Source organism: Streptomyces sp. NPDC001933, from assembly GCF_042890955.1.
In the GTDB taxonomy this organism is placed as follows: Bacteria; Actinomycetota; Actinomycetes; order Streptomycetales; family Streptomycetaceae; genus Streptomyces.
On sequence record NZ_JBIASS010000005.1, the window covers coordinates 382,658 to 436,514 of the forward strand.

The window sequence follows — 53,857 nt, forward strand, 5'->3', positions numbered from 1 at the left end:
CGCGAGAACCAAGTGCTCGTAGTGGAAGACCTGGCCATCATGAATCTGCTGCGTCCGGCAGTCGGGAAGGGACGTCGGCGCAAGGCCCGACTGAGCCGGTCGATCATCGATGCGGCCTGGGGCGCACTGATCCGTCAGCTGCGCTACAAGTGCGCCTGGTACGGGCGGACGCTGGTGATCGTGGACCGCTTCTTCCCATCGACACGTCGGTGTTCCGACTGCCACGCCAAGGGGCCGTCGCTCGACGTGTCCGTACGGGAGTGGACGTGCGCGGAGTGTGGTGCGGTGCACGACCGGGATGTGAACGCGGCGCGGAACCTCCGGGAGGAAGGCATGCGGCTGTACTGGCTGGTGGCCTCCGCGCTCCCGCCTCGGCGGACACCGCCGTCAGTGATCAAGGCATCGGAGCTGGCGGACGTACTGCTGGCTGCGTGAAGAAGTTGAAGGGACTGCAGTACGGACCGACGGGCCGTCGGCCGTAAGGCCTTTGGAGCCCATGTAAGACCGGTCGGGGGTGCCCCCAGGGGCGTGTCCGGGCGGCGAGGGTGACGAAGCAGGAAGTGCCGCGTATGCGGCGAGGGCCAAAAGTGCGGTGCTCTGCCTGAGTAGGGCGCGAGGTCAAAAGCATGCCGCTCTCCCCTGGCATGCGGTCGGCAGTCGATTGGCCCCCGCCCAGCCAGGAGACATTCCTCCCCAGAGAACTACTGACAGATTCCAAATGGCCAGGTAGCGTCGCTGAAGGTTCACCCAAGTGGACCAGACCACTCCCGCACTCGGATCGTCCGGCACGTTCCTGCCGGTGGAGGAGAAGATTCAGCATGGCCAGTGTCACGTTCGACAAGGCGTCCCGCGTCTACCCCGGCTCCACGAAGCCGGCCGTGGACCAGCTCGAGATCGACATCGCGGACGGTGAGTTCCTCGTCCTCGTCGGTCCTTCCGGTTGCGGCAAGTCGACCTCCCTGCGCATGCTCGCGGGTCTTGAGGACGTCAACGGCGGCGCGATCCGCATCGGTGACCGCGACGTCACGCACCTGCCCCCGAAGGACCGGGACATCGCCATGGTGTTCCAGAACTACGCGCTGTACCCGCACATGACCGTCGCGGACAACATGGGCTTCGCGCTCAAGATCGCCGGGGTCAACAAGACCGAGATCCGGGCGAAGGTCGAAGAGGCCGCCAAGATGCTCGACCTCACCGAGTACCTGGACCGCAAGCCGAAGGCGCTCTCCGGTGGTCAGCGGCAGCGTGTCGCGATGGGCCGGGCCATCGTGCGTGAGCCGCAGGTCTTCCTCATGGACGAGCCGCTGTCGAACCTCGACGCCAAGCTCCGCGTCTCCACCCGTACGCAGATCGCCTCGCTCCAGCGCCGCCTGGGCATCACGACCGTGTACGTCACCCACGACCAGGTCGAGGCCCTGACCATGGGTGACCGGGTCGCGGTCCTCAAGGACGGGCTGCTCCAGCAGGTCGACTCGCCGCGCAACATGTACGACAAGCCGGCGAACCTCTTCGTGGCCGGCTTCATCGGCTCCCCGGCCATGAACCTGGTCGAGGTCCCGATCACCGACGGCGGTGTGAAGTTCGGCAACAGCGTCGTCCCGGTCTCCCGCGAGGCGCTCTCCGCCGCCGCGGACAAGGGCGACACGACCGTCACGGTCGGCATCCGCCCGGAGCACTTCGACATCGTCGAGCACGGTGGCGCCGCCGCGAAGTCCCTCTCGAAGGACAGCGCCGACGCCCCGGCCGGCCTGGCCGTCTCGGTCAACGTCGTCGAGGAGCTCGGCGCCGACGGCTTCGTCTACGGCTCCGCGCGGGTCGGCGGCCACGACAAGGACCTGGTCGTCCGCGTCGGCGGCCGCGCCGTTCCGGAGAAGGGCACCAAGCTGCACGTCGTGCCGCGCCCGGACGAGCTGCACGTCTTCTCGACCTCGACGGGTGCCCGTCTCACCGACTGACGCGCCCCGCACACCCGCATCACGGCGGCCCCGCACCTATCGCGTGCGGGGCCGTTCGCGCGCCACGGGGCGCCGGAGGGGGTGGACGGGGTTTGGGTCCGTACGGTGCCGGATTGCCCGGCACACCGGTCATTTCGGCTCCGTTCGTCAACACCGGATTCGAAAAGCACCCTCGAACCATCCCCCTCAAGGGTGACGAATTGTCGCCATATCATCACTGCCCGCTACGCTCGCTGCGTGACCCACACTGCGCGCCGCATCGGCCGATCCCTCGCCTTCGTACTGCCCGTCGTGATGGTCCTCTCCGGGACCCTCGCCGTCACCAGCGTGCCGTGGGCAGCGCACGGCTCCGAGCCGCAGGTCCTGACCGCGTCGGCCCACGACATCTCCAAGCGCGCCAAGGCGCGCACTCCGCAGGACGCCCTCCGCGACCGGCTGCTCGTGGAGCTCCGGGAGAAGGACCCGGCGGTCGCGCTCACCGACCTCCAGCGCTCCGTCGAGGGCCGTCCCTCGCTCGCCCGGCACTGCATGTCGATCGCCAAGGCTCTGGGCCGCGCCGCCGTCGAGAAGTACGGCCCCACCCACGCCCACCGGTTCTCGCGCCCCGTCTGCGACACGTCCTTCGCCTCGGGCGTCGCCCGGTTCAGCTGACCGGCCGCTCCGGGCACCGCATATCGTGCCTGGCATGCATACGTATCCGACGCAGGCCGTTGTCCTGGCAGGTGGCCAGGGGTCGCGGCTGCGCCCGTACACCGACGACCGCCCCAAGCCGATGGTCGAGATCCCGGGCACCGGGACTCCGATCATCGGCCATCAGCTTTCCTGGCTGGCCGCCGAAGGCGTGACCGACGCCGTGGTGTCGTGCGGTCATCTGGCCGAGGTGCTGCAGGAGTGGCTGGACTCGGCGGTGCTGCCGCTGCGCGTGACGACCGTCGTGGAGTCCGAGCCGCTGGGCCGCGGCGGCGGGCTGAAGTACGCCGCCACCCGGCTGCCCGACCCCGAGCAGCCCTGGTACGCCACCAACGGCGACATCTGGACGCGCTTCTCCCTGCGCGAGATGGCCGCGTTCCACGCCGAGCGCGATGCGACCGCCACGCTGGCCCTGGCCCGTCCCCGCATCCCGTGGGGTGCCGTGGAGACGGACGCGTTCGGGCACATCACCGACTTCATCGAGTCGCCGCCCTCGCCGTATCTGATCAACGCCGGGGTGTACGTCTTCTCCCCGGAGTTCACGACGCTGCTGCCGGACCGGGGCGACCACGAGCGGACGACGTTCCCCCGGCTGGCCCGCGAGCGCAGGCTCGCCGGGTACCCGCTGCCGCACGGGGCGTACTGGCGGGCCATCGACACGGCGAAGGACCTCACCGAGGCCGCCAAGGAGCTCGACGGAAGCTGACCGCCGGCGCATGGCGAAGGGGCGGTCACCGGTGCGAAGCCGGTGACCGCCCCTTTCGCCGTGTGCCGGGGCCGTGGCTCAGCCGAGCAGGCCGCCGATGGGGTTCTTCCCGCCGCCGGACGCGCCGCCGGTGGAGCCGCCGCTGTCCGAGCCGCCGGTCGAGCCGCCGCCCGTACCGGTGGAGCCGGAGGACGACGGGCCGGAGCTGCTGGACGGCGGCGGCTGCGGGGCCGTCTGCTGCGGGGCCTGCTGCCCGGTGCCCTGCGTCTGGCTGGGCTGGCCGGCACCGGCCGCCTGCCCGGACTCGCGGACGGTGCCCGCGGCGGGCGTGGACGGCGCGGTGGAGGGCGTCGTGGCGGCGCTGCTCCGGGAGGGGACGGGGCGCCGGCCGTCCGGGGTGTGCGAGGCCCGGCCGCCGCGGGACTCGTCCGGGAGCGGGGAGCCGGGGAGCTGGTTGGTCGGGTCGGTGTTCGGGCCGGGCACGGTGACGACCTCGGAGGAGCGGACCGCGCCGCCGAGCACGGAGCCCACCAGCAGGGTGAGACCGACGACCACGGAGGCGACGACGGCGCCCCGGCGCAGCACCCGGCGGCGCAGGTCCCAGATCTCCGAGCGCGGGCCGAGCCTGCGCCAGGCCTCCCCGGCGAGCCGTGCGTCGACGGAGTAGACGGGCGCGCCCGCGATGATCAGCGGGCTCCAGGCAGCGAGGTAGATGATGTCGGGCGCGTCATAGGCGGCGACGGTGCGCCAGCTCACCGTGACCAGCAGGGCGGCGGACAGCAGCGCGCCGAACGAGGCGGCGACGCGCTGCCAGAGGCCGAGGACGGTGAGGACGCCGACGACGACCTGGAGGAAGGCGACGGTGAGTCCGGCGCCGACGGGGTGGGAGAGCGCGAAGTCGCGCAGCGGCCCGGCCAGCTCCCAGGGGTGCAGCGAGGTCAGCCACTTGACCATGGAGCCGCGGTCGCCGCCGTCGAAGTAGACGGGGTCGCAGAGCTTGCCCATGCCGGCGTAGATGGAGATGAAGCCGAGGAAGACCCGGAGCGGGAGGAGGACGACGCCCAGGTTCATCCGGCGGTCGGGGTAGTAGGCGTGCCGGACCGGGTCGCTGCTCCGGCGCCCGCTCCGGGTGTCGGACTCCTCGTCGAACCCGCCCTCGTCGTCGTACGCGTCCTGTGCGTACGGCGCGGCGTACGGCGCGCCGTCGTCGGTGTCGTAGGCGCCGACCGCCCTGCGCATGGGCGGCAGCAGCGGCCCGTTGCCGTAGCCGCCCGGCTGGTGGGGGGCGGTGATGACGGGGTTGGGCTGGGTCTCTTCGAGGAGGTCGATGACCTGGGTGCCGGCCGTGCCGGGTCCGCCGTCGCGCTCCGGGGCCGCGTAGGGGGCGTAGGCGTCGTACCCGGCCGGGGCCGGGCGGCCCGCGGTGGAGTTCCGTACGGCCTGGAGGAGCCCGGTGGCGCCGGGGTCGCCGGGGGCGGACCTGCCGCTCCACACGACGGGCGAGCGCCTGCCGCGGGCCGCTCCTGCGCCGCTCATGGCGGGGATCCTGGGCGCGCCGGCGGGGGCCGGACCGCGCAGCCGCGGGCGCTGGCCGGGGGCGAGCTGCACCCGGAAGCTGGCGTGGTTGACGATGACCTGCGCAGGGTCGCAGTCCACCTTGGTCATGCTCAGGGCGGGTTGTTCGTCGAACCGAGGCGTTCTGGTGTCCACACTCATCTAACCGAGTGATCTGTGTTTAGGACACTGCCTTGACGGGCCCGATGTGTCCGAGGCCCGTCAATGGGCTCCGGCCGGGGGAGGCTCCGCCTGGCCGCCCCCCGGCCGGGTGGACTTCTCAGGCCCGGCGCCGCGCGACCTCGTACAGCACGATCCCGGCCGCGACGCCCGCGTTCAGCGACTCCGCGCCGCCCGGCATCGAGATGCGGACCCGGTAGTCGCAGGTCTCGCCGACGAGGCGGCCGAGGCCCTTGCCCTCGCTGCCGATGACGATGACGACGGGCCCGGCGAGCTCCTCCAGGTCCTCGACGGTGTGCTCGCCGTCGGCGGCCAGGCCCACGACCGTGAGGCCGGCCTTCTGGTAGCCCTCAAGGGCGCGGGTCAGGTTGGTCACCCGGGAGACCGGCGTACGGGCCGCCGTGCCCGCCGAGGACTTCCAGGCGCCCGCCGTCATCCCGGCCGCGCGCCGCTCGGGCACGACCACGCCGTGGCCGCCGAAGGCGGAGACGGAGCGGACGATGGCGCCCAGGTTGCGCGGGTCGGTGACGCCGTCGAGGGCGACGATCAGCGGGTCCTCGCCGTTGTCGTACGCGGCGGCGGTGAGGTCCTCCGGGTGCGCGTACTCGTACGGCGGGACCTGGAGGACGAGGCCCTGGTGGTTCAGACCGTTCGTCATCCGGTCCAGCTCGGGGCGCGGGGCCTCCATCAGGTTGATGTTGCCGCGCGCGCCGGCGAGCTGGAGCGCCTCGCGGACCCGCTCGTCGTTGTCGATGTACTGCTGGACGTACAGGGTCGTCGCCGGGACGCCGTCGCGCAGGGCCTCGTAGACGGGGTTGCGGCCGACGACCATCTCGGACGTGCCCTTGACGCCGCCGCGCCGGGGCGCGGGGCGGCGGGCCGCGGCCTGCTTGGCCTGGGCGTTGGCGACCCGGTTCTTCTTGTGTCCCTTGCGGGCGGAGGCGGGCGGCGTCGGGCCCTTGCCCTCCAGGCCACGGCGTCGCTGCCCGCCGCTGCCGACCTGCATGCCCTTCTTGTTGGACGTGCGGCGGTTCCTGCGCTGGCTGTTCCCGGCCATGACCTACCTGTTTCGTTGCTTCTCAGACATGCGTACGTATAAGTGAAGTGTGCCGCCCGGAACGCCGGGCGGCACACGGTGGGGACTACTGGCGCGGGCCGAGTGTCCACCGCGGTCCGGTGGGACTGTCCTCGATGACGAGTCCGGACTGGTTGAGCTGGTCGCGGATGGCGTCGGCGGCGGGCCAGTCCTTGCGCTCGCGGGCCGACTGGCGCTGGTCCAGGACGAGCCGTACGAGCGTGTCGACGACCCCGTGCAGATCGTCGCCGCGGTCGCTCTCGCCCGCCCAGTGCTCGTCGAGCGGGTCGAGGCCGAGGACGCCGAGCATCGCACGGACCTCCGCGAGCCGGGCGACGGCGGCTTCCTTGTCGTCGGCGGCCAGCGCGGAGTTGCCCTGGCGGACCGTGGTGTGGACGATCGCGAGCGCCTGCGGGACGCCCAGGTCGTCGTCCATCGCCTCGGCGAAGGCCGGCGGCACCTCGGCGGCGGGCTCGACCGTCTCGCCCGCCTTCTCGGTGACGCGCTGGACGAAGCCCTCGATCCGCGCGAACGCGGACTCGGCCTCGCGCAGGGCCTCCTCGCTGTACTCGATCATCGACCGGTAGTGCGGGGTGCCGAGGTAGTAGCGCAGCACGATCGGGCGCCACGCCTTGACCATCTCGCTGACCAGCACGGAGTTGCCCAGCGACTTCGACATCTTCTCGCCGGACATGGTGACCCAGCCGTTGTGCACCCAGTACTTCGCGAACTCGTCGCCGTACGCCTTGGCCTGGGCGATCTCGTTCTCGTGGTGCGGGAAGATCAGGTCGATGCCGCCGCCGTGGATGTCGAAGGCGGTGCCGAGGTACTTGTGCGCCATGGCGGAGCACTCCAGGTGCCAGCCGGGGCGGCCGCGGCCCCACGGGGTCTCCCAGCTGGGCTCGCCCGGCTTGGTCGCCTTCCACATGGCGAAGTCGCGCTGGTCGCGCTTGCCCGTCTCGCCGTCGCCGGACGGCTGGCGCAGATCGTCCAGGTCCTGGTTGGAGAGCTCCAGGTAGCCGGGGAACGAGCGCACGTCGAAGTAGACGTTGCCGTCGGCCGCGTAGGCGTGACCGCGTTCGATCAGGCCCCGCATCATCTCGATCATCTCGGGGACGTGGCCGGTGGCGCGGGGCTCGTAGGTGACCGGGAGGCAGCCGAGCGCGTCGTAACCGGCGTTGAACGCCCGCTCGTTCTCGTAGCCGATGGCCCACCACGGCCGGCCCTGCTCCGCCGACTTCGCGATGATCTTGTCGTCGATGTCGGTGACGTTCCGGATGAACGTGACGTCGTAGCCGCGGTACTGGAACCAGCGGCGCATGATGTCGAAGTTCAGCCCGGACCGGATGTGCCCGATGTGCGGGGCGGCCTGGACGGTCGCGCCACAGAGGTAGATCGAGACACAGCCCGCTGTGAGCGGTACGAAGTCACGGATCTGCCGGGCGCTGGTGTCGTACAGGCGAATAGTCACGCCTCAAGGGTAGTGGGCGCGCACCAGTGCCCCGCGACCCCTTGGGGATCGCGGGGGAACGAGTTTGTCGCGGCGGGGGTCCGTCAGATGCTTCCGACGACCTTGCGCGGGGTGATCCGGACGACCACGCGCTCGGCGTCGTCGACGGAGGCGGGGTTGAAGTCCGCGTACTCCTTGCCGGTGTACTTCCGGGACAGCTCGTCGATGAGTTCCCGGCCGCCCTCGGTGGTCAGAGCGGCGGTGCCGCGGATCTCGGCGTACGTGTACGGGGAGGCGAAGGGCTGCACGACGACGGTGACCCGCGGGTCGCGGCGCAGGTTCTTCTCCTTGCGGCGGCCGACCGTCGTCGAGATGAGCACGTCGTCGCCGTCGCGCCTGACCCAGACCGGGGAGACCTGGGGGCTGCCGTCGGGCTGGATGGTGGCGACGGTGACGAAGACGGGGGTGTCGAGAAGCGCCTTGAGTTCTTCGGAGAGTGCGGCGGTCATGGCGTACGTCCTCCAGTGGGATCGGTGGGTGCCTCTACCCGTACCCCAACCGCGTCCCGGCGCTCCCGCTTCCCGCTCCTGCCCACCGGAAGGGTCAGGGCCAGTGCTCCGCCCGCCAGCGGCACGGCGGCGAGCGCCGCCCAGCGGACCGGGCCCGGCGCCTGGAGCAGCGCCCCGGTGGCGGCGCTGCCGCCGAGCACGGCGAGCCCGGAGACGGAGGAGAGCGCCCCGGTGGCGAGCCCGAGCCGCCGGTCGTCGACGAGGTCCGGGACGAGGCCGCGCGCGGCCGGGACCAGCAGCATCTGCCCGAGGGTCAGAGTGACGACGAGGGTGGCGGCGGGCAGCAGTCCGGCGGGGCCGCCGGGGGTGAGCGGTACGGCGGCGAACCCGGCGGCGACGGTCACCAGGCCGGTGACGAGCGCGGTGCGCGGGGCGACGCGGCGGGCGGACCAGCGGGTCAGGGGCAGCTGGGCGCAGACGACCAGGAGCGAGGAGAGCGCGAACAGCCAGCCGAGCGCGGTCTGCCCGCCGGTGGCCTCCTCCACCTCGGCCGGCAGCGAGAGGTAGAGCTGGTTGTACGCGATCAGGTAGCTGCTGTACGCGAGGCAGAGCAGGAGGAAGGGACGGTTGCCGAACACCTCGCGAAGGGAGTGCCGGGACTCGGCCGTCCGGGTGACGGGAGCCCGGCGCGGCATCAGCCGGGCGTGTCCGGCGAGGACGCCGACGAAGACCAGCGCACCGGCGAGGCAGGCCGCCCGGAATCCGGCGCCGAGCATCAGGAGCAGCGAGCCGAGCAGCGGCCCGATGAACGCACCGGCCTGTCCGGCGGCGGAGAACACGGCGAGCACCTGGGCGCGCGGGGTTCCGGTGTCCTGCTCGTACCGGACGGACTCGCGGGCGGTCTCGGACTCCACGGCGGGCGAGAACAGCGCGGCGGCGAATCCGATCAGGACCACCGCGGCGATGACGCTCGCGGTGGACCCGGCGAAGGCGAGCCAGCCGAAACCGGCGATCCGCAGGACGCAGCCGGTGAGGACGACGGGGCGGGGCCCGTACCGGTCGGTGAGGGCGCCGCCGACGACGAAGAGGCCCTGCTGGCTGAAGGTGCGCAGGCCGAGGACGAGCCCGACGAGCCAGCCGGCCATGCCCAGGCCGGTGCCGAGGTGGGTGGCGAGGTAGGGCAGTACGGCGTAGAAGCCGATGTTGAAGGCGAACTGGGTGGCGGTGAGGAGGCGGAGGTAGGGGGTGCCTCTCGTGGTGGGCCGGATGGTGGGTCCGGTGGTCACGGGGTCACTCCGCCGGTCTTCCCGCGTGGCCCCGGACCGCCGCCGCCGTGAGGACGGCCAGCGCGCCCAGGGCGGCGAGCGCGGCGGCGGGGGCCAGTACGGACCAGGGGGCCCGTTCCGCGTACGGCAGGTTCTCCGACAGCATCCGGCCCCACTCCGGCGCCGGTGCCTGGGCACCCAGGCCGAGGAAGCCGAGCGAGGCGAGGGCCAGCGCGACGGCCGGGATCCGCAGGACCGCGTGGCGCAGGACCGGGGGCACGACGGCGGGCAGCAGGTGGCGCCGGGCCACGTGCCACCGCCCGGCGCCCATCGAGCGGGCCGCCGCGATGTGCGGTGCGGCGCGCTCCTGGGCGTACAGGGCCGAGGTGTGGGCGGCGAGCGGCGCCCAGGCGACGGCCGCCACGGCGACGGCGGCGCCCAGGGGGCCGGGGCCCGCGATGCCCGCGACGACCAGGCCGCTCAGGATCGCCGGGAGCGCGTTGGCGGTCTCGGTGAGCGCCCCGGCCCGTACCGCTCCGAGGGCCAGGCCGAGCAGCAGCGTCACGGCGGAGACGGCGGTCGCGGTCAGCACCGTGCGGGCCGCTCCGTGGCCGAGGCGGGCCAGCACGTCGCGGCCCAGGGAGTCCGTGCCGAAGGGGTGCGCGGCGGACGGACCGGCGAGGCGGGCCGCGGCGTCGACGTGCAGCGGGTCGCGCAGCAGCCCGGCGACGGTCACGGCCGCGAAGAGCAGGGCGAGCGCCACCGCACCGGCGGTGAGCAGCCGGCGGGCGGGCAGGGCCGGGGGCACCAGCGCCGGGAGGGCCCCGTCGGACAGAGCGGGCCCCAGCAGGGCGCGGGCGGCGAGGCGGGCCGCGACGCCCGCGACGACGCCGAGGAGCAGCAGGAGCAGTACGCAGGCCTGGAGGACCGGGAGGTCCTGCGCGAGGGCCGCGGCCAGCGCCGTGCCGCCGAGCCCCGGCACGGCGTACAGCGTCTCGACGGCGACGGCGCCGCCGGTGAGGCCGACGACGACCAGACCGAGCTGCGGCAGCAGTCCGGGCAGGGTGCGGCGCAGGGCGTGCCCCGCGATGCGCCGTCCGGGCAGTCCGCCCGACGCGGCGGCCCGCGCCCACGGTTCGGCGAACGCGGCGGGCAGCGCGTCGTCCAGCAGCCGGCCGAGCAGGGCGCCCGCCGGGACGCCCATGGCGAGCGCGGGCAGCACCGTCTGCTCGGGCGCGCCCCAGCCGAGCGCCGGGAGCCAGCCCAGCTGTACGGCGACGACGGCGGCCAGGACGGCGGCGAGCAGGAACTCCGGCAGCGCGGCGAGGACGGCGGCGCTCACCCCGGCCCGCGCGGTGACGATCCGGCGCCGCGCCCCGCGCCGCAGCGTGCCCGCGCAGAGCGCGGCGGCCAGCAGCAGGGCGACGGCGAGCGAGAGGCCCATCAGGGTCAGGGAGACGCCGAGCGCGGCCGTCACGTCGGGCGCGACGGGCTGTCCGGAGACCCAGGAGGTGCCGAGGTCGCCGTGGAGCAGCCCGCCCAGCCAGCTGCCCAGGACGTGCCCGGCGCCGCCGTCGAGCCCGGTCTCGGCGCGGATCGCGTCGAGGGTCTCGGGGGTGGGCGGCCGGTCGGCGTACCGGGCGTGCAGGATCGTGAGCGCCGGGTCGGTCCGGGTCAGCCGGGGCAGCAGCCCGATGACGGCGAGGACCGCGAGGAGCGTGCCGAGCCGCCCCGCCAGGTGCTTCACCAGGTCACCCGACGCGGGTGTCGGCGGTGATCAGGGTGCGTTCCATCGGGTCGAGCGAGACGCCGTGGACGCGGCTGTCGTCGTAGCCCTGGACGAAGCGTTCGTGGAGCAGCGGTACGAGGGCGTCGGTGCCGAGGATGCCGGCCTCGGCGTTCATCTCGGCGCGGTGGCGGGCTTCGGTGCCGGCGAGTCCGGCGGCCTTGTCCACGGCGGCGTCGACGCGCTCGTCGCAGAGCTGGGAGATGTTGAAGCTGCCGTCGCAGGTGAAGTCGGACGCGAGGTAGGAGACCGGGTCCGCGGTGTCCAGGAGGGTGTTGCGGGCCTGGATGAACGCGTCGTACTTGCCCGCCAGGGCGTCGGCCTCCAGCTGGGCGTAGTCGCGTACGACCTGCTTGACGGTGAAGCCGCGCGCGGTGAGCTGCTGCTGGACGACTGTGGCGACCTCGGGCAGCTCGGGCCGGTTGGTGTACGTGGCGAGGACGATCTGCTTCGTCTTCGCCACCTCGGCCTTGCCTGCGGCCTTCGCCCGGTTCGTGGGGGCGGTTCGGTCGGCGGCGGCCCAGGGCACGCCGGGACCGAGGAGGCCCTTCGCGGTGTCGGCGCGGCCTTCGTAGACGGCCTCGACCAGGGCCTTGGAGTCGATGGCCTCGCGGGCGGCGGCGCGCATCGCCGGGTCGGCGAAGACCCCGTGGCGGGTGTTGAGGGAGAGGCCGTTGGTGCGGGCGGAGGGGAATTCGTGGACGAGCCCGTCGCCGAGGAGGGATGCCTGCGAGATGGGGACGTACTCGGCGACGTCGACGGCCTCGGTGCGCAGGGCGTTGGCGCGTGCGGTGCCGTCGGCGACGAACTTCACGTCGACGCCGGGGGCCTTGGCCCTGGCGCCCCAGTAGCTGTCGTTGCGCTGGAGGGTCGCGCTGACCGCGCCGTTGACCTCGGTCAGGGTGAAGGGGCCGGTGGCGTGCCCGGCGGGGTTCACCTTGCCGTCCTTGTACGCGCCCTCGGACAGGATCGTGAGCGACGGGTTGGCCAGCCGCTGGGGCAGCAGCGGGTCGGGGGTCCGGGTGGATATCCGTACGGTCCTGGCGTCCGGCGTGGTGACGTCGAGGCGGGTGTCGCTGAGGACCCGGGGCCTGGGGGACGCCTCCTCGGCGGCGCGCAGCGAGCGCGCGACGGCGGGCGACTCCAGCTTCCGGCCGTCCTGGAAGACGGCGTCGCGCAGGGTGAAGCTCCACGTGCGGTCGTTGTCGCGCTTCCAGGAGGTGGCGAGCGCGGGCTTGGCGTCGCCGTTCCTGTCGAGCGTGGTGAGGCCCTCGATCACGGAGAGGCGGCTGAGGGTGACGGCGTCGTCGCCGTAGGGGGACATGGCCTGGGCGGGCGGGAAGGCCATGGCGACCCGGAGCCGCTGCCCGTCCGCCGAGGAGCCGGAGCCGTCGGAGCCGCCGGAGGACGAGCAGGCGGTGGCGAGCGGGACGAGGAGGGCGGCCGCGGAGAGCGTCAGCGGCAGCGCGGGGCGACGGCGTCGGGAAGTGGGCATGACAGTGACCTTATATGAAAACGATTGTCATTTACCGGGCAGGGGTGGCGGGCACCGGCATCGGCAGTTCGAAGTGGACGATGCCCTGGCCGCCGCCCGGCAGCGCGCGCTCGTCGCACACCTCGTCCGCCAGCGACCGCCAGAACGGCTCGGCGCCGGGCACGGCCGGGTCGGTGTGCAGGTAGATCGCCTCGTAGCCGCCGGCCGCCGCGACGAAGTCGCACAGCTCGCGCACCAGCCGCCGGGCCAGGCCGTGCCTGCGGTGGCCGGGCGCGACGTAGATCCGGCAGAGCTGGGCGGTGGTGCCGGACGGGAAGCGGTCCGCGACCCACTGCGGATTGGGCGGCGCCTGGGGCCCCCGGTCGCGCACCGCGCCGGTAGCGACGATCTCGCCGTCGCGCTCGACGACCAGCAGGGTGCAGCGGTCCGGGCGCAGGTAGGCGGCCTCGGGGTCGATGATGTCGGCGTGCCAGCGCGGTACGTAACCGGACTTCAGGTCGCGGTAGACGGTGTCGAGCATCACGGCCCGCGCACCGCCGAGATCGGCGGGGGTGGCGGTGCGCAGTACGTACCCGTCGGCTCCGGCCCGTACCGGCGCCACCGTCGTCGTGCTCATCCGCGAGCCCACCGTCCTCGTACGACACATCGCTTGCCGCCCCAGCGTACGTGCAAGCGATGTGCAACAAGGCCGGGGCCCCGGAGGTCCCGGCAGGTCAGGGCCGTACGGGCTCAGCCGGTGCGGTAGACCAGCGCGGTCGCGATCCCGGCGATTCCCTCGCCCCGGCCGGTGAAGCCGAGCCCGTCGGAGGTGGCCGCGGAGAGCGAGACGGGCGCCCCGACGGCGGCCGACAGCACCTTCTGTGCCTCGTCGCGCCGCTTGCCGATCTTCGGCCGTACGCCGACGACCTGGACGGCGACATTGCCGATCTCGAAACCCCCGGCCCGCACGATCCTGGCCGCCTCGGTCAGCAGGGTCACCCCGGCGGCGCCGGACCACTCGGGCCGCCCGGTGCCGAAGTGCTGCCCGAGGTCTCCGAGCCCGGCGGCCGAGAAGAGCGCGTTGCACGCGGCGTGCGCGACGACATCGGCGTCGGAGTGCCCGGCCAGCCCCGGCCCCTCGCCCTCCCAGAGCAGCCCCGCGCACCACAGCTCGCGGCCCTCCTCGAAGGCGTGGATGTCGGTGCCGATCCCGACCTGCGGGATCACGGGCCCGGTCCGTTCCGCGGAGTCCACCGCAGCTCCCTCACGCCTCATCGTTTCCTCAGAAGCCATCGTTCGCCCTCCTGCGTGCGAGTACCGCCTCGGCCAGCACCAGATCCAGCGGCCGGGTCACCTTGAACGCCTCCTCGTGCCCGGGTACGACCACCACGGGCGCCCCGAGCTGCTCCACCATGCCCGCGTCGTCCGTCGCGCCCTCGCCGCTGACGGCGACGGCCCCGTGCGCCCGCACGAGCGTGTCGCGGTCGAAGCCCTGCGGGGTCTGCACGGCACGCAGCCTGGCCCGCACGGGCGTCCCGAGCACCGGCTCCGGCTCCCCCGGCGCCCCGGGCTCGACCTCCTTGACGGTGTCGGCCAGCGGCAGCGCGGGGACGACGGCGGGCGCCCCGTCCCGTACCGCCTCGATCACCGCGTCCACCGTGTCGACGGGCACCAGCGGGCGCGCCGCGTCGTGGACGAGGACGACAGAGATGTCCTCGGGCAGCGCGTCGACGCCGAGCCGCACCGAATCCTGGCGGGTGTCGCCGCCGGGCACCACGAGGTAGTCGGTGCGCTCGGGCAGGGCGTGCTCGTCGAGCAGGTTCTTGACCTCGTGGGCGCCGTCCGGCGGCGCGACGACCACGACCAGGGAGACGGCACGGGACGCCGCCATGGCCCGTACCGCGTGGATGAGCATGGGTGTACCGCCCAGCGCGCGGAGCGCCTTGGGGGCGCCCGGACCGAGCCGTACGCCGCGGCCGGCTGCGGGAATCACGGCGGCCGTGCGGTACGGACGCGATTGATCAGACATCGATTGCACTCCGGAGCTTCGGCATGTTTGTTTCCACAGCCGACGTGGGTATGGCCACAAGCGAGCCGGGCGCCGTGCCCTGACTCGACGGGGCCCTTTCCGTGACACCCGGTCGAAGTCGGACAAGCCGCACCGGCGCTCGGGATCGGCTGCGCAAGATCGCGAGCAACGTATCGGGGGTATCACCGATGAAGCCAACGCATCGGTGCGTCGGGACGTAATCCGGACAGGCTGCGCCAGAAATTCGGCCACACCGCGGCCGTATCCAGCCATGCCATGGCTGAAACCGGACATGCCGCGGCGCCCGACGACATACCGTGAATACGGTTGTCAGCGGGCACCGCGGCACATTGATTACGACCGGCGCGAGCCGGTTCAGGACGCGAGAACCTCGTCGAGCAGAGCCTCGGCCTTGTCTTCGTTCGTGTTCTCCGCGAGAGCGAGCTCGCTCACCAGAATCTGGCGAGCCTTGGCGAGCATGCGCTTCTCACCTGCGGAGAGTCCACGCTCGCGCTCACGACGCCACAGGTCGCGAACCACTTCGGCGACCTTGATGACATCGCCGGAGGCGAGCTTCTCGAGATTTGCCTTGTAGCGCCGGGACCAGTTCGTCGGCTCTTCTGCGTACGGCGCGCGAAGCACCTCGAAGACCCGGTCCAGCCCCTCCTGCCCGACTACGTCGCGCACACCCACGAACTCCGCATTGTCCGCCGGCACACGAACCGTCAAGTCGCCCTGGGCGACCTTGAGCACCAAGTAGGTCTTGTCCACGCCTTTGATCTGGCGAGTTTCGATAGCCTCGATCAGCGCGGCCCCGTGATGGGGATAGACCACGGTGTCGCCAACCTTGAACGTCATGTGACAGGTACCCCTTCCGTGGCTATCAAGAGTAACACGAGAACTGCTTCTCCTGAATGGCGTTTTCGCAGGTCAGGGCATATCTCGGGGCTTGACAACAGCGACACGCACGTGCTGCGGAAGGCTCACCGGGGGTGGAATTCGCAGGTCGGAGCCGTTGTGCGGGCGGGACGAAACGCACACGTCGCACGCATCCGAACCACCCTCCGAAGGTGATGAACGTCCCGTTTTGCCGGGTTCCGGATGGTGAACTTTCCGTACTCCGTTCGGGGATCGATCACCCGTACGGATGTAAGTGGCGTTGATCAATGGAATTGATCAACGGTGCGGCGTGATCGGTTATGCGCACGGAATGCGCCACACTCCATGAATTGATCACCGGCGATATGTGAACGGCATGTGGCGGGCCGTTTCGGCGGCTGCCGGGCCCGCAAACCTTTGCCGGAAGCGGGCCGCCGAACGGTATGACCGCGGGAAGTGCCCGCGAGCGCCGGGGCGACCGAGATCGTCCTCAGGGGCGGGTCGGGTGCGGGGCCGGGCGGGCGGCTCGGTAGCCTAAGGCCGCTGACACACCCTTAGGGCGGCTTTACGTCGCTCCCCACCCGTCCGCAGTCCGAACGTTCAAGGAGTTGCCGCCGCCGTGAGCCGCAGCCTTCGACACGGCGCTCTCGCCGCCACAGCCATCGTGTTCTCGATCGCCTCGCTCGCCGCGTGCGGCGCGGGCAATGACGCCGCGACGCTCAAGGTCAGGCCGGACACTGCTGCCACCACCATCGGTGACATCAGCATCCAGAACGCGAACGTCGTCACCCAGCCCGAGCTCACTGCCCAGGGCCCGGCCGTCGTCGCCGCGACGCTGTTCAACAACGGCACGAAGCCGCAGACCCTGGAAGCCATCACGCTGCCGGGTTCGAGCACCTCGGTCCAGCTGCACGCCGCCAAGGGCGCCGGCCCGGTCGTCGTCCCGGCCGGCGGCTCGGTGCTCCTGGGCGGCGAGGGCAACGCCTCCGCCGTCATCGAGGACGGCAGCGAGGCCGCCCAGGCGGGCAACGTGCAGCAGGTCGTCTTCAAGTTCAGCTCGGCGGGCGAGGTCCCGCTCGGCGCGTTCGTCGTGCCGGCGAAGAGCTACTTCACGGGCTACGGACCGAGCACGCTGCCCGAGACCCCGGAGAAGTCGGCGGAGGCCACGCCGACCGGTTCCGCCACGGCCCCCGCCGCCGGGTCGGAGGGCGACAGCGCCTCGGAGCCGGAGAACGGCGCGGACACGCAGACCGACTGACCTGCGACCGCCGGCCGACCGGCCCGCCGGCCCGCCGGCCACGTAACGACAGCGCCGCGCGGACACCCGCGAACGGAACGGCGGAGGGCGCCTCCCATCCGGGGGGCGCCCTCCGCCGTCGGCACATCAGGCGGTCTACGGCTCGAACTTGTACCCCAGGCCGCGCACCGTCACCAGGAAGCGCGGTGCGCCCGGGTCGGGCTCGATCTTGGCGCGCAGGCGCTTGACATGGACGTCGAGGGTCTTGGTGTCACCCACGTAGTCCGCGCCCCACACCCGGTCGATCAGCTGCATGCGGGTCAGCACCCGGCCCGCGTTGCGCAGCAGCATCTCCAGCAGGTCGAACTCCTTGAGCGGGAGGTCGACCTTGCCGCCGGCGACGGTGACGACGTGACGGTCCACGTCCATCCGCACCGGGCCCGCCTCCAGGGCGGCCGGGGTGACCTCCTCCGGCTCGCCGCGGCGGCGCAGCACCGCGCGGATGCGGGCGACCAGCTCCCGCGAGGAGAACGGCTTGGTCACGTAGTCGTCGGCTCCTATTTCCAGGCCGACCACCTTGTCGATCTCGCTGTCTTTCGCCGTGACCATGATCACGGGGACATTGGACCTGCTGCGCAGCTGACGGCAGACCTCCGTGCCGGGCAGGCCCGGCAGCATCAGGTCGAGCAGGACGAGGTCGGCGCCGTTGCGCTCGAACTCGTCAAGCCCGTCCGGGCCCGTGGCCGCGATGGCGACCTCGAAGCCTTCCTTGCGGAGCATGTAGGACAGGGCGTCGCTGAAGGATTCCTCATCCTCGACGACGAGCACTCGGGTCACGGAAGGACCTCCGGGGCAGGGAATGGTTCAAGGGTGTCGGGGTGGGCGGGTCCATGGGGGCCGCCCTCGTCGCCGTTGACGACGGGCGTTCCGCCCGAGCTGCGGTCCCGTTCCCGTACGGAGCCCGCTTCGGGCAGCCGCAGGGTGAAGGTGGAGCCCTGGCCCTCCGAGCTCCAGACCGTGACCTCCCCGCCGTGCGAGGCGGCCACGTGCTTGACGATGGCGAGGCCGAGGCCGGTGCCACCGGTGGCCCGTGAGCGGGCCGGGTCGACGCGGTAGAAGCGCTCGAAGACCCGCTCGCGGTCCTTCTCCGAGATGCCGATGCCCTGATCGGTCACGGCTATCTCGATCTGGTCCCCGCCGGGCACGGACAGTCGCCTGGCGGCGATGCCCACTCGGGTGCGGGCGGGACTGTAGTTGACGGCGTTCTCGACGAGATTGCCGAGCGCCGCGGCGAGCTGGCCGCGGTTGCCCCAGATACGGAGCTCCGCGGTACCGCCCGCCGCCATGGTGATCTGCTTGGAGCCGGCCTGCTGGCGGCAGCGGTCGATGGCCTCGGCCACCAGCTCGTCCACCCGGACCGGTTCGGCGTCCTCCAGCGGGTCGTCGTTCTGCACCCGCGAGAGGTCGATGATCTCCTGGACGAGGTTGGTCAGCCGGGTCGCCTCGATCTGCATCCGGCCCGCGAAGCGTTCCACCGCCTCCGGGTCGTCGGAGGCGTCCATCACGGCCTCGGAGAGCAGCGAGAGCGCGCCGACCGGGGTCTTGAGTTCATGGCTGACGTTGGCGACGAAGTCGCGCCGTACCGCCTCTATCCGGCGGGCCTCGGTGAGGTCCTCGACCAGCAGGAGCACCAGCCGGGAACCGAGCGGCGCGACGCGGGCGGAGACCGCGAGGGCCTCGCCGCGGCCCGTACCGCGCCGCGGAAGGTCCAGTTCCACCTGCCGTATCTCGCCGTCGCGGCGGGTGTCCCTGGCCATGTTCAGCATCGCGTCGACGGCGAGCCGCCCGCCCCTGACCAGTCCCAGCGCATAGGCGGCGGAGCTGGCCTTGACCACGCTGTCGCTCTCGTCGAGCACGACCGCCGAGGAGCTGAGCACGGACAGGACAGTGTCCACCCCGGGCGGCAGAGGTGCGTTGCTGTCGGGCCGCATGGAGGTCCGCGTCGGCTTCTTCTGGTCGCGCTCGCTCCAGCGGAACGCAAGCATGGCGATCACGCCGGTACACGCACCGCCGATCGCCGCAGCTGCGGCGACTGCCGCGTTCACGTCCATACGTCAAGGTTATGCGGGTGTCGGAGCACTCTCCCAGCCATCCGAGTGCCTGTCCGAACACTCGTCGCCCAGAGTTCACCGAGGGGCAAGGGTTGGTTCACTTGGGCGGCCGGAAGCCGACGCGTACGCCACTCAGGGTGGCAGCGTGGGGTTCGAACCGTGCCCCGGCCTTACACAGAGGACTGGAGAGGGACTTCCATGCGTGACGCGTACCACGAGGAACTCGACTCGATCGGAGAAGGGCTGGTCGAGATGGCCCGCCTCGTCGGGTCGGCGATCGGCCGGGCGACGACGTCCATGCTCGATGCCGATCTCAAGCTCGCGGAGAGCGTGATCGCCGCGGACCAGAAGGTCGACGACCTTCAGCACGACCTGGAGGCGCGGGCCATCGCCCTGCTCGCGCGGCAGCAGCCCGTGGCGACGGACCTGCGCATCGTGGTCACCTCTCTGCGGATGAGCGCCGACCTGGAGCGCTCCGGCGACCTCGCCCAGCACGTCGCCAAGCTGGCCCGGCTGCGGTTCCCGCACTCGGCGGTCCCGAACGACCTGCACGCCACCATCCTGGAGATGGGGCAGCTGGCGCAGCGCCTGATGGCCAAGGCCGCCGAGGTGATCATCACCAAGGACGTCGACCTCGCGCTCCAGCTGGAGCAGGACGACGACGAGATGGACCTGCTGCACCGCACGCTGTTCCAGCACCTGATGGACGACCGCTGGAAGCACGGCATCGAGACGGCCGTGGACGTGACGTTGCTCGGCCGCTACTACGAGCGCTTCGCGGACCACGCGGTGTCGGTCGCCAAGCGGGTCGTGTACCTGGTGACGGGCGAGCACGCCGACGAGATCCAGCAGCAGACGCCGGTGGAGGGCGCGTGACCGAGGTGGCCGACCGGAGCGCGTGACCGGGACGCCCGACCGGAGCGCGCAGCCTGGGCGCGTACGGGCGTGCGCGGGCGCATCGGGTCGCACAAATGTTTCTGCGTGTGTGCGCCGTTGATGCGCCCGCCGGGTTGGGCATGCAATGGGGTGGGGCGGCACGCCTTGTCCGTACGCCCCGGTCGTACGCGCTTCTTCGCGCCGTACGGCCCTGTCGTACGCATTGAGGAGGAACCATGGCCGATTCCCCCACGACCGACCCTCGGCAGGAGGCACCCGCCGAAGTGGTGCACCTGACCCTGCTCGGCGCCTGCGGCTGCGGCTCGGGCTGCGGCTGCGGCTGCCAGTCCGGAGCCCCGTGCCAGTGCGGTGGCTGCAGCGGCTGACCTGCTGCCACGCGATGCCGAGTACGCCCCGCGCGGAGACGGAACGCTCCGCGCGGGGCGCCGCGGTGCACGGACACGGCGACGGGGGGTGGCTCAGGTCGGGCCGGGTTCCGCGCGGCGTGAAACCGCCTCAGCCCGTCCGCTCCACGGCGGGCTCGGCCTTCGTACCCGCCGAGGAGCCCCCGCCGCTCCCCGCCACCCGCCTGCCGCCCTCGGGCGCCGGGGCCGCCCCTTCCGCCCCCGGCAGGTTCCGCATCAGCAGCCAGTAGCCCAGCGCGGCCCCGGTCCCCAGGACCGCGCACGCGCCCCACAGCCACTGCGCCCCGAAGCGGTCGATCACCAGGCCCGACATCAGCGGCGCGATCAGCGCGGCCGCGGACCACGACATCGTGTACATGCCCTGGTAGCGGCCCCGGCCCCGGGCCGGCGACAGCCGGACGACCAGGCTGCTCTGGATCGGCGAGTTGACGATCTCGGCGACCGTCCAGACGCAGATGGTCAGCGCGTAGACGGCGACCGACCCGGCGAACGCGGTCAGCCCGAATCCGTACCCCGCCAGCAGCGACGACACGACGAGCAGCCGGCGCGGGTCGCGGTGCTGGATGAAGCGGGTGACGGGGATCTGGAGCACCACGATCAGCACCCCGTTGACGGCGACCGCGGTACCGAAGTCGGAGCTGGAGAACCCGTCCGTCCCCATGGCCACCGGCAGCCCCACGTACCCCTGCTGGAAGATCAGCGCGATGACGAAGGACAGCCCGACGACGCTCATGAACCGGCCGTCGCGCAGCACGGTGGAGAGCCGGACCTCGTCCGCACCGTCGTCGACCGGGAGCCCGGCCACCACCGGCTTGTCCGGCCGCGACTCCGGCACCTTCAGGAAGACGACGACGGCGCAGAACAACGTCATCGCGGCCTCGCCGAGGAACCCCGCGAGATAGCTGTACTCGGCGACGAACCCGGCCCCGGCCGACGAGACGGCGAAGCCCAGGTTGATGGCCCAGTAATTGAGCGAGAAGGCCCGCACCCGGTCCTCGGGCCGGACGATGTCGGCCATCATCGCCTGCACTGCGGGCCGCGACGCGTTGCTGGCCATGCCGACGAAGAAGGCGACCGCCGCGATCGCCACCGGGTGGACCATGAACCCGAGCACGGCCACGGACACGGCCGTCGAGGTCTGCGCGATGAGCATCGTGGGCCGGCGGCCGAGCCGGTCGGTCATCACCCCCGCCCCGAGCGAGGAGACCACCCCGCCGAGCCCGTGCAGCGCGGCGACCAGCCCGGCGTACGACGCCGAGTAGCCCCGGTCCAGGGTCAGGTACAGCGCCATGAACGTGGCGACGAACGCTCCGAGCCGGTTGACCAGCGTGCTCGTCCACAGCCACCAGAACTGCCTGGGGAGGCCGGACACGGATTCGTGTGCGGCCCGTCTGAGACCGGCGACAGACATGCGGCATCCCCCCAGGGACGTACGGAACGGACACCGCCGGTAAGAGTCCCGACGACTGTCCGAACATTACGAATCCCGGATTCCGGTACGCCAGTCAATTGACGCCGACCGTCAATCGTCCCGCCCCGCCTACCATCCGCTCCCCCTGTCCGCCCTGTGACCGGCCGCGCGGGGCTCGTACGGGTTCGATTACGCTCGGGCCCATGGCCGACGCACCGTACAAGCTGATCCTCCTCCGCCACGGCGAGAGCGAATGGAACGCGAAGAACCTGTTCACCGGCTGGGTGGACGTCAATCTCACGGAGAAGGGCGAGAAGGAGGCAGTCCGCGGCGGTGAGCTGCTCAAGGACGCCGGTCTGCTCCCCGATGTCCTGCACACCTCCCTCCAGAAGCGCGCCATCCGCACCGCGCAGCTCGCGCTGGAGTCCGCGGACCGCCACTGGATCCCGGTCCACCGCTCCTGGCGGCTGAACGAGCGCCACTACGGCGCCCTGCAGGGCAAGGACAAGGCCCAGACGCTCGCCGAGTTCGGCGAGGAGCAGTTCATGCTCTGGCGCCGCTCCTACGACACCCCGCCGCCCGCCCTCGAGGACGGCACCGAGTTCTCGCAGAGCGACGACCCGCGCTACGCGACGATCCCGCCGGAGCTGCGCCCGCGCACCGAGTGCCTCAAGGACGTCGTCACCCGCATGCTGCCGTACTGGTACGACGACATCGTGCCGGACCTGCTCGACGGCCGGACCGTCCTGGTCGCCGCCCACGGCAACAGCCTCCGGGCCCTGGTCAAGCACCTCGACGGCATCTCCGACGCCGACATCGCGGGCCTGAACATCCCGACCGGCATCCCGCTCGTCTACGAGCTGGACGCCGACTTCCGCCCCCTGAAGCCGGGCGGCACGTACCTCGACCCGGACGCGGCGAAGGCCGCCATCGAGGCCGTGAAGAACCAGGGCAAGAAGAAGTAAGCAGAGCTGAAGTAGCCCCCCACCTGCGGGTTTTCCGCGCGGTGGGGGGCTTTTGGGTGCGCTGGGCCGTCTGTGGGCCGTGGGAGGGAAGGACGAGCCCCGTGGGTGGACCAGTGCCGAGAGGTGGCAGGTCTGGCTTGCGGGAGGGGGCCTACTGGTAGCCATCGCTACCGGCGTGATGCAGTTCGCCCGATGAGCGAGTCACGCGCGAGAACGGTCGGGATCGGGTGCTGCACATGCAGCGAGCGCCTTGATGTCTCTCCGGCGGCCGGCAGCACCGACGCATGGAAGTGCCGCATCGCGTGCATGCCGTTCTCGCATGACTCGACGTGCGGAGAGCCGGCCTCAGGGATCGGGATGACTCCGGCCGAGGGCCAGATCCGGTTTCCGCGCCGCCTCGTTCAGCGAGGTGCACCAGACGTGACCACCGCGCGGTGCCGCCCCGGCACTCCGCCAAGTCCTTCCGATATCAACGCGGTGCCAAGCCAACAGTGCACGGAAACGCCGCCAGGGCCGGCGCATCTCGGTGCCGGCCCCGGTGGTGTGTTGATGCTCGAAGGCTCAGAGCGCTGTCGCGCCTCCGAGGCTTCCGCTGCTGATAGCTCCTCGTAGGACGTGCGCGATCTCCTCGGGCTTGAGGTCGATGCCGTCGAGCCCCTCCTCGGTCAGCGGGATCTCCTCCAGCGCGTATTCGCCTCGGCCTTCGGCGCTGAACTCGGGACCGGTGCGGTCGTCGAAGGACCAGGTTTCGATGCGGGCGAGGTAGAAGAGCTGGCGCTCGTCGTCGGACTCCATCGTGTGGAGGAGGCGAATGATGTCGGCCTTCCCCGCAATCTCCTCGTGGATCTCCCGGTGGAGGGCGGCCTCCCGGGACTCGTCGCCGGGTTCGACGCCGCCGCCAGGCAGGACCCAGTACTTGGGGATGCCGGGCCTGGTGCGGCGGATGACCAGCATCGTGTCGTCAGCCGTGACGAGGACGGCGCGGACTCGTTCGATCATTTCGGTTTGTCTCCTTGCTTGTTGGCGGTCTCAGTGCAGCAGCCAGCCGCCGTCGACGTGGACGGACTGCCCCGTGATGAACGAGGCGGAGGGACCCACCAGGAACGCGACCAGGGCCGCGACGTCCTCGGGCCGGCCACGGCGCGGGACGCATTGGCGCCCGATCCGGTCCTCCGGCCGCGCACGGTGGCGGGCGGGGATGGTGTTCTCGGCCTCGACCTGGATGGCCCCGGGCATGACCGTGTTGACGCAGATCCCGTACGGGCCCAGTTCGCGGGCGAGAGAGCGGGTCAAGCCCAGCAGTCCGGCCTTCGCGGTGCTGTACGCGACGAGGTTCGTCCGGCCGACGCGGGCGTTGACGCTGCCGATGTTCACGATGCGGCCCCAGCGGCGTTCGACCATGCTGGGGGTGAACGCGTGGCAGGTGCGGTAGTGGGCAGTGAGGTTGACGTCGAGGGAGTAGTTCCAGGCGGTCTCGTCGGTGTCCTGCCAGGCGACGTGGGGGTAGGAGCCGGCATTGTTCACCAGAATGTCGGCGGGTCCGATCTCTGCGCGGACGAGGTCGGCCATGGTCTGGACGGCACCCAGATCGGTCAGGTCGGCGTTCAGCGCGATCCCGGGGCTGCCCGCGCGCTCGAAGGCAGCGAGGAGGGCGTGGGCGTCGGGGTCTTGACCGAGGTGGTTGACCGCGACGGTCGCTCCGGCGGCGGCAAGCGCCCGCCCGATCTCAGCACCGATGCCGGTGGCCCCGCCGGTGACAAGGGCGTTGCGGCCCTGGAGCGGCCGGGTCCGGAGAGGGGTCTCAAGCAGAGGAAGGGACATTGCTGCTCCGTTCACCAGGACGGGGGGCCGGTGCGGTGGCGAAGAAGGCGTCGAGCGTCGTGCGCGGGTCCTGGCTCTCGGCGAGCTTGATCAGTACGAGCAGGAGGTCGTGTCCGGTCAGCCGGGAGGCCGGGATGACTCCGCGGATGCGCAGGGCGAGCAAGGCACGGATCTCCTCCAGGCCGCTGCCGGTCTCCCCACGAAGACCGTCCAGGGCACGGGTGATGGCCGCACTGCGGCCGGGGCCGGTGTTCCAGGAGTACCGGACGTCGATGTGCCGACTGTTCTGGTGCAGTTCCAGGTGCTCAATGCGCGGACGGGCCAGGGGCGGCAGGGCGCGACGAAGGGTGCGGGCGTACACGTCGGACTGGTAGCGGGGGACGAGCCAGCCGCCCAGGGCCATCAGGTACCAGAGCAGGTTGGCGGCCTCGCCCTCGACGGTGTTGCGGCCGGCGAACTCGAAGTCGAGCCAGCACAGCGGGTCTGCGATGTTCGGTTCGGTGGGATCGCCTTGCGTCAGACCGGCGAGCCGGCGGTGGTCGGGAGCAAGGACGCGGCGGAGGCTGTCGATGGTGTCGGCAACGTTCAACGTCAGCTGCCTGCCGTTGGCGATGAGGATGAAGTCGGCCAGCTCCTGGAGGGTGAGGGTCGTATCGGTGTGGGGCAGAGCGATCGGCAGGTCGCGGCGCAGGTACCAGCAGTCCAGCCGGCCACCGGGACGGATGCGGTCGAGGTAGAGGTCCGGGACGCACTCGGCAAGCGGCACGCCCTCCCCCGTCTCCTCGGCCGCCGCCCGCAGGTCGGCACAGACACCGTCCACGAGGCGGTCCAAGCGGGGCTGCACGGCCGGATCGCGGTCGGCGAGGGCGATCACGTCGCCCATGAGCAGCGCGCACCGGCCGGTGGCGAAGACGTCCTCGTAGGCGAGGAGCTGCCTGCCTGGTAGCGCGATCGCCGCCGTACGCGAGCCATCGTCCTCGCCGACCTCGGCGGCGTCCGGTTACGGCAAGGCGACATCGACGGAGCCATGGCCACCTGGCGCGACTTCCTCGACTGCGCCGACGGCATCCGCTCGGTGAAGGTCCAGGCCGCTCTCCAGGACATGCGCGTACGCCTCCGCCGTCACAGCGATTTTCCCGAGGCTCAGGAATTGCGTGAGCGGGCGGCACGCGCCGGAGGCTGACTCTCTCCCAGCGTCGTCGCTCTCAGCGGTTGCGCCCCTTCGGCCATGCCTCCCAGGCCGCTCGATGACGGTCACCGACGCCCAAATCAACAGCCAGTGCCTGACGCACCGCGAACGCCGGACGCACCCCCTCCCCCGCACCCGCCCTGTTCGTCGGGGCTGTCGCAGAGGCCGCCGGGTTCGGCCATGAGTTCCGGGTCCCGCATACCCGGCAGGGCGTATCCCTCCGTCTCGTCCCACGGGACGTCGACGTCGTCGGTGTGGACGTGCCACTGCGCATCCCCGACCGCACGGCGCAACTCGGTGACGGAGTCGAGCACATGGACGATGACCGGCAGCCACCGGTCGGGGTCGATCGGCAGTTTCGTGGACCCGGTGACGATCTGGCCGTCGACGTCGTACAGATACAGGCTCTCCTCGTCGTCGTACGGGAACGACTGAGCGCGCGCGGCGACCACACGCTCGACGGCTGCCGACTCGGCGCCCGTCAGCGGCTGTGCCCGGCGGGCGCTGTAGTAGATGGAAACGCTCATGGTCCGAGCGTAGGGACGGGGTGTGACAACACCGCCCCCGTCGTATCCCCCAGCGCCTTCTCCAACCGCCCCGCGAGGCCGTCCCAGGGGCGGCATTCGACCACCGGCAGTCCGTGCCGGGAGGCCTGCCGGGCGAGCCAGTGCGAGTACGCGGCGCTGACCTGCGCCCGGTGCCGCTGTTCGCCGCTGCCGGGTTCCCTGGCCGCGTAGTTGGCGAGGATCTGTTCCGGGTCCTGTTCGTGCAGGAACACCGCCCGCACCCGGCGGCCGGCCGCCCGTCCCTCACGGATCGCCTCCGCCGCGGCGGCCGGGGTGAGGTAGTCGCCCTCGATCACGGCGGGGACGTCGACGGTCAGGCGGTTGCGGACCACGCCGAGCACCGCGGGTTCGAGGGCCCTGGCGGTGGCGATCTGGAGGTCCAGTACCTGGTCGACGGTGAGGCGCGCCGTGTCGGGGACGGAGTCGAAGTGGTGGAGTGCGGGGTGGTGTTCGGGCGTCGTCATGGCCTCGACGGCGCTGACCACGTCGTCGAACTCGACCAAGAACCCCTTCGACTCCGCCGATACACCGGCCAATTGGGCCGCCACCCGGCTCTTGCCGACGCCCGAAGCCCCACCGATCAGCAATATGTCCCATGTTGTCGCTGTCACGGGGCGAACGTATCGCGTGGGTTCCGTGTCCGCCGTCGGCGTCGGCGCTACCGTGACCCCGAGCACCGGCCCGCGCAAGGACGGAACCGACCGAACAGGCCGTGCGGAGGAAGCAAGGAGAGAGGGGAGAGCAACCATGGGCGAGCCCCTGAAAACCTTCGTCGGCGGTGCCGAGGTCGACGTGCCCAACAGCATTCCGGCCATCCGCGCCACGCTGCCCGAGGAGAGACGCGCGGAGTTCGACCGCGCCATCAACGAGGCGGGTGTGCACGAGATCCAGGCCGTGATGCGGCACTGGATGCTGGAGGCCGTACCCGATCCGGAGGCCGAGCGGATCCTGGACCGGCTGGCGCAGGACGAGGCCGAGAGGCGGAGCGTCGCTTGAGCTACCGCATCTCCTACGCACCGCCCGCCGACGACTCCCTGGCCAAGATGCGCGACGGGGAGACCTTCCGCGCCGAGATGGCACGCACCCTGGGCCTCGACCCGTACGGACACGGGTCGTCGGCCGTCAAGAGCGAGCGCGACCGCCGCGAGGCGACGGTCGCCGGGGCGATCGTGCTCTATTACGTCTCCGGGACCGTCCTGATCGTCACCGTGGTGAGGCTCGTCCCGCTGCCCTGAACCGATGGCGGCCCGACTCCTAGGAACCGGCCGGGACTTCGACGATCCGGCCGTCCTTGTCCACGCTGTGGGTCCGCCAGTACACGTCCCACTTGTCGTCCACGTGCTCGGGGACCTTGCCCTTCGGGTACCGGACGTACCCCTTCGGCGGATCCTCGTCGTCGGGCACGCAGGCCGATCCGGTGCCCCCGATCGTCATGACCGGGTACTCGCCGCCGCCGCAGATCGCGTCCTGCATCGAGCAGCCCGTGGTCAGCGCCGCCACGGTAGCGGCGGCCAGGGCGAGCCCGGCTGCTGAGCGGCTCAGGCGGCGCCCGCTCCTCGCGGACGCCACCCGGCCGAATCTGCTGATCCCGTACATGTTCGCTCCTCGTTGCCGGACTGGTACTACCAGCCTGCCCGGGGCGCGAAACACAGATCATGAGTACGAATACTCACGCGTGGGGCAGCACGTACTCGTCCGCCCCGGGCCGCTACGCCAGCTTCGCGGCCTGCGCCTCGACCACCGCGGTCGGCAGCTCGAAGTCCTCGACCTCACCGGCGAGCACGGCCATGTTCATCGAGGAGAACGAGGCGAACGAGGCGCCCTGGCGCATGGCCACGAGCTTGAGCTCGGCCTTCTCCCCGTCCTGTTCCAGCTGCACGGTCCAGGCCGCCGCCTCCTCGCCGCCCTTGACCTGCTCCTCGGTGATCTTGGTGACCTTCTGCTTCTCACCGGCCGCCGTGAACCCGAAGCCGCCGGCGCACTCCGTGGCAGCGGTGCGCAGCGCGGCCACCGACTCCTGCGCGCCCTTGCCGTCGTACGAGCCGAGAGCCAGCTGCGTCGTCGTGATGTCGAACGCCGCCTTGAACGCATCCTCGGCGTCCCCGCCGTCCTGCTTCGCCAGGTCGCCCTTCTTCGGCTTGCTGACGACCGTGCGCTTGGTGAACGCGGCCGGTTCGCCGACCTGCGCGCCCATCAGCGCGTTGGTGAGCGGGGCGCAGACCTCCTTATCGGTCTTGATGTCGTCGACGGAGATCGTGTCCTTGGCCGCGGCCTTGGAGATCTCGTGCTCCTTGACGTCGCCCTGGGCCAGCGCGGCCTTCTCCAGCTCGGCGGCGCTCAGCGCCTTGACCGCGGGCGCGGCGGACGCGGACTCCTTGGCCTTGGCGTCCGCCCCCTTGTCGCCGGAACCGGAGTCCGAGCCGCCGCATGCGGTGGCGAACAGGGCCAGGGACACCGCGGTGGCGGCAACAGCGGTACGGCGTATGGCGGTGGAACGCATGGTCCAGTCCGTCTCTATGAGCAGGGTGTTCGGTTTTGCTCACTCTATGAGCGAAAAATGGTTTGATGATCAATCAAGTCGGGCACGGGATCTGATCGTGACGGCGCTGTGATCATCCTGTGAATGCGTCGTCCCACGAGGCGAGTTCACACCGGAACCGGAATCCGACACAGAGGTGCGATCAACCCATGCAGGCTGAGGGAACAACCCATACCGTCCTCCGCTCCGTCGGCCTGACGGAGGACCGGATCGCCGCGTGCGAACCGCTCGCCGGAGGAACGTTCAACACGGTCTCCCGGGTGACGCTCACGGACGGCAGCGACTGGGTGGTGAAGATACCGCCACCCGCGACACCCGGAACGCTGATGGGCTACGAGCGCGATCTGCTGGTCAACGAGGCCACGTTCCACGCCTTGGCGGACGGCTCGGCTCCGGTCCCCCGCGTCCTGCACAGCGAGCTCGACCCGGCCGCCCCCACCGGCCCGTACGTGATCATGTCAGCCTGTCCGGGCCGCCCCTGGAGCGAGTTCGCTCCCGGCTCGCTGTCCACTGCGGAGGAGCGCCGGCTCCGCGGTGACCTCGGGCGGATCGTCGCCCGGCTGCACGAGGTCACCCGCCCGGACGGATTCGGGTATCCCTCCCTGGCCCTGGGCCCGTTGGCCCCGACCTGGCGACAGGCGTTCACCACGATGACCGACGCCGTCCTCGCCGACGCGGACACCTACCGGGCCCGGCTGCCGCGTCCGACGTCCGCGATCCGTGCCCTGCTCGCCGCCGCGTCGCCGGTGCTCGACGACGTCGCACGGCCCGCCCTGGTCCACTTCGACCTGTGGCAGGGCAACCTCCTCGTCGACGGCGGGCCGGGGGCGCGGAGCATCGGCGGGATCGTGGACGGCGAGCGGATGTTCTGGGGCGACCCGGTCGCCGACTTCGTATCGCTCGCCCTGTTCGAGGACATGGAGAAGGACGAGGACTTCCTCGCCGGCTACGCGGAGGGCAGCGGGCGGCCGGTGGTGTTCGACGCGTCGGTGCGGCTGCGGCTCGCGCTCTACCGCTGCTATCTCTACCTGATCATGCTGGTGGAGACCGTTCCGCGCCGCGCTCCCCGGGCGGACCTGGACTGGGCGTGGACGCATGTCGCCCCGCAGCTCGAATCGGCCCTGGCGGACGTGGAGTCGGCGCTGCGGACCGGGGACTGAGCGAGCCACGGCGCCACCCCCCTTTGCCCGAGTCGTTCCTCAGCCGTCCAGGGCCCGCTGCGCCTCGTACGGATTGGGCGGCCACAGCGCCTCCGGGGTGCCGTACGCCTCCAGCCGGGTGTGCAGGTCGCCGGTGAAGCCGGGGACGTCGATCTGGTCGAACTCCTTCACCTCGCTGATGCCGACCGTCGCGCTGTACGGGGCGAGTCCGTCGATCCGCATCAGGCCCGCCCGGCCGTTGGTGACCCGGATGTTCCAGTGCGTGAAGCGGGCGCCGAAGAGAGGCCCGGCACTCGCTTCAGGCGTGTGCGGTGGGGATCTTCAGGCGGAGCAGGCCAGTTGGAGCCGGGGGCCGGAGCCCGGCCCCCGGGTCATCCGGCCGGGCGCTGGGTCAGATGAGTGAACGCGTCCAGGTTCCGCGTCGATTCGCCGCGCGACACCCGCCACTCGTACTCCTTGCGGATCGCGCTCGCGAAACCCAGCTCCAGCAGGGTGTTGAAGGAACCGTCGGCCGCTTCGAGGACCGTGCCGAGCAGCCGGTCCAGCTCCTGTGGGGTGACCACGGAGAGCGGCAGCTTGCCGACCAGATAGATGTCGCCGAGCCCGTCGATCGCGTAACTCACGCCGAAGAGGCGGAGGTTGCGCTCCAGCAGCCAGCGGTGGACCGCGGCGTCGTTCTCGTCCGGGTGGCGGACGACGAAGGCGTTGAGGGAGAGCGAGTGCCTGCCCACCCGCAGCGAGCAGGTGGTGGACAGCTTGCGCGTACCGGGCAGCTTGACCACGTAATCGCCCGGCACGGGGCTCTCCCATTCGAGCCCGGCGTCCTTCAGCGTCGCCTCGATGACCTGCGCGGCCCGCGCCGTAGCCGCTTCGGCCGGTGCCGTCGCCGCTCGGGCCGGTTCCGCTCCATCGGGTGCGTCGTCGGGTGCGTCAGCCATGGTGCGAGCGTACGCGACGGCGGTGTTCGTGCATCGCGGCCGTGTAGACGTCGGCCGTCGCGGACGCGGCGGTGTCCCAGCCGAAGCCCTGGGCGTGCGCGGCGGCCGCGGCGCCCATCCGGGCGACCAGTTCCGGCGCTTCGGCGAACCGGGCCAGCGCCTGCGCGTACGCCTGCGGGTCGTGCCCGGGTATCAGGAAGCCGCTGACCCCGTCCCGTACCGCCACCGGGAGACCGCCCACGGCCGCCGCGACGACGGGGGTGCCCGCCGCCTGCGCCTCTATGGCGACCAGGCCGAAGGACTCGCTGTGCGAGGGCATGACCAGCACGGAGGCGGCCCGGAACCAGTCGGCGAGCTGCTCCTGGCCGACCGGCGGCTGGAACCGTACGACATCGGCGATGCCCAGCCGCGCCGCCAGCTTCTGCAGCCCCTCCGGCTTGGCGAGGCCGCTGCCGCTCGGGCCGCCGACGACCGGTACGACCATCCGGGAGCGCAGCGTGGGATCGCGGTCCAGCAGGACGGCGACCGCCCGCAACAGCACGTCCGGGGCCTTCAGCGGCTGGATGCGCCCCGCGAAGAGCGGGATCAGGGCGTCCCTGGGCAGCCCGAGGCGCGCCCGTGCCGCGGCCCGCCCGTCGGCGGGGCTGAAGCGGTCCAGGTTGACCCCGGGATGGACGACGGCGACGGACCCGGGATCGGCGTCGTAGAAGCGGACCAGCTCGTCCGCCTCCTCGGTGGTGTTGGCGATCAGCCGGTCGGCGGCGCTGACGATCTGGGTCTCACCGATGACGCGGGCCGCCGGCTCGGGGGTGTCGCCCTCCGCGAGCGCCGCGTTCTTGACCTTCGCCATGGTGTGCATGGCGTGGACGAGCGGGACGCCCCAGCGCTGGGCGGCGAGCCAGCCGACATGGCCGGAGAGCCAGTAGTGGGAGTGGACGAGGTCGTAGTAGCCGGGGCGCTGACCGGCCCACGCCTGCATCACGCCGTGCGTGAAGGCGCAGAGCTGGGCGGGCAGCTCCTCCTTGGCCAGCCCCTCGTACGGTCCGGCGTCGACGTGCCGGACCAGGACGCCGGGGGCCAGTTCGACCACCGGGGGCAGCCCGCCGGTGGTGGACCGGGTGAAGATCTCGACCTCGACGCCGATCTCGGCGAGCCGCCTGGCCAGCTCCACGATGTAGACGTTCATGCCGCCCGCGTCGCCGGTGCCCGGCTGGTGCAGCGGCGAGGTGTGCACGGAGAGCATCGCGATGCGGCGGGGTTTGCGGTGGCCGCCGGGGAACGCGGCGGGGAACCTGAGGCGCGGCGCGACCCGGCTGCTGCCGAGCCGGGAGACGTACTGGCTCACGTCGTCCGGTCCTCCTCACTCAGGGCATGGCGGCTGAGGGACCCGAGCCCCTGCGAACGGCTGCAACAGCGGAATCTCTCCTTTCATTTCCGCTTTACCAAATCATTACGGTGCGTGCGTCGCACCCGGGGCGCGTGCACCGGCGCGCGCCACCCGCCCGCCGGACCGCCACCGGACCGACCCCCGCGCCGCCTGCCGCCCCCCGCGAGATCGTTACGCTCGCTTCATGCGCCCCATCGGCACCGCGACCCGCGGGACCACCAACCCGAACCGGCTCCGCCGCATGGACCGCTGGATCGCCGCCACCCACGGCCCGGCCCTGCGCCGCGCCGCCCACCCCGTCGCCGTCGACCTCGGGTACGGCGCCGCGCCCTGGACCGCCGTCGAACTGCTGCACCGGCTGCGCACCGCCGAGCCGCGCACGGCCGTGGTCGGCGTCGAGATCGATCCGGAGCGGGTCGCGGCGGCGAAGCCGTACGAACGCGAGGGCCTGACCTTCCTGCACGGCGGCTTCGAGATCCCGCTCCCCGAGCGCCCCGACCTGATCCGGGCGGCGAACGTGCTGCGCCAGTACGACGAGGGCGAGGTCGCCGCGGTCTGGCGCCGGCTGTGCGCCCGTCTCGCGCCGGACGGGCTCCTGGTGGAGGGCACCTGCGACGAGATCGGGCGCCGGCACGTGTGGGTGGCGCTCGGCCCGGAGGGGCCGCGCACGGTCACGTTCGCGACCCGGCTCGCCTCCCTGGACCGCCCCTCCGACCTGGCGGAGCGCCTGCCCAAGGCCCTGATCCACCGCAATGTGCCGGGCGAACCGGTCCACGCGTTCCTGCGGGACTTCGACCGGGCGTGGGCCGCGGCGGCCCCGTACGCCTCGCTGGGTGCCCGGCAGCGCTGGATCACGGCGGTGCGGTCGCTGTCCGGCGACTGGCCGCTGGCCGACGGGGTACGGCGGTGGCGCCAGGGCGAAGTCACGGTGAAATGGGCCGCCCTGCAGCCCAACCCATGACCCGACTCCCGCTGAACGGACGCGGCGGGGCCGGATCCGGGGAGGCGGACGGGAACGCGGACGGGGCATCGTTCGTCCAGAGAGAGGGGAGAGCGACCGTCAGGACTGCGACCGTGCGCCTCTGTTGCTTTTCGGTACGGCATGGCACGATCTCGACATCGGCGAAAAGTTACTGACGGTAAATCAGATTCATTCGGGGGGATCTCGTGAACCGACGTCACTGTGCCTCAGCCGCGATCACTCTGGTCTGCGCGCTGTCCGTGCTCATCACGCCGGTCCAGGCCTTCGCCAAGCCCGTGCCACCGTCCTCCTCCGATTCCGGCTCCGATTCCGGTTCCGGGGCGCCGAAGAAGAGCCTCGAAGAGGTGCGCAAGGAGATCGACGCCCTCTACCGCAAGGCGGGGGCGGCCACCGACGCGTACAACCTCGCCGAGGAGAAGGCCGAGAAGCAGTCCGGCGAGATCGTGAAGCTGGCCCGCGCCATAGTGGTGGGCCAGTCGAAGATCGCCGAGCTCAAGAGCCAGGCGGGCGCCCAGGCCCGCGAGCAGTACCGCACCGGAGGGCTGCCGCCCGGCGCCCAGTTCATGCTCAGCGACGACCCGCAGCTGTTCCTGGACGGGGTGAGCCGGGTCAGGGAGGGCCAGCAGGCCGCCCAGGGCGTGCTCGGCGAACTGACCAGGACCCAGCAGGACCTGGAGACGTACACCAAGGACGCGAGCACCAACTGGAAGAAGCTCGAAGCCAACCGGGTCAAGCAGGCCAAGGCCAAGAAGAAGATCAACGCGCAGATCGCCGCGGCGAAGAAGCTGGAGTCACAGCTCAAGAAGGAGGAGCGGGCCCGCCTGCTCAAGCTGGAGCAGGAGGCCGAGTACAAGCAGCAGACGGCCTGGCTCAGCTCCGGCGCCCTCAAGGAAATCAACCGCGAGGCGAGCGCGCGCGGCAAGAAGGCGGTGGCCTTCGCGACCGACCAGATCGGCAAGCCGTACGTCTGGGGCGCCGAGGGCCCCAAGTCGTACGACTGCTCGGGGCTCACGTCCCAGGCCTGGCTGGCGGCGGGCCGGCCGATCCCCCGCACCTCGCAGGAGCAGTGGCGGCTGCTGCCGCACATAGCGATCAAGGACATGCGCCCCGGCGACCTGATCATCTACCACAGTGACGCCAGTCACGTGGGCATGTACATCGGCGACGGCGCGATCGTCCACGCCCCCCGCCCCGGCCGCAACGTCACGCTGGCGGGCGCGGGCTCGATGCAGATACTCGGGGTCGTACGCCCGGACAAGTAGGCGCTCACCCCTCCGCGCGGCAGCTGCCCGGCAACCACGCGGCATCCGCGCGGGGGGCTCCACGCCGCGTCCACCGAGGCGCCGTCCGGAGCGCCGGGGCGCCTCCGCGGAGGTGCCCCGCGCCTTCGCGCGAGCGGCCCGGATCGCCCGTGCCCGCACGGGCGTGACCCGCGCCACCCGCAGCCCACCGCCCGCGTGACCTTTGTCATGTCCCGATACCCACCCCGGGCCCGGCACATCTCGCCGGATCCGTGACCTGACGCGGCTTATGGCTGTGCATATGCCGGAGGCCAATCGCGGAACGCCATTCCGTTCCACCGCCACAGCCCGCTATCGTCCCCGTCTGGCGGATCGTCGATCGTCGGTCCGCCGCGCCCTCGGGGGGAGGGAAGGAAACCCGAACCGATGCCCGTACCCGTACCGCAGCAACGTTCCGATGACGCTGCGGAGGCCTCCCACGACGCCGTCCTCACGCTCCTGGTGATCGAGGACGACCCGGCGGGCACCTTCACCGTCCCCGAGCTCCCGGCCGCGGCCGGCACGAAGGTGCGTATCCGCACCGCCCGCAACCTGACCGAGGCGGGCCGGCTCCTCACGGACGACGTCGACTGCATACTGCTGGACCTGGCCCTGCCCACCGGCAGCGAGACCCGCGCCTCCGGGGCCGGTGACACGGCCGGACCCGACGGGCTCGCCACCCTCGAACACGTCCTGCGGATCGCCCCGCGCCACGCCGTCCTCGCCCTCACGGCACAGGACGACACCGCGCTGGCCGCCGAGGCGGTACGGGTCGGCGCCCAGGACTACCTCTTCCGCGACGAACTCGACGGCCGGCTGCTCAGCCGCGCCATCCGCTACGCCGTCGAGCGCAAGCGCGCCGACATCGCCCAGCGCCGGCTCACCGAGTCCACGCTGCGCGCCCAGGAGAACGCCCGCCTCGAACGCGGCCTGCTCCCGACACCGCTGCTCGAAGGCTCCGATCTGCGCTTCGCGGCCCGCTACCGCCCCGGCCGCAGCCGCGCGCTGCTCGGCGGGGACTTCTACGACACGGTCCGTACGCCCGACGGCACCGTCCACGCGATGATCGGCGACGTCTGCGGGCACGGCCCCGACGAGGCGGCGCTCGGCGTGGAACTGCGCATCGCGTGGCGGGCGTTGACCCTGGCCGGGCTCTGCGGCGACGAACTGCTCTCCACCCTCCAGCAGGTCCTGGAGCACGAGCGGGAGAGCGAGGAGATCTTCGCGACGCTCTGCACCGTCGACATCGCCCCCGACGGCCGGCGCGCCGGACTCTGCCTGGCCGGCCACCCCGCCCCGCTGATCGCCCGGCAGGGACAGGCCGCGCGCCTGCTCCCGTACGAGGACGGCGGCCCGGCCCTGGGGCTGCTGCCGCGCGCACGCTGGCCGCGCCGGCACGTGGATCTCGGCTCCACCTGGAGCCTGATGATGTACACGGACGGGCTGATCGAGGGGCGCGTGGGCCCGGTCGGCACTCAGCGGCTGGGCCAGGACGGCATGGTCGCGATGATCAACCAGCAGCTGGCGCAGGGGCTCACCGGCGAGGACCTCCTGGAGGCCGCGGTCGCCCAGGTGCGGGAGCTGAACGGCGGCGAACTGACCGACGACGTCGCGGTCCTCCTGCTCGACCGCGACCAGGAGAGCGTCCGCCGCCGGACCCCGGACAGCGGACGGGGCCGGAGCATCCCCCGGCCCCGCAACGCGAACCCCGTGAACGCTCAGCGCCCGCCGTTGTAGGGCCCGTACGGCCCGTCGCTGCTGGATCCGCCACGCCGGCCTCCGCCCGAGACCGCCCGCAGCGCGGGCCGCACGTCCACCAGGAAGACGATGGACGCGACCACGCCCGCGAGCTGCAGGAACAGCACCGACATGTAGAGGCTCAACAGGTTCACGGCGACAGCGATGCCGAGAATGATCAGCCAAAAGGACTTCTTCTGCTTGTCCGCGGCCGGGTAGGCGTCCTCACGGGCCATCGCGGCCATGACCAGCGCGACCACCGCCAGCACCATCATGGCCACGTAGAGCAGCAGGACGAATGTGCTGAAGCCTGTGAGCAACATGGTGTGCACCGCCTAATAAATGGATGAGCGCCTCGCGGCCAAGGTACCGGGACAACGGGCCGGGCACCCCTGATGATGCCCGGCCCGCACCCCGCCACACACCTCGGCGCCACAGCACCGCCAAAGGTGCCGTGACACGGGCAGGGATCCCCGCGCTCCGCTACTTCGCGCTCGGCGGAGTCGTCTTCTTCGCGACGGGCTTGCGCACGGGCGCCTTCTTGGCGGGCGCGGCCGGGGCCTTGCTCTCCGGCCTGACGGCCTTCGGCGCGGGCCTCGGCGCGGGCTTCGCGGGACCGGGCTTGGCGACCGGCGTGGTCCTCGCGGCGCCCGTCGGCTTGGACTCCTTGCGCGGCTCGACGACGACGGCGATCTCGACGATCTCCTCGGCCGTCTCGCCCCGCCAGTGCCTCACGGTCTGCTCGCCGCGCTCGGCGACCTTCTCGTACGTCTCCCGGGCCCGCACCGCGTACTCCGCGGCCACGCCCAGGCTCCGCAGCGCCAGGTCCTGCGCGCTCTCGCCCAGCTTCCGCAGGTCGCTGTCGAACGACCCGATCACCTCGGTGACCTTGGCCTGCACGGTGGCCTGCGCCTCCTTGGCCTGCGAGGCCACCTTCTCCTGCACGACCTTGGGGTCGGTGTTGCGCACGGCCTCGATACGCTCCGGCGCCTCGGCACGCAGCTGCTCGATCAGCGCCGGGACCTTGCGCGCCTGCTCGACGGCGAGATCGGCCGTACCTGCGGCGAAGTAGAGGGGGGTCGGGTCGGTGAGGGTCTTGCGCAGGTCATCGGTGATGGCCATGACTGTGGTCCTCCCGGATCATCAGACTCAGTGTGAGGGTTTCTCGGGCTGTGAGGGTTTCTCAGGCTTTGAATGCGCGGAGGGCGCTGACTCGTCGCCGGTCTCCGATCCGGCGGCGACGCCGGATTCCGGTCCGGGCTCGAACCCGTTCTCCTTGCGGAAGGAGTCGTAGATCTGCAGCAGAACACTCTTCTGCCGCTCGTTTATGGACGGATCGGCCAGAATCACCGCCCGCGTCTCCAGCTCCTCCCGCTCCCGCTCGTCCAGAATCCCGGCCCGTACGTAAAGGGTCTCGGCGGAGATCCGCAGCGCCTTGGCAACCTGCTGCAACACCTCGGCGCTCGGCTTGCGCAGCCCGCGCTCGATCTGGCTGAGGTAGGGATTGGACACCCCGGCGGCATCGGCGAGCTGCCGCAGCGACAGCTGCGCGTTGCGCCGCTGCTCACGCAGGTACTCACCGAGACTGCCGACGTTGAGGGATGCCATATCCCGATGGTGCGCCACCCTTGCTAACTTTTGCAAGCAGCCGCTTGCAAAAGTGCGCCAAACCACTCGTCCGGCCCCGCCCCGTGAAACCGGGAGGGTTGTCCGTTGACGGTCGCTCTGCCGGAAGGGACCGCGGCGGTGCCGCACTGTCCCGTGAAGCCGTGGCGACCTGTTGGTGCCGGCGCTCCGGCGCTCGGCAGTCAGGATGGCTGGACTTGATCGAAGAGTGCGAGGGCTTCGGAGGGGTCCGGGCTCACGAGGCGCTCCAGACCGGCCGTCGTGATCTTCGCCCACCTGCCGGCCCGTACCCACATCCGCTCCTCGAAGGCGCGGACGATCTCGTCCAGATCTCCGGGGCCGGTGGCGATGGACTCGGCGAGTTCGGCGCCCTCCAGCATCGCGAGGTTCGCGCCCGCCCCCAACGGGGGCATCAGATGGGCGGCGTCGCCCAGCAGCGTCACCCCGAAGACGTGGGTCCAGGTGTGGGACACGGGCAGGGCGTAGAGGGGGCGGTGGACGAAGGCGGTGCTGCGGCGGAGGAGGTCGAGGACAGGAGCGGCCCAGCCGTCGAACAGAGCCAGCAGGCTCGATCGCGCGACCTCGACGTCGGCCAGGTCCAGGTTCGTGTGCCAGTCCAGCGGCGCGCGGAACTGGACGTACACCTTGACGTGGCCACCGCTGTTGCGCTGGGCGACGAGAGCCCGGTTCACGCCGTACACAGCCACGGAACCGTCGCCGACCAACCGGGCGAGGTCAGGGTGGCGGGCGTCGACGTCGTCCAGGGAGGCCTCGACCGAGGTGACGCCGGTGTAGTGCGGCGTCACCGACGAGACTGCCGGGCGGGTCCGGGACCAGGCGCCGTCCGCGCCGACCACTAGGTCGAACGCTTCCTGTCGCCCGTCCGCGAAATGGACCAGTACGCCATCCCGGGTTCCCGGCACCACCTGCGTCACGCTCCGCCCCCACCGGACGTCGAGAGGGCCGAGCAGCAGGTCACGGAGTTGCCCCCGGTCGATCTCGGGGTTGGCCTGCTCATCCGGACGGGGTCGCCAGTCGCGCAGGACGGTCCCGTCCACGTCCAGGATGCGCATGGCCTGCCCCTCGGGACGGGACAGCGCCTGGAACTCCGCCAGCAGCCCCGCCTTGTCCAGTGCGAGCTGACCCAGCCCTTCGCGCAGGTCCAGCGCGCCGCCCGGGGGGCGGGCGTCGGGGGCGGGATCGCGTTCGAGGACGGCGACGGGGTAGCTATGACGGTGCAGGACACGGGCGAAGGTAAGGCCGGCAGGACCGCTCCCGACCACTGCGATGCGACGTCTCATGTCGATACACTGTATTAGGTCAGTACGATGTATCGGAACGGTACGATGTCGCCATGACTGTGTGGGACCGGCCGGAGCCGCCGACTCAACCCGTGCCGCTCGACCGGGAGCGGATCGTCGCCGCCGCCATCGCTCTGGCCGACGAGGGCGGGCTGGAGGCGGTGTCCTTGCGCAAGATCGCCGCCCGCCTGGACGCCGGCCCCATGCGCCTGTACAGATACATCTCCACCAAGGAGGAGCTGTTCGACCTCATGGTGGACGAGGTCCACGCCGAGATCCGCGCCGAGGAGCCGCCCGGTGACTGGCGGGAGGCGTTGCGCGACCTCGCCCGGCGCACCAGGCAGGCCGCCCTCCGTCACGAATGGCTGGCCGACCTCCTCGGCGGTCGCCCGGCCCTGGGTCCGAACCGCCTCGCCGTCACCGAGGCCACGCTGGCCGCCTTCGACGGCCTCGCGGACATCGACACCGTCATGCGCGCCGTGGAGACTGTCAGCGCCTACTTCATCGGCGCGATCAGGCGCGAGATCACGAACCTGCGGGCCGAGCGCGCCACGGGCCTGTCCAAGCACGACTGGCAGCGGGCCTCCGGCCCGCATCTGACGAGAATGCTGGCCACCGGCCGCTTCCCGGCGCTGGCCAAGGCCGTGTACGACGGCACGGACGTGGACGCCGAGGCATCCTTCGCGACCGGCCTGGACTGGGTCCTCGACGCCGTGGCCGCCAAACTCACCCGGCCGCCGGCGTGACGCCCGGCTCCCGCCGAATGTGAGTGAGGTCGGCCGCCGGGGCGAACGCCTTCACAGCCCGGTCACCCGACGACGGTGCGTTCACGGGCTCGACGCCGGTCTCGCCATCAATACCGATCCTGACTGTTTCTCGACCGACAGTTCACCGACCGGCGCGGGACACCGGTTGACCTTCACCTTGGGGGAAGCCACAGCATCGGTGGTGCCGGGCGACGTGCCCGGTACGAGGAGGAGAGCGGGCATGGAACTGCTGACCATCGGGGCGTTCGCGAAGGCGTCCCGGCTGTCGCCGAAGGCGCTGCGTCTCTACGACGAGCTCGGTCTGCTGGCCCCCACCCGCGTCGACCCGGTGACCGGCTACCGCCTCTACGCACCGGAACTGCTGGAGCAGGCCCGACTGGTCGCCTGGCTCCGGCGCCTGGGGATGCCCCTGGCCCGTATACGGCAGGTCCGCACGCTGGAGCCGGCCGCGGCGGCGCAGGAGATCCGCGCGTTCTGGGCGCAGGTCGAGGCCGACACCGCCGCCCGGCGGGACCTCGCTTCCTTCCTCATCGACCACCTTTCCTGGAAGGACCCCGCCATGTCCTCGACCACCAGCCCGCTGGGGATCCGTTACGCCGCTCTGTCCGACACGGGCCTCGTCCGCGAGAGCAACCAGGACACCGCCTACGCCGGGTCCCGTCTGCTCGCCGTCGCCGACGGCTACGGCAGCACGGGAGCCCCGGCCAGCGCGGCCGCCGTCGACGCGCTCAAGCACCTGGAGACCGGCAGCGTTCCGGCGGGCGATCTCCTCAACGTCCTCGAAGACGCCGTCGAGCAGGCCAAACAGGCCGTCAACGGCGTCTCCGGGCCCGGCTCGTCGCCCGAGGAGGCCGGCACCACGCTCACCGCGATGCTCTGGACCGGATCGCAACTGGCCCTCGTCCACATCGGCGACTCCCGCGCCCACCTCCTGCGGGACGGAGAGCTGTTCCAGATCACCCACGACCACACCCTGGTGCAGTCGATGGTCGACGAGGGACGCGTCAGCGCGGAAGAGGCCGTCTCCCACCCCCAGCGGTCGCTGCTGATACGGGCCCTGGGCCAAGGAGCCGACGGCACCCCCGACATGCGCCTCCACGACGCCCGGCGGGGAGACCGGTACCTGCTCTGCTCCGACGGCCTGTCGGCCGTCGTGCGGAGCGAGGAGATCCGCCGGGTGCTCAGTGAGGTCCCGGAGCCCGAGCGGGCGGTCCGCGAACTCATCGCCCTCGCCAACGGATCCGGCGGCCCCGACAACGTCAGCTGCGTCGTCGCCGACATCGTGGAGCTCCAGCAGTAGGAGCGTACGGCAGGATGCGGACGCATGACTCTCTCGTCACGCATCACCATGCCGGGCCAGGTCCGGTCCGTGGCCGCACAGGACGCGTCCGGTCCGCTGTACGTGACCGGCTACGGGACGAGCCCGCTGGAGACGATCGTGACGATGGTCGACTCCGCGGGCTCGGTGGCCTGGCGGCGGACGTACGCCGGGACGGGACGACCGCGGACCCGCCTGTCGGCGGACGGCACGCTCTGGGTCGCGTACCCGGATCGGGCCGGCCAAGCCCTGGAGGGCGTGCTCCCGGACGGATCCACGGACCGGACCGTCGTCCCGGAGTGCGAGGCCGGCGAGGAGATCGGCGCGTTCGTCCTGCTCGACGACGGGTTCTGCATCGCCTGGGCCGGTACGTCCCCCCTGCTGCGGATGCCGCAGGACGGACGGCCTGCCCTTCCCCGGCCTCGCCCTCGCGTCGCCAGGTACACGTGGGAGGGGAACTGCGTGTGGTCGACGCCGATCGTGTTCGGCGCCATATCCCATCCGGGCGTTACGGGGATGGGCGTGGGGACCGGCTGGGAGGTTCGCCCGCTTCGGCCCTGGGTGCCGGAAGAGGTGGATGTCGACCACTGGGAGCCGTTGCTGGTAGCGGGCGACAGGGTCGCGGCCAGTTTCGTCGACGCCCGTGGCGGGCTCGGGAGGACCTTCTTCCTGGACCTGGCCGGTGGCGCGATCGTCTCGGCCACCGCACCCGCCCCCTCGGGCCGGAAGGCGATAGCGGGTCCGGGCGAATTCTTGATCGGGTCCCAGGGATACGGGGAGTTCACCACAGGCCGCTACGACCGCGACGGCAGCACAACAGCCCGGTGGGCCAGTCATGGCGCGATGCTCGTTGACGGCCGGGGCACCATCTGCGGGCCCGAGCTGGAGAACCGCCTGCCGTCCAGGTCGCGGTTCCGGCGGCTCGCGCCGGACAACACACTCGTGGACGGACCCGCGCTGACGGGCTATTACACCTCCTGTCCCGCGATGGACCGCGAGGGCACCGCCGTGTTCTGGCGTGACGGCAAGCTCCTCGCCGTCGACGCGGATCTGGTTTCGCACGAGTTGTTCGCGATGGATGACAGCCGGAACGTCATGGGCCGCACCCTGCTGCTGGGCGAGGGCCGTGTCGTCGTGTCACTGGACAGTGAGCTTCTCGCCTTCCGCAGCCCGCTGGGCCTCCTGGCAGAAGGCCCATGGCCGTGCGGGGACGCGAACCTCCTGGGAAACCCCGTGCTGGGCTGAGGAGTTGCGGTGGCCTTCGTGGAGGGGGTGGTCACGAACAGGTCGTCACGTAGAGCCCGCGTCGTGATCGATGAGGGACATGCCGGACACCAGAGCGCGGGCGGTGTCGGCGAAGTACTGCTCGTCGGCACCGGGGGCGAGGCCGAGGGCGACGCCCTGGGCGAGGCCGACGAACAGCGCCCTGAGCGCGATGGTCAGGCGTTGCGCCTGATCCGGCGTCACGACGCCCCCGTCGTACGGCCGCCCGGCGAACAGCGCGATCAGGTGCTCCTCCTGCGACCGGACGGACGTGGCGAGCCGGGCCCCCAGCTCCGGGTCGTGCAGGGCCATGTCCAGCAGGGTGATCTGGAGCGACAGGCCTGACCGCGCGTCCGGGGCGTCACAACCGCGCCGGTAGTGCCGGGCGAAGGCGTCGACCGCTTCGAGCAGATCCAGTTCAGCGGGCACCGCCCGCTCGATCTCTTCGTAGTACGGCCGCAGATGGTCGGCGACCAGGGCGACCACCAGGCCGTTCTTGCTCCCGAACAGCGAGTAGATCGCCCCGGTGGTCAGGCCGGCCCGGTCGGCGATCTCGTCGAGCCTGGCGCGGTACCCGTCCCGGGAGACGACCTGGAACGCGGCATCCAGCAAGGCGCGGCGGTTGCGCTCCTTGGCCTCCGCCCTCGTCATTCTCATAGTTTCATTATTACCGTAATCTCATTACGGAACCACTCGGTACGAGGTATGGCACGAGCTCCGGTACGAGGTACGAGTTTTGGGGAGGATCGCTCATGCTCACGACCCAGGTCGCGACACCGCCGTGGACCCGTTGGACGGTGGGGATCGTCGCCGATGGCGTCTTCAAGGTGCTGCTCGCCGCCGTCTGCATCGCCGGCGCCGCCCCGCTCGGCCGGCTGCTCGGCGTGCCCGGCTGGCTGATGGCCGCATCCGGCCTGGCCCTGCTGGTCGGCGGTGGGATCGAGATCCGGTACGCGCGCCGGCGACCGTTGCGCACCTACCTGCGGCTCATGATCGCCTACGACACCGGCTGGGTGCTGACGGCCGCCGTCGGCCTCCTGTTGGCGTGGCAGGGAAACCGCGCCGGGGGTGAGGTGTGGATCGGGTACCAGACGGCCGCACCCCTCGCGTTCGCCGCGCTGCTGAGGCCTGCCCGGCCCTGATCCGCCGGACTGGCCCCGCCGAACCCGCCGGTCAGGCTTGGCAGATGCAGAAGGGGTGACCGGCCGGATCGGTGAGAACCCGCGCCCGGCCGGCCTCATGAGGCTGGTGATCCGGTTTGCCCGCGCCCAGCTCCAGCAGCCGCACCTCGGCCTCGTCCAGGTCCGCGACGTCGAAACAGAGGTGAAGTTGCTGGGGGACGGCCTGGTCGGGCCAGCACGGAGCCCGGTAGTCGTCGACCCGCTGAAAGCCGATGAAGAGTCCGTCCGCACGGTTGAGACCCGCGAAGTCGGCGTCCGACTTCGGGTGGGGTTCGAGGCCGGTGGCCTGCTGGTAGAACGCCGCCAGGGCCGGCGGATCTGGGCAGTCGAGCGTTATCGCGACCAACTTCATCTGCAGGGACATGGTGCCTCCGGCCGGCCTGTGGACTTCGGACCTTCGCGACGGACACCACACCCTAGGCCCCGCCGCACCACCTCCAGTAGCCACTTTTTTGTGGGTACTTGGCGGCGGCCGGCAACCGGGCGAACCTGGTGAGGGGCGGCCGGAGGGCGGCCCGATCCGGGCGGGAAGCGGGGAGGCGAGGCGATGAGTCAGGAGGGCGGCCGGTCCTCGGTGAGCTTCTCCAGACGGCGGTGGCCCCAGTCGGAGAGGGGTGCCAGCGCCTCGGAGAGATCCCGGCCGAACGCAGTCAGGGAGTACTCGGTCCGCAACGGGAGCTCGTCGTACACCTCCCGGTGCACCAGTTCGTCGGCCTCCATCTCGCGGAGCGCCTGAGTCAGCACCTTCTCACTGAGCCCCGGCAGCTGCCGACGCAGCTCGCCCGGACGCTGCGGGCCGGATTCCAGCAGCCAGAGCAGGGCCGTCTTCCACTTTCCGTCGATCACGGCGACCGCCGCGGTCACCCCGCACACATTCGGGTCCTGGGCACGACTGCGCACCATTTCTGCCCCCATTTTTCCTACTGATTACCCATATCCATACGGGAGTTGAGCCATGTCCTCGCACATCGAGCAGTCCGCCGTCACCGTACTCGGCCTGGGGCCGATGGGCCGGGCCCTGGCAGGCGCGTTCCTCGACGCCGGCCTGCGGACCACGGTCTGGAACCGGACACCCGACCGGGACCGGGAACTCGTCGACCGGGGCGCCGTCGGTGCCCGGTCGGCCGAGGAGGCGGTCGCCGCGAGCCCGCTGACCGTGATCTGCGTGGTGAACCACGACGCCGTGGACGCCGTTCTGCGACGCGACGCGGTCGCCGACGCGCTCAAGGGCCGTACGGTGATCAGCCTGACCGCCGACACCCCGGCCCGCACCCGGGACCTCGCGGCGTGGGCGGCGGAGCACGGCATCGGCTATCTGGACGGTGCGATCATGACGCCGACCACGACCATCGGAACGCCGGCCGCGGTCCTGCTCCACAGCGGCCCGCAGGAGCTCTACCGCACGCACCGGCCGGTGCTGGACGCGCTGGGCGGCACCCATACCCACCTGGGCGAGGAGATCGGCCGGGCCGCCGCGTACGACATCGCGCTGCTCGACATCTTCTGGACCGCGATGGCGGGTTACGCCCATGCCCTGGCGGTCGCACGGGCGGAGGGAATCACCGCGCGGGAGCTGGCCCCGTTCGCCAAGGGCATCGGCGCCATCCTCCCGCCGATCTTCGAGGAGACCGCGGCGGACGTGGACGGCGGAAGGTTCCCCGGCGACGACAACCCGCTCACCTCGGCGGCGTCCTCCATCGCCCATATCGTCCACGCCTCCGAGGCCCACGGCATCGACGCCGCCCTGATGCGCGCAGCCGATGACCTGGCCCGCCAGGCCATCAGCCGTGGCCACGGCACCGACGGATTCCTCCGGATCACCGAGCTGCTGAGCCGCCGCTGAGCGAACGCCGTGGAGAGAACGCGGAGAGAACGCCGCAGGGAGAACGTCGCGGGGTTCCCCCTGTCGGCGGCCCGATCACGCCCGGGAAGAGGCCCGGCCCTGGGTAACGTATCCGGAAATATCCCCATGCCGGAGACGGATCCTCATGGCTGACGACAGGGACGACGAGAACGCGGCCGCTGGCCCCGCAGCGCGGGGACACAGGCACAGGCACGGACGGGGAGACGGGCACGGTCGGGGACACGGCCTCAGGAGCGGGCTCGCTCGCGACGGCGCCTCGGTGGTGCCGAGGACCGCCGTCATCGCGGGCGGCGGAGCGCTGGCCGTCTGGGAGCCCGCGTTCACACTCGGCGCCTACAACGTCATCTTCTACTACCAGATGCTCACCCTCTGGGCGGTGTCGACGGCCGTGCTGCTGGCCGGCTTCGTGATGCGCGAGCGCGGGCCGCGGCACGGCTGGCTGTACTGGGCCTGCCTGGCGCTGCCCAGCGCCTGGATCGTCCTCGCCGCCGTCGTGCCGCGGCAGAGCGGCAACTGGCAGGGCGAGGCGCTCTACCTGATCGGCGGCATCATCAGTGTCATCGGCACCCCGCTGTTGACCTGGGTGCTCCTCCAGCTCCTGCTGTTCGGGGAGTCGGAACTCTCCGTGCACCAGCGCCGGACGGTCATCGGCGCCGTCGCGCTCGTCGGCGCACTGGCCTTCCTGCTCGGCGAGTTCAACGATGTCTTCCTCACCTGCGGGGACTTCGACATCAGCGGCAACAGCGTCCCCTCCGGCTGCAGGCCGGGCCACGCCTCGCCGCTCGGCTGACCCACGAGCACGGCACGGAGACACGGCTGTACGGAACGGAGGCACGGCTGAACGGAGGTGACGGGACGGTCCTCCAGGCGCGATGCTGCTCCCCATGACCTCCTCAAAGATCTTTCCGACCCCCGATTCCGGTTCCCCGTCCACCACCACCGGTGCCACCGCGGGCCCCGGCGTCTTCGAACTGGGCGGCACCGTCACCATCCCGCGGCTCGGCTTCGGCGCGATGCAGCTCCCGGGACGGTGGAGCGGACCGGCCGGTGACACGGCGAAGGCCGTGGCCGTGGCGCGGCGCGCCGTCGAGCTCGGGGCGCGGTACATCGACACCGCCGCCTTCTACTTCTCCCCCACCCACCGGGCCAACGACCTGCTGCGCGAGGCGCTGTTCCCGTACCCCCCGGACGTCACCATCGCCACCAAGGTCGGCCCGCTGCGGGACGAGACCGGTGAGATGTACGCCGAGGCCCGCCCCGATCAGCTGCGCGGGGAGGTGGAGCGGAATCTTGAGGACCTCGGGGTCGACACCCTCGACCTGGTGCATCTGCGGGTCGGACGGCTGAGCGGCGGCGTCGCGGAGCCGATCGGTGAACGGTTCGCCGTGCTGGCCGCGCTGCGCGAGGAAGGGCTGATCCGGCAGCTGGGCGTCAGCAACGTGACGAGCGGGCAGCTCGCGGAGGCCCGGTCGATCGCGCCGGTCGCCGCCGTCCAGAACCGTTTCGGTGTGCTCGACCAGGCCGACGCCGCGCTCGTCGACGAGTGCGCGGACGCCGGTATCGCGTACATGCCGTTCTTCGCGCTCGGCGGCGGTCACACCGATCTCTCCGAACAGAACCTCCGGAAGGTGAGCGAGCGGCACGGCGCGACGGTGCACCAGGTGGCCATCGCATGGGGCCTGGCCCGCTCGCCCTCGATCGTGCAGATCCCCGGCACCGCCTCGCTCGCCCACCTGGAGGAGAACATGGCCGCGGGACGCCTGGTCCTCGACGAGGACGACATGGCGCTGCTCGGCCGCCGCGGCTGACCGCGCACGCGGACGCGACCGATACGGCCCCCAGGTCCACCGCGTCGGGGCAGCACGGTCGCGTCCGCCTGCGCCGGAATCACTCCCGTCGCCCTCCACGCGACGGCCGGCAGTGACGGCAAGCGGCGGACAGCGGCACGGCCGCAGGACCTAGGATCCGCCCATGGCTATCGACCCCGGCTACATCTGCTCCCGCTGCGGCGAACACCACGCGGAACTCCCGATGGGGTACTCGACCATGGCACCCGACGTCTGGGACGCGGGTCTGGAGAGCGACCCCGACAGCATGCTCTCCTCCGACCAGTGCATCGTCAGACACGAGCACTACTTCATCAAGGGCCTGATCGAGATACCCGTGTTCGGCAGCGAGGAGCCCTTCTCCTGGGGCGTCTGGGTCTCGCTCAGCCGGGAGAACTTCGCCCGCGCCCTCGATGTGTGGGAGACCCCGGGCCGCGAGTCCGAGCAGCCGTACTTCGGCTGGCTGAGCACCGAGCTGGGGCTGTACACGCCCCGCACGACCAACCTCAGGACCAACGCCCACACCCGCCCGATCGGCCGGCGCCCCAGCATCGAGCTGGAGCCCACCGATCACCCGCTCGCCGTGGAACAGCGCACCGGCATCACCCGGGACCGGGTGCGGGAGATCGCCGAAGCGGTGCTGCACGCCGAAAACGAGCGGCCCGCCTGAGCTACCGCTGCTCCCCGAGCCCCGACCGCAACTGCGCGAAGGCGAGCTCGGCCGCCTCGACCGCGTCCGCGTGCACCTGCCGCGCGCTCTCCCCCGCGTCGATCCGCCGCCAGTTCTCCAGGGCGAGGATGCGCTGTACGGCGATGATCTGGCCCGCCGCCAGCCTGTCCGCCACCCGGTCGCCCAGCGCACGGGCGAGTGCCGCCTCCGAGCGGCTCTGGTAGCCGTACAGGCGGGCCACCAGGGACGGCGTCCCGTACAGCAGCCGCTGGTACGCCAGCACCTGCGGCACATCGCAGAGCCCGGTCACCGGGTCGCCCCGCTCCAGCCCGTCCAGGAAGTTGCGGCGCAGCGCGTCCAGCGGGGATTCGGTCTCCGCGCGGGTGGCGACCACGCGGGCCGCCTCGTCCTCGTGGTCGGCGAACCGGTGCAGGACCAGGTCCTCCTTGGCCGGGAAGTACCGGAACAGGGTCGGCTTCGAGATGTCGGCGGCCGCCGCCACCTCCGCCACCGAGACCTTGTCGAAGCCCCGCTCCAGGAACATCGCGATCGCGGCCTCGGAGACCGCCTGGTAGGTCAGCTGCTTCTTCCGCTCCCGCAGGCTCATCTGCTCGTGGGCCGCTCCCGCCGTCCCGGGTCCGGGCTTCTCTCCGTCCATGACTCCGAAGCGTACGCCCTTGACCTCAAGCGGACTTGACGTCCGAGGGCGCCCGCGAGCGGCCGCACGGGCCCATGACGGGGCTGCCCGACCCGGCGGCGGGTCGGCCCGGGTTCCGGGTGGGGTGGTGACCGGGGCGAGTCACGTTGACACCGGCTTCACGGAGCCCCGATCCGCGCGCGTACGCCCACGAGGCCCCGTCAGGACCGGGACCTCGCCCGCGCCTCCACCAGCGCCTCGATCCCGTCGAGCACCCGCGCCAGCCCGAACATGAATTCCTCGTCGGGCCCGCGCCGCGCCCCCAGCACCTCGGAGTCCAGCACCCGGGAGAGCGACGGATGGCGTACGGGGTCGACGAGCCGGTTCAGGGTGCGGGTGTACCCGTCCGCCACCTCCTGCGCCGGAATGCCGCGTGCTTCCACGGCGGCCGCGAGATCACCCATCAGCAGCGCCTCGTTCCGTACGAACCCGTTGACGAGCAGGATGACGGAGACCTCGTCGCGCGCGTCCAGACCGGTGCCTTCGAGGGCCCGCAGGCCCTGCTCCCACCAGGCGACGGAGTTCGGGCTGGCGGGCGGGCCCGAGACCGGGATGCGGAGCATCCACAGATTGCGGTGGAACACCCGGCGCTGCGCCCAGGCCCACTGCGTGAGCGCCTCCCGCCAGTCGGCCCCGCTCTCCAGCGCGGGCAGCGGGGGCGGCGGGCCCATCGCCGCCTCCTGCATCAGGACGTACAGCTCCCCCTTGGCGGACACGTACCGGTAGAGCGACATCGTCGAGGCCCCCAGGTCCTTGGCGACCCGCCCCATCGACACCCCGCCGAGCCCCTCGGACGCCGCCACCGCCACCGCGGCGTCCACGATGCGCGCCAGACTCAGCCCCGGCTTCGGCCCCTTGACCGGCCGCGCCCGCAGCCCCCAGGCGGCCTCGATACTGGCCGGCAGGCCCGTGCCGCCCGGCGAGCCCTTCTCCTCAGTCACCTGAACCCCACCTTCCCTCGATCCCATCCTAGATTTGCGTACTGCATACACATTTCTGCGCATTGCGCACGCAGAGGAGCGGATCAGGAGGCCGCGGCGATGTGCGGGTGCGACTCGAACCAGTTCTCGTAGGCGGTACGGATCTGCCTGGACGTCGGCACCCGCGCCATTCCCAGCGGTACCGCTGCCGCTGCCAGAACCTCCCGGATCCGCCCGGAATCCCGGGCAGGCAGCCGCCGCTCCGCCCCTTTCTCCGCACCCGGGCCCCCGGGCCCCAGCGCGAGGGCCGCGCGGATCACATCCGTGTAGACGGACTGCACCCGCTTGTACTTCAGCAGCACCGGCAGATCCCGTTCCCACCCCTCGGAGCTGCCGCTGCGGACGCCCTCGACCGCATCGCGCCAGACTTCGGCGACCCGCTCCCCCTCCCGCCGGGGATAGCGCATCAGATGGAGATGGGTCGCCAGGTCGTAGAGCGGATCTCCGGCCATGGCGAGCTCCCAGTCGATGGTCCACAGGTCGCCCCGGGCGTCGACCACGAGGTTCTCGCGGTGCAGATCGCCATGGACCAGGGTGAACGGACGAGGCGTCAGCCCCCTGGCCTCGCCCCGCAGCCGGTCCAGACCGCCACCGGGTACGCCGAGTTCCGCGAAGAGGGCGCCGTAGCGGGGAAGGTGGCGGCGGCGCACATGGTGTTCGGTGAAGCCGATCAGCCGCGACAGAAAGGCGGCCGAATCGCCCTCCCGGACGCCCCCGGTACCGTCGATTCCGATGCCGTCTGCACCGATCGAGACCAGCTCCCCGAAGAGAACTCCGAGCTGGCCCAGATGGCGCTCCGTGAGCGGGGTCCCGGGAGGGCAGGTCTCGCCGAGCGTCCGGCCCTCTATGAACGAATAGAGGGGGACCCCCGCCCGTTCGGCCACCACGGGTATCCGGGTGACCCGCCCCTGCAGCGCCGCCAGGAGCGCCTGCTCCGAGGTGAACCAGCGCAGGTCGAACCGGAGCAGCCCCGCCCGTGGGTACCGGCACTTCCACCAGGTCTGCGCCCCGGAACCGTCATCGGCCGGCAGCGGAAAGGCATACGTCTCGTGGTGGTACCCGTTCAGCGGCCCCACCAGCAGGCTCTCGTCCGGCACCAGCGCCGCCGCGCTCGTCCGCGCCGCCACGGCCGCCGCCACCCGGCATCCCGCTCCGGCCGAGGACCCCACGGCGGCGGGCACCCGGACCACGGTCACCGGCAGGCCCGGCCGCGCTTCGCGCGAACCCGGCCCTCCGGGCGGCGACCGGCCTCACCGGCCGGTACGGCCACCTCGTCGCGATCCATACCAAGGAAGGTACAACTTCCGGCCGTTCCCCCGCACTTGTGCCTTCAGAGGGCGCTCGCGGCATCGGCCAGCACCTGCATGGTCGCGATCACGGGGAGTCGTCGGCCGTCAGGCCCCGGAGCCCGCAGCAACTGCCGCTTCCCGGCCTTGCGGTGATAGCCGAGGAACGGCATCCCCGCGCTCCGCGCCGCCTGCTGGTCCGAGGGGGAGTCCCCGATCATCAGGTGCTCCGCCACATCGGCCCCCGTCGCCCGGACGACCTCGTGGAGAATCCAGGGATTCGGCTTCATGAGCCCGACATCACCCTCGTTCCGGCCGATGACCGGAGCGTCGAAGAACTCCAGCAGCGACTCACGTTCGAGGTAGCGGGTGATGGCTCCGTGGTGGTTGTTGGACGCCACCGCCAGCCGCCCGTACGCGGGTGCGGGCACCCCCGTCGCCCGCGGACCGGCCTTCCGGCTCCAGGCCCGGATGAAGGCCGCGGCTCCGGGGGTCGGCTCCGCGTGCTCCGCCGACTTGAGCTCCCAGGTGGTCAGGGCGCCGTGCATCTCATCGGCGGCGATGCGCCAGGGGTGCGCACCGTCGCGGTCCGCCGCGCCCCTCGCGTACGCGCCGAACACCTCGTGGGGGTCCTTGCTCCCCCTCACCCCGGCCAGCTCGATGCCGTGCGATGCCGCGATCCGCAGCAGCTCGTCGGCGATGTCGCCCGCCACGCTCTCCTGGCTCCGGTGGCCGCCGGCGAAGAGCCTGGCGACGGGGCCGTCGAAATCGAGCACGACGCATCGGGCGCGGGAGAGCATGTCCCGCACTTCCGGAACGGACGCGGTGTCCGGTGATGCGGTGTCCGGTGAAGTGGGGGTGGCCGTGGCTCGAGACACGATCAGAAGTCCGCCCTTGTGGCTAGGTTGTCCCAGTTCGAATCGAAGAACGCCTGAAACGTGCGCACAATGCCGACCTGATCGGGTGTGGCGTCGGCCGAGGCACGGTACGGGAAGAGGGTCGCTCCCGTGCCGTAGGCGTCGTAGATCTCGACTTCCTCTTGGTCCGGAGGGAGCGGGATGGTGCCCTCTTCCGTCACATAGAGGCCCTGGAGCGCCAGTCGGCGGTTCAGAATGTACAGCTTCATCTGGGGCGAGAACGGCACCAACCGCACCTCGACCTCCACCTCCTGCACGAACCCCTGGTAGCGCAGTTCGTACAGGGCTTCCCTGAGCATCGTCGCGTGGCTCTGCAGGATGCCCTTCAGCCGCCGCCGCACCCGGGGATCGTCCGGACCGTCCACCGGGCGCGGGATGGCCAGGTGCGGGGAGTCGCAGTCGGGGAGCATCAGCCGCGCCCTGATGGACCGGGGCGGCTGGATGACACCGGTCATGATGCGGTTCTTCTGGTCGGACACCCGCGCGGCCAGCGACTCCGTGGTCATCGAGAAGACGTCGAGCCGCACCTCGGTCGCCTCGAACGCCTCCTCCAGATAGGGCTTCAGCAGCACCGGAGGGATGCTCTCCGAGACGACCGCCCAGACGTCGCCGTCCTCGTGACCGGCATCCGCGGGAACACCCGGCCGGGGCGAGGGAACACCCGCCTCGGACTCGCTGACGAACGTCCCGCTGCCCTGCCGGGTGACGATCAGGTGCTTGTCGCGGAGCAACCGCAGCGCTTCGTTGATCGTGGCGCGGGAGACGCCGAACCGGTCGGCCAGCTGCTCCTGCGTCGGCAGCCGGTCACCGGGCCGCCAGACCTCGCTGTTGATCCCCTTGAGCAGCTCATCGGCGATCCGCTGGTACTGCCGCTTACCGTCAGGTGCCACAGACTCACGACTTGTCACCTGTCAACCATACAACTCACCGCCCCGCCCCAGGAGATGCATCCAACCGCCAACCAAATCGTCATGTCGTCGAAATCAACCCACCTGTACAACCAGACAAGTTTACGACTACTCACCCGTAGGGAAGAATGACATCAAGTCAACCGGTCAAATTTCAGAACGAGTTGATTGGTTGCAAGGAGTCACGAGCATTCAGAGCCACGAGCATCGAGACAGTCAGGCAGTAGCGTCCGAGCGGCACAACGGAGTGCGTGCACCGACGCCCCTTCCCCGCCGGAGGAGTGATCGCCATGCCATTCATCACACTTGGACTCGAGCAGATCGTTCAGTGGAAGTACGGGTTCATGGGCACTGTGGGCCTGGCGCTGCTCACCTTCGGCCTCAAGGCGGGCAGCCCCAACTGTGCCGGTGCGGGGGCCGTGATCCTGGCCCTGCTCGTCATCCCCACCGACGACTAGATGCAGGCCTGGAAGGTGCGGGGCGCTCAGAACACATCCGGGCACCAAGCCCGCCGCCCCGCCCGGAACATCGCCTCCGCCGTCGCCACCGCGCCGGGCGTGAGTTCCTCGATGCGGCCCAGGGCCGCCAGTCGGGTCGGTGATTCGTCGCCCAGGTAGAGGGTGCCCAACTCCCTTACATCCAGGGCGAGATCGGCGTCGGCCGTGGTGCGGGTGCAGTTCGTGCCGGAGGTGGTGGCCTCCAAGCGGTAGCGGCCGGGGGCCAGGCCCGAGGTGTCGTGGACGTCGAGGGTGAGCGTGCCGGGTGTTGCGTAGGTGCGGGCCTCCAGGGCGCGTACGACGTCCAGCAGCCGTACCCACAGCCAGTCCGCCTGAGTGACGATGCGGGCCGCGCGCGGGTCCGGGAGGAGCAGCGGCAGCAGGTCGTCGGGGGCTCGGTAGCCGGAGCGGACCGTGGTGATCCAGTCGATCGAGCAGACGAAGTGCCAGAGCGCGCGCTCGGCGGCCGGGGTGACGGCTATCTGTCCGAGCACCGTGGCCCGGTTCAACGGCTGCTTGGCGTCGCCCCAGTTGTCGTCGGCCCGGTAGACGATCAGGCCGTCCACCTCGCCGGCGGCGT

General features: G+C 71.3%; 60 protein-coding genes and 1 pseudogene (2 of these 61 cut by a window edge). 24 read left to right on the plus strand and 37 right to left on the minus strand.

What is annotated here, in order from left to right; all coding sequences use genetic code 11:
• The 4 genes from ACFYY7_RS15570 to ACFYY7_RS15585 form a co-directional block, all read left to right on the plus strand.
• Positions 1–435: the 3' end of an RNA-guided endonuclease InsQ/TnpB family protein gene (locus ACFYY7_RS15570; protein WP_388661780.1), read on the plus strand. It extends 966 nt beyond the left edge of the window; the window shows 435 of its 1,401 coding nt (coding positions 967–1,401); the start codon falls outside the window, past its left edge; it ends in the stop codon at positions 433–435.
• A gap of 383 nt (positions 436–818) precedes the next feature.
• A complete protein-coding gene (locus tag ACFYY7_RS15575; RefSeq protein ID WP_376415270.1) occupies positions 819–1,955 on the plus strand; it encodes an ABC transporter ATP-binding protein in 1,137 nt (378 codons plus the stop codon).
• Positions 1,956–2,192: 237 nt separating this feature from the next.
• A complete protein-coding gene (locus tag ACFYY7_RS15580) occupies positions 2,193–2,606 on the plus strand; it encodes a hypothetical protein (protein ID WP_351258467.1) in 414 nt (137 codons plus the stop codon).
• 34 nt (positions 2,607–2,640) lie between these two features.
• Positions 2,641–3,351 carry an NDP-sugar synthase gene (locus ACFYY7_RS15585; protein ID WP_388661783.1) on the plus strand — a complete coding sequence of 237 codons (711 nt, stop codon included), beginning with the start codon at positions 2,641–2,643 and terminating at the stop codon, positions 3,349–3,351.
• A 78-nt stretch (positions 3,352–3,429) separates the two neighbouring features.
• On the opposite strand, the gene ACFYY7_RS15590 is transcribed toward ACFYY7_RS15585, so the two are convergent.
• From ACFYY7_RS15590 to ACFYY7_RS15640, 11 genes are all read right to left on the minus strand, one after another.
• Positions 3,430–5,067 (minus strand): DoxX family membrane protein, encoded by a 1,638-nt coding sequence (locus ACFYY7_RS15590; protein ID WP_388661785.1) that lies wholly within the window; start codon positions 5,065–5,067, stop codon positions 3,430–3,432.
• A gap of 118 nt (positions 5,068–5,185) precedes the next feature.
• Positions 5,186–6,142 carry a 23S rRNA (guanosine(2251)-2'-O)-methyltransferase RlmB gene (gene rlmB / locus ACFYY7_RS15595; RefSeq protein ID WP_266730848.1) on the minus strand — a complete coding sequence of 319 codons (957 nt, stop codon included), beginning with the start codon at positions 6,140–6,142 and terminating at the stop codon, positions 5,186–5,188.
• Positions 6,143–6,227: 85 nt separating this feature from the next.
• Positions 6,228–7,631 carry a cysteine--tRNA ligase gene (cysS, locus tag ACFYY7_RS15600; protein WP_388661787.1) on the minus strand — a complete coding sequence of 468 codons (1,404 nt, stop codon included), beginning with the start codon at positions 7,629–7,631 and terminating at the stop codon, positions 6,228–6,230.
• A gap of 83 nt (positions 7,632–7,714) precedes the next feature.
• A complete protein-coding gene (locus tag ACFYY7_RS15605) occupies positions 7,715–8,119 on the minus strand; it encodes a PPOX class F420-dependent oxidoreductase (RefSeq protein WP_388661789.1) in 405 nt (134 codons plus the stop codon).
• Positions 8,116–9,405: an MDR family MFS transporter gene (locus ACFYY7_RS15610; protein ID WP_388661791.1), complete on the minus strand. Its 1,290-nt coding sequence runs from the start codon at positions 9,403–9,405 to the stop codon at positions 8,116–8,118. Before ACFYY7_RS15610 ends, ACFYY7_RS15605 begins: the two co-directional genes overlap by 4 nt.
• A gap of 4 nt (positions 9,406–9,409) precedes the next feature.
• The gene (locus ACFYY7_RS15615; protein WP_388661793.1) at positions 9,410–11,131 is read right to left on the minus strand and encodes an ABC transporter permease subunit; all 1,722 of its coding nucleotides are present in this window, start codon (positions 11,129–11,131) and stop codon (positions 9,410–9,412) included.
• Positions 11,132–11,135: 4 nt separating this feature from the next.
• Positions 11,136–12,665, minus strand: coding sequence for an ABC transporter substrate-binding protein (locus ACFYY7_RS15620; RefSeq protein ID WP_388661795.1), 1,530 nt, complete (start codon positions 12,663–12,665; stop codon positions 11,136–11,138).
• A 31-nt stretch (positions 12,666–12,696) separates the two neighbouring features.
• Positions 12,697–13,281 (minus strand): GNAT family N-acetyltransferase, encoded by a 585-nt coding sequence (locus ACFYY7_RS15625; protein ID WP_388661797.1) that lies wholly within the window; start codon positions 13,279–13,281, stop codon positions 12,697–12,699.
• 113 nt (positions 13,282–13,394) lie between these two features.
• Positions 13,395–13,919, minus strand: a complete 525-nt coding sequence (gene ispF / locus ACFYY7_RS15630) for a 2-C-methyl-D-erythritol 2,4-cyclodiphosphate synthase (RefSeq protein WP_358941247.1) — start codon at positions 13,917–13,919, stop codon at positions 13,395–13,397.
• Positions 13,920–13,926: 7 nt separating this feature from the next.
• Positions 13,927–14,673 (minus strand): 2-C-methyl-D-erythritol 4-phosphate cytidylyltransferase, encoded by a 747-nt coding sequence (gene ispD, locus ACFYY7_RS15635; protein ID WP_388661799.1) that lies wholly within the window; start codon positions 14,671–14,673, stop codon positions 13,927–13,929.
• A gap of 375 nt (positions 14,674–15,048) precedes the next feature.
• Positions 15,049–15,531: a CarD family transcriptional regulator gene (locus ACFYY7_RS15640; RefSeq protein WP_006380568.1), complete on the minus strand. Its 483-nt coding sequence runs from the start codon at positions 15,529–15,531 to the stop codon at positions 15,049–15,051.
• A 640-nt stretch (positions 15,532–16,171) separates the two neighbouring features.
• Between ACFYY7_RS15640 and ACFYY7_RS15645 the strand changes: the two genes are divergently transcribed.
• Positions 16,172–16,810 (plus strand): DUF461 domain-containing protein, encoded by a 639-nt coding sequence (locus ACFYY7_RS15645; protein ID WP_388661801.1) that lies wholly within the window; start codon positions 16,172–16,174, stop codon positions 16,808–16,810.
• A 135-nt stretch (positions 16,811–16,945) separates the two neighbouring features.
• Here the strand turns inward: ACFYY7_RS15645 and ACFYY7_RS15650 are convergent, their stop codons facing one another.
• Both ACFYY7_RS15650 and ACFYY7_RS15655 read right to left on the minus strand, forming a co-directional pair.
• The gene (locus ACFYY7_RS15650) at positions 16,946–17,626 is read right to left on the minus strand and encodes a response regulator transcription factor (protein ID WP_072487966.1); all 681 of its coding nucleotides are present in this window, start codon (positions 17,624–17,626) and stop codon (positions 16,946–16,948) included.
• A complete protein-coding gene (locus tag ACFYY7_RS15655; protein WP_266730866.1) occupies positions 17,623–18,900 on the minus strand; it encodes a cell wall metabolism sensor histidine kinase WalK in 1,278 nt (425 codons plus the stop codon). The genes ACFYY7_RS15650 and ACFYY7_RS15655 overlap by 4 nt, the downstream gene beginning before the upstream one ends.
• A gap of 198 nt (positions 18,901–19,098) precedes the next feature.
• Here ACFYY7_RS15655 and phoU point away from each other — a divergent pair, with 198 nt between their 5' ends.
• Together phoU and ACFYY7_RS15665 are read left to right on the plus strand one after the other, a co-directional pair.
• The gene (gene phoU / locus ACFYY7_RS15660) at positions 19,099–19,776 is read left to right on the plus strand and encodes a phosphate signaling complex protein PhoU (RefSeq protein ID WP_351258455.1); all 678 of its coding nucleotides are present in this window, start codon (positions 19,099–19,101) and stop codon (positions 19,774–19,776) included.
• A gap of 236 nt (positions 19,777–20,012) precedes the next feature.
• The gene (locus ACFYY7_RS15665) at positions 20,013–20,162 is read left to right on the plus strand and encodes a hypothetical protein (protein ID WP_388661803.1); all 150 of its coding nucleotides are present in this window, start codon (positions 20,013–20,015) and stop codon (positions 20,160–20,162) included.
• A gap of 130 nt (positions 20,163–20,292) precedes the next feature.
• On the opposite strand, the gene ACFYY7_RS15670 is transcribed toward ACFYY7_RS15665, so the two are convergent.
• Complete coding sequence (locus ACFYY7_RS15670; RefSeq protein ID WP_388661805.1) at positions 20,293–21,612, minus strand: MDR family MFS transporter; 1,320 nt, start codon at positions 21,610–21,612, stop codon at positions 20,293–20,295.
• 203 nt (positions 21,613–21,815) lie between these two features.
• Here ACFYY7_RS15670 and ACFYY7_RS15675 point away from each other — a divergent pair, with 203 nt between their 5' ends.
• On the plus strand, positions 21,816–22,577 hold the full coding sequence (locus ACFYY7_RS15675; protein WP_382930084.1) for a phosphoglyceromutase: 762 nt from the start codon (positions 21,816–21,818) through the stop codon (positions 22,575–22,577).
• Between the two features lie 561 nt (positions 22,578–23,138).
• Here ACFYY7_RS15675 and ACFYY7_RS15680 read toward each other — a convergent pair.
• The 3 genes from ACFYY7_RS15680 to ACFYY7_RS15690 are packed head-to-tail and all read right to left on the minus strand — an operon-like array spanning position 23,139 to position 25,281.
• Positions 23,139–23,576: an NUDIX domain-containing protein gene (locus tag ACFYY7_RS15680; RefSeq protein ID WP_388661807.1), complete on the minus strand. Its 438-nt coding sequence runs from the start codon at positions 23,574–23,576 to the stop codon at positions 23,139–23,141.
• A 30-nt stretch (positions 23,577–23,606) separates the two neighbouring features.
• The gene (locus tag ACFYY7_RS15685; protein ID WP_388661809.1) at positions 23,607–24,398 is read right to left on the minus strand and encodes an SDR family NAD(P)-dependent oxidoreductase; all 792 of its coding nucleotides are present in this window, start codon (positions 24,396–24,398) and stop codon (positions 23,607–23,609) included.
• Positions 24,379–25,281 (minus strand): hypothetical protein, encoded by a 903-nt coding sequence (locus tag ACFYY7_RS15690; RefSeq protein ID WP_388661810.1) that lies wholly within the window; start codon positions 25,279–25,281, stop codon positions 24,379–24,381. Before ACFYY7_RS15690 ends, ACFYY7_RS15685 begins: the two co-directional genes overlap by 20 nt.
• A 144-nt stretch (positions 25,282–25,425) precedes the next feature.
• On the opposite strand from ACFYY7_RS15690, the gene ACFYY7_RS15695 reads away from it, so the two are divergent.
• A complete protein-coding gene (locus tag ACFYY7_RS15695; protein WP_388661812.1) occupies positions 25,426–25,581 on the plus strand; it encodes a hypothetical protein in 156 nt (51 codons plus the stop codon).
• 86 nt (positions 25,582–25,667) lie between these two features.
• Here the strand turns inward: ACFYY7_RS15695 and ACFYY7_RS15700 are convergent, their stop codons facing one another.
• Positions 25,668–26,114 carry a hypothetical protein gene (locus ACFYY7_RS15700; protein ID WP_388661814.1) on the minus strand — a complete coding sequence of 149 codons (447 nt, stop codon included), beginning with the start codon at positions 26,112–26,114 and terminating at the stop codon, positions 25,668–25,670.
• A complete protein-coding gene (locus ACFYY7_RS15705) occupies positions 26,111–26,764 on the minus strand; it encodes an AAA family ATPase (RefSeq protein WP_388661816.1) in 654 nt (217 codons plus the stop codon). The genes ACFYY7_RS15700 and ACFYY7_RS15705 overlap by 4 nt, the downstream gene beginning before the upstream one ends.
• A gap of 136 nt (positions 26,765–26,900) precedes the next feature.
• Here ACFYY7_RS15705 and ACFYY7_RS15710 point away from each other — a divergent pair, with 136 nt between their 5' ends.
• On the plus strand, positions 26,901–27,149 hold the full coding sequence (locus ACFYY7_RS15710; RefSeq protein ID WP_093540260.1) for a hypothetical protein: 249 nt from the start codon (positions 26,901–26,903) through the stop codon (positions 27,147–27,149).
• Positions 27,146–27,388 carry a hypothetical protein gene (locus ACFYY7_RS15715; protein WP_189545666.1) on the plus strand — a complete coding sequence of 81 codons (243 nt, stop codon included), beginning with the start codon at positions 27,146–27,148 and terminating at the stop codon, positions 27,386–27,388. The genes ACFYY7_RS15710 and ACFYY7_RS15715 overlap by 4 nt, the downstream gene beginning before the upstream one ends.
• Before the next feature lie 19 nt (positions 27,389–27,407).
• On the opposite strand, the gene ACFYY7_RS15720 is transcribed toward ACFYY7_RS15715, so the two are convergent.
• On the minus strand, positions 27,408–27,749 hold the full coding sequence (locus ACFYY7_RS15720; RefSeq protein WP_388661818.1) for an SCO0607 family lipoprotein: 342 nt from the start codon (positions 27,747–27,749) through the stop codon (positions 27,408–27,410).
• Between the two features lie 112 nt (positions 27,750–27,861).
• A complete protein-coding gene (locus ACFYY7_RS15725; protein ID WP_388661820.1) occupies positions 27,862–28,653 on the minus strand; it encodes a hypothetical protein in 792 nt (263 codons plus the stop codon).
• 188 nt (positions 28,654–28,841) lie between these two features.
• Between ACFYY7_RS15725 and ACFYY7_RS15730 the strand changes: the two genes are divergently transcribed.
• Positions 28,842–29,852 (plus strand): phosphotransferase family protein, encoded by a 1,011-nt coding sequence (locus tag ACFYY7_RS15730; RefSeq protein WP_388661822.1) that lies wholly within the window; start codon positions 28,842–28,844, stop codon positions 29,850–29,852.
• Positions 29,853–29,891: 39 nt separating this feature from the next.
• Here ACFYY7_RS15730 and ACFYY7_RS15735 read toward each other — a convergent pair.
• The 3 genes and pseudogenes from ACFYY7_RS15735 to mshA all read right to left on the minus strand — a co-directional run.
• Positions 29,892–30,161 (minus strand): annotated as a pseudogene (locus tag ACFYY7_RS15735) (hypothetical protein); the annotation flags it as partial.
• Positions 30,162–30,223: 62 nt separating this feature from the next.
• Positions 30,224–30,790, minus strand: coding sequence for a YbjN domain-containing protein (locus ACFYY7_RS15740; RefSeq protein ID WP_388661824.1), 567 nt, complete (start codon positions 30,788–30,790; stop codon positions 30,224–30,226).
• A complete protein-coding gene (mshA, locus tag ACFYY7_RS15745; RefSeq protein WP_388661826.1) occupies positions 30,783–32,135 on the minus strand; it encodes a D-inositol-3-phosphate glycosyltransferase in 1,353 nt (450 codons plus the stop codon). The genes ACFYY7_RS15740 and mshA overlap by 8 nt, the downstream gene beginning before the upstream one ends.
• Before the next feature lie 226 nt (positions 32,136–32,361).
• Here mshA and ACFYY7_RS15750 point away from each other — a divergent pair, with 226 nt between their 5' ends.
• From ACFYY7_RS15750 to ACFYY7_RS15760, 3 genes are all read left to right on the plus strand, one after another.
• Positions 32,362–33,138, plus strand: a complete 777-nt coding sequence (locus ACFYY7_RS15750; protein WP_388661828.1) for a class I SAM-dependent methyltransferase — start codon at positions 32,362–32,364, stop codon at positions 33,136–33,138.
• Between the two features lie 206 nt (positions 33,139–33,344).
• Complete coding sequence (locus tag ACFYY7_RS15755) at positions 33,345–34,421, plus strand: C40 family peptidase (RefSeq protein ID WP_388661830.1); 1,077 nt, start codon at positions 33,345–33,347, stop codon at positions 34,419–34,421.
• A 405-nt stretch (positions 34,422–34,826) separates the two neighbouring features.
• Positions 34,827–36,176, plus strand: coding sequence for a PP2C family protein-serine/threonine phosphatase (locus ACFYY7_RS15760; RefSeq protein WP_388661831.1), 1,350 nt, complete (start codon positions 34,827–34,829; stop codon positions 36,174–36,176).
• On the opposite strand, the gene ACFYY7_RS15765 is transcribed toward ACFYY7_RS15760, so the two are convergent.
• From ACFYY7_RS15765 to ACFYY7_RS15780, 4 genes are all read right to left on the minus strand, one after another.
• Positions 36,158–36,499, minus strand: coding sequence for a DUF2516 family protein (locus ACFYY7_RS15765; protein WP_388661833.1), 342 nt, complete (start codon positions 36,497–36,499; stop codon positions 36,158–36,160). The genes ACFYY7_RS15760 and ACFYY7_RS15765 overlap by 19 nt on opposite strands.
• A 160-nt stretch (positions 36,500–36,659) precedes the next feature.
• Positions 36,660–37,298, minus strand: coding sequence for a hypothetical protein (locus ACFYY7_RS15770; protein ID WP_388661835.1), 639 nt, complete (start codon positions 37,296–37,298; stop codon positions 36,660–36,662).
• A gap of 27 nt (positions 37,299–37,325) precedes the next feature.
• On the minus strand, positions 37,326–37,784 hold the full coding sequence (locus ACFYY7_RS15775; RefSeq protein WP_358941166.1) for a helix-turn-helix transcriptional regulator: 459 nt from the start codon (positions 37,782–37,784) through the stop codon (positions 37,326–37,328).
• A 200-nt stretch (positions 37,785–37,984) separates the two neighbouring features.
• Positions 37,985–39,103 carry an FAD-dependent oxidoreductase gene (locus ACFYY7_RS15780; RefSeq protein WP_388661837.1) on the minus strand — a complete coding sequence of 373 codons (1,119 nt, stop codon included), beginning with the start codon at positions 39,101–39,103 and terminating at the stop codon, positions 37,985–37,987.
• 53 nt (positions 39,104–39,156) lie between these two features.
• Here ACFYY7_RS15780 and ACFYY7_RS15785 point away from each other — a divergent pair, with 53 nt between their 5' ends.
• From ACFYY7_RS15785 to ACFYY7_RS15795, 3 genes are all read left to right on the plus strand, one after another.
• On the plus strand, positions 39,157–39,849 hold the full coding sequence (locus ACFYY7_RS15785) for a TetR/AcrR family transcriptional regulator (RefSeq protein ID WP_388661839.1): 693 nt from the start codon (positions 39,157–39,159) through the stop codon (positions 39,847–39,849).
• Positions 39,850–40,090: 241 nt separating this feature from the next.
• Positions 40,091–41,170, plus strand: coding sequence for a protein phosphatase 2C domain-containing protein (locus ACFYY7_RS15790; RefSeq protein ID WP_388661841.1), 1,080 nt, complete (start codon positions 40,091–40,093; stop codon positions 41,168–41,170).
• A 24-nt stretch (positions 41,171–41,194) separates the two neighbouring features.
• Positions 41,195–42,433, plus strand: coding sequence for a hypothetical protein (locus tag ACFYY7_RS15795; protein ID WP_388661843.1), 1,239 nt, complete (start codon positions 41,195–41,197; stop codon positions 42,431–42,433).
• A 45-nt stretch (positions 42,434–42,478) separates the two neighbouring features.
• Here ACFYY7_RS15795 and ACFYY7_RS15800 read toward each other — a convergent pair whose 3' ends face one another.
• Positions 42,479–43,102 carry a TetR/AcrR family transcriptional regulator gene (locus ACFYY7_RS15800; RefSeq protein ID WP_388662028.1) on the minus strand — a complete coding sequence of 208 codons (624 nt, stop codon included), beginning with the start codon at positions 43,100–43,102 and terminating at the stop codon, positions 42,479–42,481.
• 101 nt (positions 43,103–43,203) lie between these two features.
• Here ACFYY7_RS15800 and ACFYY7_RS15805 point away from each other — a divergent pair, with 101 nt between their 5' ends.
• Positions 43,204–43,593 (plus strand): hypothetical protein, encoded by a 390-nt coding sequence (locus ACFYY7_RS15805; protein WP_388661845.1) that lies wholly within the window; start codon positions 43,204–43,206, stop codon positions 43,591–43,593.
• A gap of 31 nt (positions 43,594–43,624) precedes the next feature.
• Here ACFYY7_RS15805 and ACFYY7_RS15810 read toward each other — a convergent pair whose 3' ends face one another.
• The gene (locus ACFYY7_RS15810) at positions 43,625–43,996 is read right to left on the minus strand and encodes a VOC family protein (protein WP_388661847.1); all 372 of its coding nucleotides are present in this window, start codon (positions 43,994–43,996) and stop codon (positions 43,625–43,627) included.
• A gap of 188 nt (positions 43,997–44,184) precedes the next feature.
• Entirely contained in the window at positions 44,185–44,535 is a 351-nt protein-coding gene (locus ACFYY7_RS15815) for a winged helix-turn-helix transcriptional regulator (protein ID WP_388661849.1), read from the minus strand.
• A 52-nt stretch (positions 44,536–44,587) separates the two neighbouring features.
• Here ACFYY7_RS15815 and ACFYY7_RS15820 point away from each other — a divergent pair, with 52 nt between their 5' ends.
• The 4 genes from ACFYY7_RS15820 to ACFYY7_RS15835 all read left to right on the plus strand — a co-directional run bounded on the left by ACFYY7_RS15820 (position 44,588) and on the right by ACFYY7_RS15835 (position 47,992).
• A complete protein-coding gene (locus ACFYY7_RS15820) occupies positions 44,588–45,475 on the plus strand; it encodes an NAD(P)-dependent oxidoreductase (RefSeq protein WP_388661851.1) in 888 nt (295 codons plus the stop codon).
• A 280-nt stretch (positions 45,476–45,755) separates the two neighbouring features.
• On the plus strand, positions 45,756–46,286 hold the full coding sequence (locus ACFYY7_RS15825; RefSeq protein WP_388661852.1) for a hypothetical protein: 531 nt from the start codon (positions 45,756–45,758) through the stop codon (positions 46,284–46,286).
• Positions 46,287–46,380: 94 nt separating this feature from the next.
• Entirely contained in the window at positions 46,381–47,304 is a 924-nt protein-coding gene (locus ACFYY7_RS15830; RefSeq protein ID WP_388661854.1) for an oxidoreductase, read from the plus strand.
• Between the two features lie 163 nt (positions 47,305–47,467).
• Positions 47,468–47,992 (plus strand): DUF2199 domain-containing protein, encoded by a 525-nt coding sequence (locus ACFYY7_RS15835; protein ID WP_388661856.1) that lies wholly within the window; start codon positions 47,468–47,470, stop codon positions 47,990–47,992.
• 1 nt (position 47,993) lies between these two features.
• Here the strand turns inward: ACFYY7_RS15835 and ACFYY7_RS15840 are convergent, their stop codons facing one another.
• From ACFYY7_RS15840 to ACFYY7_RS15860, 5 genes are all read right to left on the minus strand, one after another.
• On the minus strand, positions 47,994–48,650 hold the full coding sequence (locus ACFYY7_RS15840; protein ID WP_388661858.1) for a TetR family transcriptional regulator: 657 nt from the start codon (positions 48,648–48,650) through the stop codon (positions 47,994–47,996).
• Positions 48,651–48,850: 200 nt separating this feature from the next.
• Positions 48,851–49,657: a TetR/AcrR family transcriptional regulator gene (locus ACFYY7_RS15845; RefSeq protein ID WP_388661860.1), complete on the minus strand. Its 807-nt coding sequence runs from the start codon at positions 49,655–49,657 to the stop codon at positions 48,851–48,853.
• Positions 49,658–49,713: 56 nt separating this feature from the next.
• Positions 49,714–50,850, minus strand: coding sequence for a phosphotransferase (locus ACFYY7_RS15850; RefSeq protein ID WP_388661862.1), 1,137 nt, complete (start codon positions 50,848–50,850; stop codon positions 49,714–49,716).
• A 149-nt stretch (positions 50,851–50,999) separates the two neighbouring features.
• On the minus strand, positions 51,000–51,833 hold the full coding sequence (locus tag ACFYY7_RS15855; protein ID WP_388661864.1) for an HAD family hydrolase: 834 nt from the start codon (positions 51,831–51,833) through the stop codon (positions 51,000–51,002).
• A gap of 2 nt (positions 51,834–51,835) precedes the next feature.
• On the minus strand, positions 51,836–52,780 hold the full coding sequence (locus tag ACFYY7_RS15860; protein WP_388661866.1) for a GntR family transcriptional regulator: 945 nt from the start codon (positions 52,778–52,780) through the stop codon (positions 51,836–51,838).
• A gap of 290 nt (positions 52,781–53,070) precedes the next feature.
• On the opposite strand from ACFYY7_RS15860, the gene ACFYY7_RS15865 reads away from it, so the two are divergent.
• Entirely contained in the window at positions 53,071–53,238 is a 168-nt protein-coding gene (locus tag ACFYY7_RS15865) for a hypothetical protein (RefSeq protein ID WP_376305808.1), read from the plus strand.
• Positions 53,239–53,264: 26 nt separating this feature from the next.
• Here the strand turns inward: ACFYY7_RS15865 and ACFYY7_RS15870 are convergent, their stop codons facing one another.
• Positions 53,265–53,857 carry the end of a GNAT family N-acetyltransferase gene (locus ACFYY7_RS15870; RefSeq protein WP_388661868.1) on the minus strand. The gene runs 664 nt beyond the window's last position, so 593 of the gene's 1,257 nt are visible here — the last part of the coding sequence; the start codon falls outside the window, past its right edge — the gene reads right to left on this strand; its stop codon occupies positions 53,265–53,267.

Excerpts from the sequence above, each read along its gene's own strand:
- ACFYY7_RS15605 (WP_388661789.1), bottom strand. The coding sequence starts at position 8,119 with ATGACCGCCGCACTCTCCGAAGAACTCAAGGCGCTTCTCGACACCCCC.
- ACFYY7_RS15725 (WP_388661820.1), bottom strand. The coding sequence starts at position 28,653 with ATGCGTTCCACCGCCATACGCCGTACCGCTGTTGCCGCCACCGCGGTG.
- ACFYY7_RS15740 (WP_388661824.1), bottom strand. The coding sequence starts at position 30,790 with ATGGCTGACGCACCCGACGACGCACCCGATGGAGCGGAACCGGCCCGA.
- ACFYY7_RS15780 (WP_388661837.1), bottom strand. The coding sequence starts at position 39,103 with ATGAGACGTCGCATCGCAGTGGTCGGGAGCGGTCCTGCCGGCCTTACC.
- ACFYY7_RS15830 (WP_388661854.1), top strand. The coding sequence starts at position 46,381 with ATGACCTCCTCAAAGATCTTTCCGACCCCCGATTCCGGTTCCCCGTCC.
- ispF (WP_358941247.1), bottom strand. The coding sequence starts at position 13,919 with ATGAGGCGTGAGGGAGCTGCGGTGGACTCCGCGGAACGGACCGGGCCC.
- ACFYY7_RS15675 (WP_382930084.1), top strand. The coding sequence starts at position 21,816 with ATGGCCGACGCACCGTACAAGCTGATCCTCCTCCGCCACGGCGAGAGC.
- ACFYY7_RS15815 (WP_388661849.1), bottom strand. The coding sequence starts at position 44,535 with ATGGTGCGCAGTCGTGCCCAGGACCCGAATGTGTGCGGGGTGACCGCG.
- ACFYY7_RS15680 (WP_388661807.1), bottom strand. The coding sequence starts at position 23,576 with ATGATCGAACGAGTCCGCGCCGTCCTCGTCACGGCTGACGACACGATG.
- ACFYY7_RS15620 (WP_388661795.1), bottom strand. The coding sequence starts at position 12,665 with ATGCCCACTTCCCGACGCCGTCGCCCCGCGCTGCCGCTGACGCTCTCC.
- ACFYY7_RS15720 (WP_388661818.1), bottom strand. The coding sequence starts at position 27,749 with ATGTACGGGATCAGCAGATTCGGCCGGGTGGCGTCCGCGAGGAGCGGG.
- ACFYY7_RS15765 (WP_388661833.1), bottom strand. The coding sequence starts at position 36,499 with ATGTTGCTCACAGGCTTCAGCACATTCGTCCTGCTGCTCTACGTGGCC.
- ACFYY7_RS15750 (WP_388661828.1), top strand. The coding sequence starts at position 32,362 with ATGCGCCCCATCGGCACCGCGACCCGCGGGACCACCAACCCGAACCGG.
- ACFYY7_RS15625 (WP_388661797.1), bottom strand. The coding sequence starts at position 13,281 with ATGAGCACGACGACGGTGGCGCCGGTACGGGCCGGAGCCGACGGGTAC.
- phoU (WP_351258455.1), top strand. The coding sequence starts at position 19,099 with ATGCGTGACGCGTACCACGAGGAACTCGACTCGATCGGAGAAGGGCTG.
- ACFYY7_RS15710 (WP_093540260.1), top strand. The coding sequence starts at position 26,901 with ATGGGCGAGCCCCTGAAAACCTTCGTCGGCGGTGCCGAGGTCGACGTG.
- ACFYY7_RS15800 (WP_388662028.1), bottom strand. The coding sequence starts at position 43,102 with ATGACGAGGGCGGAGGCCAAGGAGCGCAACCGCCGCGCCTTGCTGGAT.
- ispD (WP_388661799.1), bottom strand. The coding sequence starts at position 14,673 with ATGTCTGATCAATCGCGTCCGTACCGCACGGCCGCCGTGATTCCCGCA.
- ACFYY7_RS15590 (WP_388661785.1), bottom strand. The coding sequence starts at position 5,067 with ATGAGTGTGGACACCAGAACGCCTCGGTTCGACGAACAACCCGCCCTG.
- ACFYY7_RS15640 (WP_006380568.1), bottom strand. The coding sequence starts at position 15,531 with ATGACGTTCAAGGTTGGCGACACCGTGGTCTATCCCCATCACGGGGCC.
- ACFYY7_RS15820 (WP_388661851.1), top strand. The coding sequence starts at position 44,588 with ATGTCCTCGCACATCGAGCAGTCCGCCGTCACCGTACTCGGCCTGGGG.
- ACFYY7_RS15685 (WP_388661809.1), bottom strand. The coding sequence starts at position 24,398 with ATGTCCCTTCCTCTGCTTGAGACCCCTCTCCGGACCCGGCCGCTCCAG.
- ACFYY7_RS15790 (WP_388661841.1), top strand. The coding sequence starts at position 40,091 with ATGGAACTGCTGACCATCGGGGCGTTCGCGAAGGCGTCCCGGCTGTCG.
- ACFYY7_RS15655 (WP_266730866.1), bottom strand. The coding sequence starts at position 18,900 with ATGGACGTGAACGCGGCAGTCGCCGCAGCTGCGGCGATCGGCGGTGCG.
- ACFYY7_RS15775 (WP_358941166.1), bottom strand. The coding sequence starts at position 37,784 with ATGGCATCCCTCAACGTCGGCAGTCTCGGTGAGTACCTGCGTGAGCAG.
- ACFYY7_RS15845 (WP_388661860.1), bottom strand. The coding sequence starts at position 49,657 with ATGGGATCGAGGGAAGGTGGGGTTCAGGTGACTGAGGAGAAGGGCTCG.
- ACFYY7_RS15770 (WP_388661835.1), bottom strand. The coding sequence starts at position 37,298 with ATGGCCATCACCGATGACCTGCGCAAGACCCTCACCGACCCGACCCCC.
- ACFYY7_RS15670 (WP_388661805.1), bottom strand. The coding sequence starts at position 21,612 with ATGTCTGTCGCCGGTCTCAGACGGGCCGCACACGAATCCGTGTCCGGC.
- ACFYY7_RS15810 (WP_388661847.1), bottom strand. The coding sequence starts at position 43,996 with ATGTCCCTGCAGATGAAGTTGGTCGCGATAACGCTCGACTGCCCAGAT.
- ACFYY7_RS15805 (WP_388661845.1), top strand. The coding sequence starts at position 43,204 with ATGCTCACGACCCAGGTCGCGACACCGCCGTGGACCCGTTGGACGGTG.
- ACFYY7_RS15785 (WP_388661839.1), top strand. The coding sequence starts at position 39,157 with ATGACTGTGTGGGACCGGCCGGAGCCGCCGACTCAACCCGTGCCGCTC.
- ACFYY7_RS15760 (WP_388661831.1), top strand. The coding sequence starts at position 34,827 with ATGCCCGTACCCGTACCGCAGCAACGTTCCGATGACGCTGCGGAGGCC.
- ACFYY7_RS15865 (WP_376305808.1), top strand. The coding sequence starts at position 53,071 with ATGCCATTCATCACACTTGGACTCGAGCAGATCGTTCAGTGGAAGTAC.
- ACFYY7_RS15585 (WP_388661783.1), top strand. The coding sequence starts at position 2,641 with ATGCATACGTATCCGACGCAGGCCGTTGTCCTGGCAGGTGGCCAGGGG.
- rlmB (WP_266730848.1), bottom strand. The coding sequence starts at position 6,142 with ATGGCCGGGAACAGCCAGCGCAGGAACCGCCGCACGTCCAACAAGAAG.
- ACFYY7_RS15690 (WP_388661810.1), bottom strand. The coding sequence starts at position 25,281 with ATGGGCGACGTGATCGCCCTCGCCGACCGCGATCCGGCCGTGCAGCCC.
- ACFYY7_RS15700 (WP_388661814.1), bottom strand. The coding sequence starts at position 26,114 with ATGAGCGTTTCCATCTACTACAGCGCCCGCCGGGCACAGCCGCTGACG.
- ACFYY7_RS15575 (WP_376415270.1), top strand. The coding sequence starts at position 819 with ATGGCCAGTGTCACGTTCGACAAGGCGTCCCGCGTCTACCCCGGCTCC.
- ACFYY7_RS15665 (WP_388661803.1), top strand. The coding sequence starts at position 20,013 with ATGGCCGATTCCCCCACGACCGACCCTCGGCAGGAGGCACCCGCCGAA.
- ACFYY7_RS15835 (WP_388661856.1), top strand. The coding sequence starts at position 47,468 with ATGGCTATCGACCCCGGCTACATCTGCTCCCGCTGCGGCGAACACCAC.
- ACFYY7_RS15795 (WP_388661843.1), top strand. The coding sequence starts at position 41,195 with ATGACTCTCTCGTCACGCATCACCATGCCGGGCCAGGTCCGGTCCGTG.
- ACFYY7_RS15695 (WP_388661812.1), top strand. The coding sequence starts at position 25,426 with ATGGCCACCTGGCGCGACTTCCTCGACTGCGCCGACGGCATCCGCTCG.
- ACFYY7_RS15730 (WP_388661822.1), top strand. The coding sequence starts at position 28,842 with ATGCAGGCTGAGGGAACAACCCATACCGTCCTCCGCTCCGTCGGCCTG.
- ACFYY7_RS15840 (WP_388661858.1), bottom strand. The coding sequence starts at position 48,650 with ATGGACGGAGAGAAGCCCGGACCCGGGACGGCGGGAGCGGCCCACGAG.